We start from the raw sequence: 56259 nt of genomic DNA, 5'->3' as shown, positions 1-56259 counted from the left end.
GTTCCCTGCTCCTCCAAGGTTGGCTTCCACAAAGTTCAGCGCCTGGACGATGGTACTGTCTGCACGAAAGTTCTTGCTGAAGTCGGTTTCGATCCGCAGGAAACTGAGCCCGATCAGGCCGAACAGCATCAGCAGAGCCGTGCCCGCACCGATGATTCGCGGGAAACGCTGCACCACGTTCAACAGCGACTGCAGTCCGCCAGTCACACGCGGCTCCCAGCGATACCGGCGGGGATCGATACTGAAGTTGCCGATCAGTACGCCGCCGGGAACCAGCAGAAACACGGCAAGAAGCACCGAGAGAACGCCAAGCACCATCATGATGCCGAAACTGCGAATCGGCACGATATCACTGGCGAGCAGAGCGCCGAAACCGATAGCCGTGGTCGCACAGGTCCAGCAGACGGCTGGCAGCAACGTCTGCAGGGTCTGTTGCAGAGCCTCGCGGCGGGGAAAGACTTTGCGGAGTTCGCGGAAGTAGATTGTGATGTGCATCACCGTGGCGATGCCGATGATTGTCACCAGCGAGTTCAGCATCGAGCTGACCATACTGAGCCGCATGCCGGACGCGACGAGATAGGCTTTCGTCCAGATCAGTGAGATCTGCACAATCGCGATCGGCAGGATCATCCAGCGGAGACTGCGGAAGAAAAAGAAGATAACCGCCAGCAGAATGAGCGAGGAGACCCAGCCGAGTTTGGCTCCGTCTTCCTCGACGATGTCGAACATGTCGTGAACCTGCACCGGCTCCCCGACGACATAGGCCGGCGGACTGTGATTAGCCGCCAGATTCCGAATTGCGGCCAGGGTCACGCCGCGCGGAACGCTCGTCTCTTCTTCCGGCTTGAGCCGCACGACAATCGCCGTTGTCTCCCGGTCCTCACCGATGAGCGCCCCTTCGGAAAACTCGAGCGCCTTATTGCGAACCGACGGGATCCGCATGAACAACCCGCCGAGAAAGCCCATCCCTTTCGGACGAAGCACCGCGGAGAGTGTCTGCGTACTTTCCGGATTCACGCCCGGCAGGTCGCCAAGCTTCTGCCCGAACTGATCGATCGCATTCAGACTCTCCGACTCGAGCAGATCCTTCTGCTTCCAGGAAATCATCACGAACTCATCGCCGCCGAACAGCTGCTTGCTTTCCTGATACCGCAGCAGCAGAGGGTGATCGAGCGCGAACAGCGATTCGATGGACCGCTCCAGGGTCAACCGCTGCGACAGCGGCCAGGCAACCAGCGTGAGACCGATCGTCAGCAGCAGACAGAGATACCGGCCGCGAATCAGCGTGCCGACAATGCGCCGCCAGACACGGGAACGACTCAGCGCGATGCCCGGATCGGCTTCCGCAGAATCCCCGGCAGCAGTCGGATTATCAACCTGATCAGACATGAAGCCGGAGTTCGTCAGAGAGATGAAAGACAGATGCAGAGCCAGATTATAGCGGCTCACGAGGGGAAACAATGGCAAGCCGGAAGGTTCCCCCGTACCGGTGGCATCTTGCGGCCGACTGCGTGTGGCCCGGAGTAGAAGCAAACCCCGTCTCCGACGTTTCCTCGGGAAGAAAAATCCAGCTCGGCAGACGTTAGAACCCGGGTGGCCCGGCCTCAATGGCCGGGCCACCCGTTCGACGACTATTCGACGACCCAGTTGCGGGAGCGATCGACGGCTCGGAGCCAGCCGGTGTATTTCTTCTCCGAGTCCGCTGTCGACATCTGCGGTTGAAACGCCTGATCCAGCGTCCATTTCGCGGCGATCTCCTGCTGGCTTTCCCAGAAGCCGACGCCGAGGCCGGCCAGGTAAGCCGCTCCCAGGGCCGTCGTTTCCTGAATCACCGGGCGATGCACGGCTGTCTGAAGAATGTCGGCCTGAAACTGCATCAGGAAGTTATTCGCCGTCGCCCCGCCATCGACTCGCAGTTCGGCCAGATTGATTCCCGAATCGCGATTCATGGCGCTGAGTACGTCGCGGGTCTGATAGGCGATTGATTCCAGAGCCGCCCGGACCAGATGCTCGCTGGTGGTGCCGCGAGTGAGACCGATCGCCAGCCCCCGCGCTTCGGCATCCCAATACGGCGCCCCCAGTCCGACAAAGGCCGGCACGAAGTAGACGCCGCCGGAATCGGAGACCGAAGTCGCCAGCGTTTCCGATTCACTGGCATGAGCGATGATCTTCAGGCCGTCCCGCAGCCATTGAATCGCCGCGCCCGCGATGAAGATCGCCCCTTCGAGGCAGTAGGTCGTCTTCCCGCCAAATCGCCAGCCAATCGTCGTGAGCAGTCCGTTCTCCGAAAGCCGGGGCTCCTCCCCGATGTTCATCAGCATGAAGCAGCCAGTGCCATACGTATTCTTGGCCATGCCGGGCTCGTAGCAGATCTGCCCGAACGTCGCCGCCTGCTGATCCCCGGCAATGCCGGCAATCGGAATCGACTTGCCGAAGATGGCGGGATCGGTCTCCGCGACAATGCCACTCGAATCGACGACCTCCGGCAGAATCGCCCGGGGGACACCCAGCATTTCGAGCATCTCATCACTCCACTGCTGTTGATGGATATCGAACAGCAGCGTCCGTGAGGCATTGGAGATGTCGGTGATGTGCTTCTTGCCGTCCGTCAATTTCCAGATGAGATAGGAATCGACGGTGCCGAAGAGAATTTCTCCGCGTTCTGCTCGCTCGCGCAGGCCCTCGATTGTTTCGAACAGCCACGTCAGTTTCGTGCCGGAAAAATAGGGATCGATCAGCAGGCCGGTAATCTCCCGCAGCCGCTGCTCCACCCCCTGCTGTTCGAGCCGCTGACAGATTCCCGTCGAAATCCGACTCTGCCAGACGACCGCATTGCAGACCGGTTTACCCGTGTCGCGTTCCCACAGCAGGGTCGTTTCCCGCTGATTGGTGATGCCGATCGCGGCCACGCGCGAAGCTTCAATCCGCGACCGTCGCAGCACGTTCTTCGCGACGTTCAGCTGCGACTCCCAGATGTCGGCCGGATCGTGTTCAACATGCCCGGGACTAGGGTAAATCTGCCGGAACTCCTGCTGCTCCTGGCCGACCGAGCGGCCGTCGTGGTCGAACAGAATCGCTCTGCTCGAGGTCGTTCCCTGATCGAGCGCCAAAACGTAATCCGACATGCAGCTCTCCGCGCGATGAACCGTGGTGATGGGAACAATCATTCTGGATCATCGCAGGCCCCCCTTCAACGCTGAAAGAGAATGCGAGGCAATCGGGGTCACGAATCGAGCATGTCCGGCATTCACCGGGCCAGCCACGAGCGCACAAAAAAAGCGGACTGACGCGAGTCACGTCAGTCCGCTGAAAATGTCCTTGGCGGGAGTCGAACCCACAACCTTCGGCTTCGGAGGCCGACACTCTATCCAATTGAGCTACAAGGACGGATTTGCATCGGAAATTCTAGCTCGCGGCGGGGGAATTCTCAAGCGTGGGCCGATGCTCGCGGAATACTATTGAACCGCCCGGAATGCCTGGCAACAATGAATCGGAAGTTCAGAAAGGTACGATATGACATTAACGGCCGAACAGATCGAATTGCTGAGAAAAGGCGAATCGGTGCGAGTGAGCTCTCCCGAGCTCGGAGAAGAGATTGTGATCGTGCTCGCCTCCCTTCTCGATGAGGAGCAGAACGATGACGACCTTCACGCCATCGCTGAACTTGCTCGACGTGGGCGGAACACCTGGGCGTCTGAGAACTCGTTCTAATCATGAATCAGGGCGATGTTTACATGGTTCGGACCTCCGCTGGCGCCCGGCCCGCTGTGATTGTTTCTCGCGAAGAACTGAACCGCGGGAATTACCTGCTCGCCGTCTTCTGCACCTCCACCAAATTCACACTGCGATCCCAGCTTCCAAACTGTGTCCCGTTCCTCAAAGGGGAGTTTGGGTTCACAAAAGATTGCGTCGCTCAGGCCGAGACTATTTCGCTCGTGGTCAAGAATGATCTCGACGGACAAATCGGAGCACTTCCCCCAGAACGGGTGCGAGATCTCATTCGGGCCATCGGCAATGTCATTGACGCTGACTGCGAACAGCTTTAGCGGACTGTGGCTAGCTCAATCCCATAAAACTCCGCTGCCGTACCCGCCCAGATCCGCTGCTGTTCAGTCTCCGAGAGGTCCGCGATGTTCTCGGCAAGGGCTGCGTGGACCTGTTCGTAGCTTCCGGCCAGTTCGCAGACCGGCCAGTCGGAACCATACATCAGGCGGTCCGGGCCGAAGGCGTCCAGGGCGATGTCGATATACGGCTTCAGATCGGCGGGTTTCCAGTCGTCCCAGTCGGCTTCGGTGATCATGCCGGAGAGTTTGCAGTAGACATTCTCGCAGTTCGCGGCGGCTCGAAAATTGGCCTCCCAGTCGTCGAACGCCTGATCCTTAATCCGCGGCTTCGCCAGATGATCGAGCACGAGGGGAAGCTCGGGGCAGAGCATGGCCACGGTCGGAGCGTGCCGCAGGTGCTTGACGAAAAACAGCAGATCGAACGGAACCCGGTGCTTCTCCAGCACTTTCAGGCCCCGCAACGTCTTCTGATGGACAATGAAATCGTCATCCGGTTCGTCCTGTGTCACGTGGCGGATGCCGAGAAACTTCGGGTGATCCTTGAACTCCAGCAGCTGCTCCTCACAGTCGGGGCTCTGCAGATCGACCCAGCCGACGATTCCCGCGAGAAAATCGTTCTGCTCACAGAGATCGAGCACCCAGCGATTCTCGGCCAGCTCGTGCCGGGTCTGCACGAAAATTGACTTGCTGATGCCGCAGGCCTCAAGATGCGGCTTCAGGTCCGCCGGCAGAAAATCGCGGCAGATTGCCCGCTTGTCCTCGGCTCGAAGCCAGGCATAATCGAAGCGGGAAAGCTCCCAGAAGTGGTGATGAGCGTCGATCTTGTCCATCTGGAGAATTCCAAGCGAGAGAGATTTCGCGATTAACGTGGCCTGATGAAGCGGCGCCGCCATCTTCGACAGACACCCCCTTCTCTTCCAAGTATGAGAACCGAGGGATCAGGCTGCAAGAAAGGGAAATCGCCTGCCCGTCCGTTGCGCTCGCGCCGACTTGCCGCTAGAATGCCGTCCCGGAGGAGAACCGGAGTGAAGACCGAACAGACCGTGCACAATACGATTCTGAAGCAGGACTGCGTAGCCGGGATGGCGGCTCTGGAGCCCGGGTCCGTCGACCTGGTCTTCGCCGACCCGCCGTTCAACATCGGCTACGAGTACGACCAGTACGAAGACAGCCTCGAACGCAACCAGTATCTGGAATGGTCCCGCGAGTGGATCAGCGGCGTTTACAACGTCCTCAAGAGCGACGGCACCTTCTGGCTGGCCATTGGCGATGAGTACGCCGCCGAACTCAAGCTGATGGCTCAGGAGATCGGCTTTCACTGCCGCAGCTGGGTCATCTGGTACTACACGTTCGGCGTGAACTGCAAACAGAAGTTCAGCCGGTCGCATGCCCATCTGTTCTACTTCGTGAAAGATCCGAGCCAGTTCACGTTTCGGGGCGATGAGCTCGAAAACCGCATCCCGTCCGCCCGCCAGCTCGTTTACAACGACAAGCGAGCCAATCCGACCGGTCGCCTGCCGGATGACACCTGGATCATTCGCCCGGCTGGAGTTGCCGGCGAGTTTCAACCCGACGACAATCGCACCTGGACACTTCGCCCACAGGATCTCGAAGCCTGCTTCAGCTCCACGGAAGATACCTGGTACTTCCCGCGCGTCGCCGGGACGTTCAAAGAGCGAGCCGGTTTTCATGGCTGCCAGATGCCTGAACAACTTCTCGGCCGCATCATCCGCTACTGCTCCCGGGAAGATGAACTCGTGCTCGACCCGTTCGCCGGCAGCGCGACGACACTGGCTGCCGCCAAGAAACTCGGCCGCAACTATCTTGGGTTCGAGCTTTCGGACGATTACGTCGAACGGGGAACGACTCGGCTGGAACAGATTTGCCGGGGCGATGCCCTCGATGGTTCCGCCGAGCCGACGATGAGTGCACCGGGAACGTGGGCGAAGAAAACGGCTCGAAAGACTCGCAACACCGAACAAGTGGAATCGGCGGAGCCCGACTCTGCTCAACTTCAGTTGACGTATCATGGGATTCGCAATGCGTTTGGCCAGTCCCACGACGGATATTCGATCGACCGCGTCCTGCTCGATCCCAAATTAACCAAAGCCTTTCACAAGGCCTGCCGCCAGCACAACGTCATCGGCGACCCCTTGACGTGGAATCTGCTGCTGCTTCAACTTCGACAGAACGGACAGCTGGCCGATCTCCCTGCAACCAGACAGACCGACTTTTCCTGGACCGCTGCAGACCCCTATCTGGCGGCCAGCGAAATGGCTCTGCAGTCGCTGCTTCGCGAAACGGCAAGTACGCATCTCGAAGAGATTTTCTGCGACCCGGATCTGGCCACACAGTTTGATGAACGAGCCAAAGCCCTCACGCCGGGCTTCAAGCCGTTTCAGTATCGCTGGGCAGCGTTGATGATTTCGCGGCAACTGTTGGCCGTTACGGAACGGGCTGGAATTCTCAAGGTGGCTCACAAGGGACGGCTCGGAAAGTCGCTACGAAGCATCGTGCCGCTGAAATCGGTTACCACCCTGGCACTGCCAGACGATGCCGCCGTGTATACTCTCGCCTGTAGCGGGAAGACGGTCTACGCCGGGGAAACGTTATCACTTCGCGAGCGGGTCGGACGGCTGGTGACGGAATCTTTTGCAGAGCTGACCGGAATCGCTGTCGATCAACTGCAGTTGAGGTACCGCATCCAGGAGCCGGAACTGTTCGGACAACTCGCCTGGCAGAGACTGCTCGCCGAGGAATCGGAAAGCCTTTTGAATCTGCAGACCAACTAACCCCCGCATGCCACTGGCCCTGCCAGTGCTCTCAGAATTTTGAACGGAAACAACCTGCACGGGCCGAGCCAGTGCCACACGAAACGAGCGGGATGCTCCAGCCCCTACCTCATTCCTATGCTTGCCACTGAATTCATCGCGAAAGAATCGATCGATCAGATCCCGCCCGTGGTCGTCCTGTACGGTGCGGAACGGTATCTGAAGCAGCAGTCGCTGCAACTGCTGTTGACCAGCATCTACGGCGATGCCCAGTCGGCTCAGGAACTGGCGACGACACTCGAAGGTCGCGAAGCCGAGTGGCGGAACGTCTCCGACGAGCTCAAGACAATCTCAATGTGGAGCGGGAAGCGGTCGGTCGTTATCAATGCCGCCGACGATTTCGTGTCGGCCAACCGCAGCAGTCTGGAAGCCTACGCCGACAAGCCGGCCAAATCGTCGCTGCTCGTCCTGGACGTGAAAAGCTGGCCGAAGAACACGAAGCTCGCCAAGAAGGTCGAGAAAACCGGACTGTCGCTCGAATGCGGCGAACTCAAAGGCGCTCAGTTGTCGAGCTGGGTCGTCTCGCATGCCCAGCAGAAGTACGAAAAGTCGATTTCGCGCTCAGCCGTGGCTCTCTTGCTCGAACTGGCCGGCACGTCGATCGGGCTGCTCGATCGCGAACTCGACAAGCTGTCGTCCTACGTCGGCGACAACAAGAAGATCACCGATGAAGATGTTCGCGCTCTTGTCGGGGGATGGCGGCTCGAAACGACCTGGAACATGATCAACGCCGTCCGCGATGGCGAACTCGATGTCGCCCTCACGGAGTTAAACAAGTTGATGACCGCCGGCGAAGCGCCGCAGAAACTGCTTGGCGGCATTTCGTTTGTTTACCGCAAACTCGTCCAGGCCGTCCGCACCTCGGCCAGGACCCGCAATCTGAACAGTGCTCTCAAATCGGCCGGGGTCTTCCCCCGCGACATCCCGGCTGCCGAGACCTATCTCCGCCGACTGGGCCGCCAGCGAGCCGAACGCATCCCGCATCTGCTGGCGAAAGCCGACCTCGGCATGAAGGGCGAAAGCTCGCTCCCGCCCCGCATCCTCATCGAACGCCTGCTGGTCGAGTTATCTCCGTAAAGGCCGTAAACCTAAAGCTGGGTGCCATGGGCCAATCTCGCAATAGACTGAGCATGCCGCTCGAATTCGTGCGAGGAATACACGTCAACGGACGTGTGGGCGAAAGACCTTTTTCGAGAGGCGCAGATGCCTCGAGTCACTCGCAAAGAGCTCCCGCGTAGAGAGTGATCATACTGAGCCCGACTTTCCCGGGCGGATAGATCTCCAGGACGTCAGAAAATCCCGCTGCTGTTGCACCCTCAGCAAGTGCGTACTCCTTACCATTGCAGCTGACCGTCAGGATTCCGGAACCGAGTCCGTAGCATTTCAGAATGACTGGATCACAGGTAAATGGCCACGGTCCGCCTGTGTACTCCGAGGCGTACAGCAGGCGTTCCGTTGCTGCGGGCTTGGTCTGAATTCGCGTCATCTGCTGTTCGGCAATACGGTCGATTTCGCGATTCCGCCTTTCCTGGGCCCATATCATCGCGATAAACACTAGTCCGACAAGAATCATAACTACACGGGCGGGGGTAAAAAATGGTTCTCGATATCCGCAGTTCGGACAGGACTTCGCTCTTGTGGAAACCGGGACACCGCATTCGCGGCATTTCGACATCACCATGGATATGCTCATTAAGCAAGAAGGGACAAGTGAGGGACGGGGGCGAAATCACTCGGCGGTGTTAATCATGTCATAGAGTTCAAGGGTTTCCGAGATCACATGACGGCTCGTGTCGTCCAGTTCGAAGTCCTTGCGGTACTGGTTCCCATTAAAGGCGATGATGGCATTTCCGCCGGTCGCCATGGCCCGTAACATCGCCATTTCGTTGGCGCCCACTGGCCGATCGTGCCATTCCCAGATCTTGCCCCCAGAGTTGTCGCGCTCAACATCAGAGAATCCCGACAGGTCGATGGTGAAGTTCTCCGCCCCCGCCCGGACCACCAGCGATTTGATAAATAGCCAGTCGTCGGCAACGTACTGAAGCTTCAATCGCAGCGTCGGAGCTCCCTGTTCTTCGGCGATGTAGCAGTAGACCGCCGTACGGGAATTAAGAAACTCCGGGGCGCTCGCGTGCTTCCAAAACGTCAGGCCCTTGATGGGATCGGCGGTCTGGACCATTGCTCCCTTCAGGATTTCTTCCCGCGTCGCCGGTGTCACGCGGAGATCTCCCCGCCGCCACCGCTGTTTCCCGCGGATGATCGTCGATCCGTAACCGCTCAGGTCAATCTCCTTTCCTGCCGTTCCTTCCAGAGCGGTTCTGAGGTCGTCGATCGTGCGGACCGTAGTTCTCTGCACCTTCAGGATGATGTCATCCGGAGAGATTTTCGCCTTCGCCGCCGGGCTGTTCGGGGTCACGTGCAGTACGATCAGGCCGGACTTCGTCGGCAAATCGAACCCCTTTTCTCTCAGGACGTCATAGACCGTCGCGAGTTCGATCACTTCCACCCCCAGTGAGGCCGGTTCCGCAGCGAGAGCAGGAGCAACAACCAGACAGAGAACAACGAACAGAAATCGCGTAAACACGGGAAATCCTCCGAAAGCCTTTCAGGCGTTTGTATAGACAAGAACAGATGTCACCCTACCGACTCCGGGAATCAGGATCAATCCCGCACCACGGGCGTCTTTAGCCATCGCCACGATGACCGTGTTAGACGTGCAATCCTCCCGGCAGGCTTGCACGGGTTCGCGATGCAAGCGGCACCCCGGATGTTCTCATGCTCCAATGAGGCTTTACCTCGGACTGGGAGTGCTACAATACGGAGGTCGGGGTGCCCCGGCTCCGCCTTCCGACTCTCACCGCTCGCTCCCGCCTTTTGCCTCAGGCTTCATTTTGACTGATTTTCCGTTCCATCTGCTTCTGCCACTTACGGCCAGCCTGCTGTTTGTGGCCGGCCTGATCTTCGTCAAACGTACCACCGTCGCCGGGATCAATCCGTGGACCGTGGCGTTTCTGTCGAATCAGTTCGCGGCTCTGTTCTTCACCTGCTTCTGGTTCGTCGGCGGTACGATGCAGCCGCTTTCCATGCTCTGGCAGCCAGCCATCGTGGCCGCTCTTTATACCATGGGGCTGAGCTTCACGTTTCTGGCAATCGAACGGGGCGATGTTTCTGTCGCGACCCCGGTCTTTGGTGTGAAGGTGCTGTTCGTCGCGGTGCTCGTCACGTTTCTCACCGCGAGCCAGTTATCGCTGACGATGTGGCTGGCGGCGGCTCTGGCGGTGCTCGGCATCGCCATGATTCAATGGACCAGCCCCGGGGGAAATCGCAGGAAACTGCTGCTCGCGATCGGCTTTGCACTCTGTGCAGCGATGTCGTTTGCTCACTTCGATGTCCTCGTTCAGAAGTGGGCGCCGCAGTGGGGGATCGGTCGTTTTTTGCCGATCGTTTACTGGATGGTCGCTCTGATGTCGGTCGTCTTCCTGCGACACTTCCAGCCGCATGCGCTGAAGGATGCCGCGGTGCGACCCGCGCTGCTGATCGGCTCCGCTCTGATTGGCATGCAGGCGATCTTCATTGTGAGCACACTGTCGATCTTCGGCGATGCCACGCGCGTGAACATCGTCTACGCCACCCGCGGCTTGTGGGGCGTGCTGTTTGCCTGGGCGTCGGCAAAAATCTGGGGCGGAGCCGAAGCAACCGTTCCGGTCCACCTGATGCTCGTTCGCGTCGCCGGAGCCGTCGTGCTGACGACTGCCGTGATTCTGGCGCTGGCAATGGGATAGACCCTGCGCCTCGACGCCCCATCAGAGCGACGCTCCGACTCGTGACAGTCGCGCAGGTGTCTTCCAGTCCGCGACGTTGAGGGTTGCTCACGCCTGACGTTGGCCTGGCGCGTCAAAACGCACTCTACTTTCCCATTAACGAGGACACTTTGCGCCAGGTACGAAACGCCTGATAAAATGCGGCGTCGCGGAGGCGGTTCTGGCCGGGCTTCTGAGGGGTCAGGCCGAGGCTGCGGAGCTGAGAGTTCGTCCGATACAACGCCCGGCGTTTGTCGAGGTCGGGCGTGCGGAAGGTGATGCTGAACGACACCGAGACCTCATCGCTGTTCTCGACCCAATGCGGGAAGGTCACTGGAAAATGCAGCCCCTGGCCCGGCTTGAGCGTGAAGGTCCAGCAGCGATCGCGGTTCTCGTCCTTCATCACCAGATTGCGTCCACGGTCGCAGTAGAAGTTCTCCAGTTCGATGTCGCTGAGAATCTCAGGGTCGCCGCCATCGTACAGACGGACAACCTTGTCGCCGCGAATCTGCAACAGGAAGTTGTGCTCGGGATCGATATGGAACGGCGTGACGGAGCGAGGCGACGTGATGAACACAAACGCGTGCGGCTTCATCATGCCCGGAGCAATCGTCTCGGTCAGCGGCTTCACCTGCTCCAGACATTCCTGCAGCAACTGAGCGTAGGCCGGATCGCGTTCGATGTATTTCATCACCAGCCACGATTCGCACTCGGCAATCCGGCGAATCGTTTCTGCCGGAGAGAGCCCGTTCATCGGGGTTTCGTCGTGGGAAATCGAGACCGGCAGTTTGCCGGCGTTGTACTCGATCTGATCGGACGGAAGTTGCTGGGCGAGTTCGAGGAGGCGCTCGACCTGAAAGAGAGGATGATCGGTCAGGTGATGCGTAATCGTGAAGGGACGTCGCGCGAACGAACGTTCGAACTCCTCGCGATTCCAGCCGAGCCACTGGCCGGTTTGAGACTCTGCAACGGGAGGCGATTGGACGGCATCAATCATGGAACCGCTCTTCTAGAGCTACAGAGCTCTGTTGTCAGGAATGTAGGAAAACGGGATCAGACGATTATCTTCGCCCGAGCAGGGCTTTCAGCCGGCGTTTTGTGATTCGAAGCAGAGGCCGCGTACTGCAGTAGATGTCCGACAGCAACCCGCAGGTCGGCACATACAGAGACTGCAGCCCGAGCCGATGCGGCCAGAGCCGATTGATCATGGGATGGTCGGCCGTCGCACAGGAGTCCATCCACTTCAGTGGAGTACGACGAAAGCACTCCATATTGTCCAGTTCGAGTTGAACCCCGGGAGAGTACCTGGCATAGCTTTCATCGAAGGCGATCCGCCAGGCGTAGCTGCCTTCTTCAGAACAGAGATTGCATTTGATCGCGATCGGGGCTCCCTCGAAGTACAGCCCCAGCATCTGCAGATGTCCCTGCTGCATGGCCGCGGTTGTTGTTTCGAGAAACATCCGAGTTTCGTTCTCATGCAGAGCGATGGCCGTTCCGGATTCTCCCTTCCAGCCAACTCGTTCCAGTCGCAGGAAATTCTGCTGCCACTCCTCGAGGTCATCGCTGCTGTTCAAATAGCGGACTTCGACCGCGCCATTCTCTTCCAGCCGCCGACGACGTCGCTGGATATCGCGGCGATAGTGGCCCCGCTTTTGCGAGACGACGGCCGGCCCGTCTTCACGGACGAGGAGGGCACGGGTCGTCTGTTCGTAGATGAACGGGGTGATCTCCAGCTGACGGAAGGCAGTCGTCAACGCATGCAGATAGGGACCTTCGGCTCGAGACCGGGAGAGTTCAATCAACGGAATGCGAGCGAGCCGCGCCCAGCGAAGAAAACCGAGGACCGCTTCATTCGTGTATTCGACGTGCAGGAGCGGCTGGGACAGATACAGATAACTGTCTGTCATGAGCCGCCAGCTCTCGGCCGGGAAGAGTTTGATTCGTGTCCGTTCGAGCGGGAAGAAACCGCACAGGATATCGGGATCGGAGATTCGCTTGTTCTTCCGGTAGATGAACACAAACCGCAGCGGTTTTCCGGAATGTAGATATTCGATGGCCGGTCGGAGGAACCACGGCTCGTAGAAAACGTTGGGAACCACGGCTGCCCGAGCCAGTTCGTTCCAGCCCTGAAGATAACTCTGCAGGTCCGCCGGATTCTCGATGACTTCCGCCCACATCTGGTCGTCGATGACGATGCGGCTCGCATACGGACGTTCAGATCGAATTCGCTCCGGAGCCGGGGCCCGGGACTGCTCAGGATGGGACAAGGTAGCCGGCATGAGGTTCTCTCTGTGGAGCAGCTCTTCGGGGGAGGCATGGGATCCACACGACGGACGCTATTTCATCACATCGTTCGACACACGCCTCCGATCGCTGAAGGGCATGTCTACTGACGTCAACATGTGAATCTCTGCTCAAACCTAGTGCGCAGCAGAGCGATGTCAAAAAGATGGCGAAAACAACCGAGCCCGATTGTCGTTAGAGCATTTTCCCGCAGTCGCATCGGCGCCAATCCCCTGCCAGACTGAGTTTGCTCCTGCAAACGCCAGCAGTCGAGTTCTGAATTGGCTCTAGCGAGTTGGCGAAGTCGCTTTGTCGGCCGGTTTGTTCTCCGGCAAATCGACAAACAGCGAAAAGATCGCCAGCATGACGGCGCCGGTCACGAGAAAGACGTCGGCGAAATTGAAGATCGGGTAGTGGTAGTTTCCGAACGTGAACGCGAGAAAATCACGAACGGCGAACAGTTCCCGGCCCATCACTTCGCAGCCATGCAGGCCGAGCCGGTCGTAAAGATTGCCCATCGTCCCGGCCATCACCAGGCCCATGGTGACTGTCAGCCACAGACTGCGGGCGGCTCGGAACACAAACAGCCAGCAGATAATCCCGATCGCGGCAGCTACCGACAACGCGGCAAAGACCTGCGTATAACCCTGTCCGATGCCCCACAGGGCTCCTTCGTTGAAGCTGGTATGCAGCTGAAACTTCACCCAGCCGTTGAGATACGTTTGCATCCACGTCGATGTTCCGCCGGGATATCCGAGGGAACGGAACACAACTTCTTTGCTGTAGAGATCCCAGAAGGTGCCCAAGATCAGAATCGCGAAGAACACGTAATAGCGCGAAACCGGCACGGAAACGCCGGGCGACTGCGGAGTCGCCGGGGTGCTGGCGGGAACGGAAGTCCCGGTCTGGGGATCGGTAGCGGTCGCACTGGTTGTCATAGTGGATGGATTATTGCGGTTCCCCGAGAACAGGGCAACGGGACTTTCCGATCCGAGGAACCAATCTTGACGCTTTGCCGCTCCTGTCGTAGATTCCCACGCCCCATTGGCTACGGGTGAGCTGAAGGACCAGCTCGCAGCCGAATGCCTGGCAGAAGTTACGACACAGGGAAGGATTCCATGACGGCTTCACGAATTGCTGACAGACTGGCCATCGAAGGCGGCTCGAAACACTGCACCGACCCCCTGCCCGGCTGGCCCGTGTTCGATGAAGAAATGATCGACGCCGTGACCGATGTGCTCCGCTCCGGCCGCGTGAATTACTGGACCGGCGAGCAGGGCCGGAAGTTCGAAGCCGAGTACGCTGAATCGCTCGGCATGAAGCACGCCATCGCCGTCGCCAACGGCACCGTCGCTCTCGAACTGGCTCTGTACGCCATCGATCTGCGGCCCGGCGATGAAGTCATCGTTCCTTCGCACACGTTCGTCGCCACGGCGTCGTCCGTCACCATGCGGGGCGGCATTCCGATCTTCGCCGATATCGATCCCGAAACACAGAACCTGACCGCCGGCACGATCGAGCCGCTGATCAACCGCAACACCCGCGCCATCATCGCCGTTCACATGGCTGGCCGCCCGTGCGAGATGGATCAGATTATGGATCTGGCCCGCCGGCACGACATCAAGGTCATCGAAGACTGCGCTCAGGCTCACGGCGCGAAATACAAAGGCGTCCCCGTCGGCAAGTGGGGCGACATCTCCGCCTACTCCTTCTGCCAGGATAAGATCATCACGACCGGCGGTGAAGGCGGACTCGTTGTGACCGATGACGACTTCCTGCATCGCGTCGCCTGGTCCTTCAAGGATCACGGCAAGAATCTGCAGAAGATCCAGCACGGACAGAACAACGGTCTCTTCCGCTTCCTGCACGACTCGCTCGGCACGAACTGGCGGATGGCCGAGATGCAGTCCGTCATCGGCCGCATCGCTCTGGAACGTCTCCCCGAGTGGATCGAAACCCGCCGGGCTCACGCCGATCGCTTCCGCCAGCGTTTCGCCGAATCGAATGCTCTTCGCGTCGCCGAAGTTCCGGAAGACACCTATCACAGCTACTACAAGTTCTACGCTCATCTGGACGAATCGCAGCTGCAGGCCGGCTGGAGTCGCGATCGTGTCATCCAGGCAATCCAGGCCGAAGGAATCAACTGCGGCTCCGGCAGCTGTGCCGAGATCTACCTGGAAGAAGCGTTTCAGACCACCCTGCTCGCACCGGAAGAACGCCTGCCGAACGCGAAAGCCTTCGGCGACCGCAGCCTGATGTTCCAGGTCCACCCGACACTCACCACGGCTGACATCGACCTCGTTGCCGACGCCGTGCTGAAAGTCGTCGATACCGCCTGCGAACGCGAAGAGCTCAACACCACTCGCCGCCTCGCGGCTTAATCAACTCCAGTAGGCTCGGTCGATGCAGCCGTATTCCAGCAAGACGGCGGCATCGACACCGTTCACCACCGAGACACAGAGGGCCCAGAGAGTCGTCCAGTCCGATCTCACTCAAAGCAACGCACGACTTGCTTCGAACCTGAGACGGTCCCGGATGCCCCTGTCAATAATGTCTCTGTGACCTCCGTGTCTCCGTGGTTCAAGACCGGCGGGACCGGCTTCCGTCTCCTGAACGTTTGAAGAAGCGGCGCCCCGGTTGATTCAACCGCGATGCCTCCTGATGGTTCGCAATCAAGTAGACCAATCCCGCCGCACCCCGGCACGATCACCCTCGAAGCGAGCACACGTCATGGACATGACCGAACACTGGCGGAACGTTTTTGAAAGCTGGCCCGAATCGATCCCCCGCAAGGGGCTCGTCGTCAACAAGCTCGGCGAATCGATGCAGTTCAGCAACTACCTCGTCTCCGGCGGCATCCTGCTGATGGACCGCGACACCCCCGACAGCCACGGCGCCCGCAAAGTCATGATCGGCTACGACCAGATCGCCGCCGTCAAAATCACCACCCCCATGGACCTCGCCCGCTTCCAGGTCATGGGATTTCAAGCCCCGATGTAACAGGAACCTGCTTCAGCCACCGGTCCCGTTACCCACGACCAGTGGCACAGACATTCCTGTCTGTGGATGAACAGCGTCCCGGCGGGAATTCCTGCGGGGCAGACAAAGACTCTCTCAAACGTCCTCCGACTCATGTGTTGTGGTTGACGACGAAGAATCGTCCGTCATTCAGGTCGATGATGTAGAAGTCCACATTTTGCACCCAGAGGTCTCCCTCTCGAAATGTGCGTGTCGTGCTTCACAGGCCTTAACCTGAAGCGTGGCCGTGATAGCTCTGAGATCAGGGCGGCGAAGCCGTAGGAGAACGCATCGGCCGCTCGCCTGAACTTGCGTCGTTCTCTTGAGCTTCAGCGGATTACGCATGCTCGCAAGAGGTCGTCGAATCGCACATCGCCGAAGGAAATTCAGTCGCTCAACGCCGGCCCCGTATTCTACGGAAAAGATGTAGCAGGCTGATGGCGACAAGTCCCCCTAACGGCGCGACCAGGATTCCGGTCAACAGATGAAGTCCCGGGCCCATTGTCGGCTCACCCCGCGCTGTCTCATCCGCCAGAATGACCGATGCCCTGTAGTACGCGGTTCCGAGCACGACAGCACACCCAGTCAGAAAAACGGAGACATAAAGCACCGCCGCCCTGGATTGACTCAACATCCGATTCCTCAGTTCAATGTTTACTTCCCCTCGTTGTCCCCGGCTTTCTTCTCGGCAACCACCTCCGCCAACGCTTCCTGCAACGCCTCGGCTTCTTCAAGATCCATCTTCGCGATGAACGGCCAGAAGCCTCGCTTTGTGTCCTGCAGCACCAGCGTCACGCGGTCATCGACGAATGACGAGCCGTCTGCGTTTCGCCCCTGATAGCGAGGCATCACCTTCCACTTCAGCTCGGCCGGAAGGAAGAACGCTCCATGTTCATTCGGCTGGTAGAACTTCGTGTAAAGCGCACAGTCCAGCGACTTCCCAGCACCCGCGGCTTCAAGAACCTCGGCCCGCATCGTGGAAGCAACAATGACGACGGTCACAAACAGCGAGGCGGCAACAACGATCAACCTTCGCATCACAGCTCCTTTGTCAAAGACGTTCGTCAGCTTCGCAGGGCAGTCATCTCTCAGTGACCTCTCTGCCTGAGTGGTCAGGCAGAAAACAGAATCGACAAGACGTCATCGGATTCCACCCTCCTCGCCAGCGGTTTACTTCGCCGCCTTCAGATGCGTCTCCAGAAACTTCGCGACCTTGTCCCGATACGCTTTCGTGAAATGGGCATCTCCCCCGTGGCCACCCCCTTCGACGACTTCGAGCGTCACGTCGAGATCCAGCGTCCGGTATTCCTCCTCGAGCCGCTGTGACTGATCGAGGTACACCGTCTTGTCCTGATCGCCATGAATGATCAGCAGCGGAGCTGCCTCGTCGGACACATGAAAGGCCGGGCTCGCGCGGCGGGCCAGGTCGAGGTCCGCGCTGGCCGGCGTTCCGAGCAGCAGGCCGACCGGGGAATCGGGCTTCTCGGTTTTGTGTGGCTGGTTCTTTGAGCGAAGCACGAAGTCGGTCGGGCCGTAATAGTCGACCACCGCCTGCACCGTCGAGTCCTGCGCCAGATTGCCGCCGACGGTTCCCTCGAACTCCTCGTCCCCACCGGTCACGCCGAGAAAGACCGCAAGATAGCCCCCCGCCGAAGTCCCGGCGACGCCGATCCGTTTCGCGTTGTAGCCATACTCCCCGGCATGCTCCCGCAGCCACCGCACCGCGGCCTTGCAGTCGTGAACCTGAGCCGGAAACACCGCCTTGTCGGTCAGCCGATAGCTGATACTCGCGACGGCGAACCCATGATCCGTCAGCCAGGGCGTGAGACACCGCTTGTGCGACCCGTTCCGCCACCCGCCCCCATGAATAAACACCACCAGCGGCGGATCCGTCGCGTCCTTCGGAAGATAAAGATCGAGCTTCAACTCGTGCGAGTTGACGGTGGCAAAGGTGATGTCCTTGAGCGGCGGAGCGGCGATGGTGGGTTGTGAAGTCATGGAGCAGGCCAGAAGGACTGCGAGTAAGACGGACTTTTTCATGGCGATTCTCATTTGTGCGTGTGGATCTTGTGATTCCGGTAGATGTTTTATGCGAGTTTGAACTACCCACATCATCGTTTAGAGCTGAGAAGCATGGCAGGAGCTTCACCCCCCCACTTGTTTTGTGGCCTCTAAAATCAGCTAACCGGCCTATATTGGGTTCTTTGTCCACGTATACTTGTCTGAATTAATTGACGGTTCTGTCGTCGAGAAACCCAGCCAACGCCCTTCCAGCTTCTTGGAACTGACAATTCTCAACTGAAACGCTCCTCGGTACCCATGTCGATCATTGGGGTTATACCATATTCCCGTGATGTAATTTCCTTCAATCTTTCCCGTCATGACGTACCGCTCGTCAAGAGCTGCATAGTCTGCATAGCAATGATCGTGGAGCTGATAAATTCTTGCAGTCTTGTGACGATCATTTGTATTGGGAAAATTCTTGCTGCTGCTCTCCCAGTAAACGTCCCATTCGCCACGCAAATTGGGTGGGTTAGCGCGAAATATGCCTCTAACCGGTGTCCAGTTAAGCCCTTTGATTATCTTGGGATAGATCCTCATGTCCAAGATAAACCGAAGAATGATGCCTATCAACAGCGGGCTGGCACCAATAAGTAGTGATAACCAGTCGATGCTCATGGTATTTCCTTGTGAATTACGCCAATGCAAAAACCGGTACGATCGGACGATTTATACTCATCACCACCGGTACTCCTATGGCTGTATTGCTTATGCTGGTGACAACATTCGGCCTGGGATAGCACATCGGGACCATCTAGGGAATGCGTTGCAACAATCGTTCACTCCGAGCGGACGCCAGCATGCATCTTTGCCAAAGATCTCATATTCGATCACACTGTTTCGCCGAGCTCAAGCCTCGGCGACCGTTGAAGCCTTCGAGACCGTCCTTTTCTCAACAAAGCGCTTATTCGTCGGTAGCCAGCTTGCACGAAACAGTAGGAATGGGTTTTCGTTTCGAATCGTGTCTCTAGAATGACGATTGCACATCGCTAAGCGGCGGAACTGCGGAGATCGCGGAACCCGGCCCAGCCGCCGCTCGGTTGCCCGCGCTCCCCGTCGCGATCTAAACTGACGGGCGATTCCTGCTCGAATTCCCTGTGAAAATGCCCTGAGAATATGTCAGATTACAAGCTTGTCATCGGTCTCGAAGTTCACGTTCAGTTGCTGACGGAGACGAAGCTCTTCAGCGGCTGCATCAATCGCTTCAACCCGGATGCTCCCAATACGCAGACTGATCCGGTCACCATCGGCCTGCCGGGGACGTTGCCGGTGATGAACCGCAAGGCGTTTCGGCTCGCCGTGCGTTCGGCGATGGCACTGAACTGCGAGATTGCCCGCTTCACCAAATGGGATCGCAAGCAGTACTTCTACCCCGACCTGCCGAAGGGGTATCAGATCAGCCAGTACGATCTTCCGTTCAGCAGCAACGGGTATCTCGACGTCGAGACCGATCTGTCGCCCGAGAAGAAACGGGTGCGAATTAACCGCGTCCATCTCGAAGAAGACGCCGGCAAGAACATGCACGATGAATCGGGCCGCGGCGGCGACAGCCTGGTCGACCTGAACCGGGCCGGCACGCCGCTGCTGGAGATTGTTTCCGAGCCGGACATGAACTCGGCCTTCGAAGCCCGGAAGTATCTTGAAGAGCTGCGTCTGCTGATGACCTATCTCGGCGTCTCCGACTGCAACATGCAGGAGGGGAGCCTCCGCTGCGATGCCAACGTGAACCTGCACATTCCGCAGGAAGACGGTTCGGTCATCGCCACGCCGATTGTCGAGATCAAGAACATGAACAGCATCCGCGGCGTCGAGGCGGCCATTCAGCACGAAAGCACGCGGCAGTTCAAGCACTGGCAGAAGACCGGCGAACGTTTCGGCGATGTCGCCAAGCAGACTCGCGGCTGGGACGCCGACAAGGGGACCACGTTCGCTCAGCGGGGCAAGGAAGAAGCCTCCGACTACCGCTACTTCCCGGATCCCGATCTGGTGCCGATTACGGTCGACGACACTTTTCTGGCCGAGATCCGCAACGAACTGGTCGAGTTCCCCTCGCTCAAGAAGCAGCGGTTCGAGTCGGAATATCAGCTGTCGGCCTACGATGCCAACGTGATTGTCGACCAGGGCCGCGAGTACGCCGAGTATTACGAAACCGTGGCCCGCACCTGCGGCGACGGCAAACAGGCCGCCAACTGGGTGACGCAGGACGTTCAACGCGAGTTGAATGACCGTGGCCTGACGATCGGTCAGTTCTGGATTCCAGCCGAGGTGCTCGGAACACTTCTCGGGAAGATCGTCTCCGGCGACCTGACGAACAAGGGCGGCCGCGAAGTCTTCGCCGAGTTCCTCGCTCACCCCGACTCCACTCCCGTGGTGGAAGACGTCGACCGGATCATCGATGAGAAGGGCCTGAAGCCGGTGACCGATACCGGAGCCATCGAAGCGATCGTCGATGGCGTCCTCGACCGCAATCAGAAGATTGTCGACGATGTCAAAGGCGGCAAACAACAGGCCGTCGGCCCGCTGATCGGCCAGGTGATGAAGGAACTCAAAGGCGCGGACCCGAAAACCGTTCGCCAGACCCTTCTCGATCGGATTGCCGCGAGGTAAGGAAATCGCCAGCGAACACGAGTTCCCTCGCCCCCTGAGGAGAGGGCCAGAGTGAAATGCGGGTTCCATGCTTTGGGAGCCCTCGATTTCAATCCACCGCGATACTGGCTCGGAAAGCCGAGCTTAGTCTAGTCGGTCGGCGATCAGGTTTGTTGCCGCGACCGAAGTTGAGTGAAGCAGAGATCGTCTACTATGGTGGAACGCGCAATCCGCGTCTGCGCAGCGGTCCCTACGGGAGTTGACTGGCGATGTGGGCGAGTCCCTGGAGGGTTAATTGCGGGCGTTCGCGAACGGTCTTGCCGAGGTGGTCTTTCAGGAGCGGGGCTGCTCCGCCGGTGAGGTAAATCGCCGGGTCTGAAGCCGAGTCGTAATGCAGTTCGGCGGTGATTCGCTGCACGATTTCGTTCACGGCTCCGACGTGTCCCCAAATGAGTCCACTGCGGAGGGCGGCGTACGTGTTCTTTCCGATCACTTCCGGGGTGTCGCCGAGAATGTCTTTCAGCGGAATGAGGGGGAGCTTGTTGGTGTAGTCGTGCAGAGCATGCGCGGAAAGTTCATAGCCCGGCAGGATCGCGCCGCCGAGAAACACCCCGGCTTCGGAAACGACATCGATTGTGGTGGCGGTGCCGGAGTCGATGACAATCGCCGGGACGCCTGGCTGTTCGCAGCGAGCGGCCAACGCATTGAGCACGCGATCGACGCCGACGAGATCGGGGGCATCGACCTGCAGTTCAATCGGAAGCTCGCGAGCCGAGCGGATCACTCGAGGCTGCGGCAGTTGATTCGGCCAGGCCTGCACAATTTCATCGATATGCCCGTAATGCGAGCCGGCAATCACGAACCGGTCGAATGTAAGGTTCTGCAGGAGAGTCGGAGAGAAGGGGCGATCGTAGTTCCAGACGACGGTCTGCAGTGGTTCAGGGAGTGCTGTATCAGACGCGCGTTTCAGCAGCGCGAACTTGGCCCGCGTATTGCCGACATCGGCGGCCAGAATGGACTCGGTCACAGGACGCTCCGCTGGAACTCTGAAATTCAGCGCAGTACAGTGCGCCGGAAAGTTCCGTTTTAGCGGGGACGGCTGGCATTTTCCACGCCTCTCCAACCGATGCTGCCCTCAAGAGAGTCCACTGATACCCCGGAGACGTCGGAATGTTTTGTATCAATGTCGTGCTGCGAGTCCACGAAGCCGGTCGCGTGGAAGAAATGCAGGAACTGCTCCGCCAGGCCGGCCGCCTTTCGCGGCAGGAGCCCGGTTGCGTTCGCTTCGAAGTCTACCACGACCAGAACGATCCGCAGAACTTCCTGCTCAGCGAGCACTGGGAGACGAAGGAAGCCTGGGAAGTTCACAAGACAGCCGAGGCGTTCACCACGATTTACCAGCCGCAGGTTCTGCCGCACGTCGATCGCACGCCATACTTCTGCGGGCTGGTTGAGTGAATCGCGTCTGTGCCGGAGATCAGGTCTGGACTTCCCAGCCGGACCGGTAATCTTTGTGCACGAACTGGGAGGCTTCCGGGGCGTTCGTCGCTTTCAGGCTGGCCGCATCCCACTGCAGCTCTTTGCCCGTGCGGAAGGCGACCGGTCCGAGAAGAACGGTTTCGGTCAGGCGTCCGGAGTAGCGGAACGGACAGGTCGTGGGGGTGCCGTTCTTAATGGCGTTCGTCCATTCGACCCAGTGTCCGACCGAAGCGGGGATCGTTTCTTCCGGCGGCTTCACATCGGCAAACTTATCGCCGGGCAGCAGCTGACGCTGCGAGTAATTCGCGGCCAGCATGCCTTTCGTGCCGACATAGAGCACGCCGATGCCCCATCCCGAAAGCGGCTTGCCGTTTGCATCGGTGGTGTTGGCAACCATGTCGTGATGCTTGCCGCCATCGGACCAGTAAAGCTTCAGAGCAGGGCGTCCCTTGATGGCCGGGAAGTCGTATTCCGCCTGACACCAGGTCGGGCAACCATCCGGATGAACCTCGGGACCGTTGGCTTTGACGCGCGTGGGGTGAGTCAACTCCAGTCCCCAGAAGCTCAGGTCCATGATGTGGCAACCCATGTCGCCGAACGTGCCCATGCCGAAGTCCCAGAATCGTCGCCAGTTGGACGGATGGACGTTCGGGGAATAAGGCCGTTTCTTCGCGGGTCCGAGGAACAGATCCCAGTCGACGTGAGCCGGGATCGGCTTGTCCCAGGCGACATACCGGCCTTCCGACCAGCCTTTGTTGCACCAGTGATAAACCTCGGTGACCTCGCCAATGACTTTCGACTGCAGCAGTTCCACCACGCGGCGATAGTTGTCGCTGGCGTGGATCTGCGTTCCCATTTGCGTGGCGACACCGGTTTCTTCAGCCTTCTCGGCAATGGCACGGGCTTCGGCCACGGTATGCGTGAGCGGCTTCTCGCAGTAGACCGGCTTCTTCAGATCAAGGGCCCGAATAGTGGCCGGTGCGTGGCTGTGATCGGCAGTCGACACGACCACGGCATCGACGTGCTGAGCTTCTTTGTCGAGCATGTCGCGGTAGTCGCGATACTGACGGGCCTGGGAATGCGTTTCGGCCGCTTTGCCGAGCAGGTTTGCATCGATATCGCAGAGGACGGCGATGTTCTCGTGAGTGAGCTGGGTAACGTTGTGCCACCCTTTGTGACCGCAACCAATGATCGCCAGGTTGAGCTTCTCGTTCGGAGAAGCGGAGGCCCGGGCGGGGAGTCCGGAGACGAATAACCCTGCGCTGAGGGCTCCCGTGGTTTGTAGAAACTGACGACGGTTCTGAGTCACGCGCTTCATGACGAGCTTTCCTCCAACTGGGGATGAGGGGCAGGAAGGTCCTCTACGGGATATGAGCGGACTTTGAGTATGCCAAAGCCGCCCGCCATTCACAATCGAGTCGGCTGATCCAATCGCGGGTTGTCTTGTCGATCGAGCGCGGGCATGTCAACATAACCGTATTCCCTGAATGAATTCGATCGCGGAAAATCTCATCGCGTCTACCGAAGTGGACCAATGGGGCCGCCAATGGTATGGAGCAGACCCATGATTCGTTTTGCAGTCACAGTCAGTCTTGTTGAACAGGCTCGTGGTGGTCCGTTCGTGTATTGGGACGATCTCGCAGCCGCTTTCCACGAAGCCAAAGAGCTCGGCTACGACGCCATCGAGATTTTCGCTCCCTCCGCGACGCATGTTGACCGCACCGAATTGCGGCAACTCATTCAGGACACCGGTCTGCAGGTCGCGGCTGTTGGAACGGGAGCCGGCATGGTCGTGCATCAGTTGCATCTCTGCGATGCCGACGAGTCGCGTCGCAACAAGGCGATCGGCTTCATCAGCGACATCATCGAATGGGGAGCCGAGTTCAACGCTCCAGCCATCATCGGCTCGATGCAGGGACGTTTCGACAAAGCCGAAGGCAAAGAAGCATCGTTGCGTCGTCTCAGCGATGCTCTGAAAACGCTGGGCAAGCACGCGGCCGATCGGGGCGTGCCGCTGATTTATGAACCGCTCAACCGGTACGAAACCAATCTGTTCAACAAGCTGGCCGATGCCGCCGAGTTTCTGAAGCAGGAGAAGATTGAGAACGTCGTCCTGCTCGCCGACCTGTTCCACATGAACATTGAAGAGAGCAATCTCGCCGATGCATTCCGGGCGGCTGGAAAGCTGACCGGGCATATTCACTTTGTCGATTCGAATCGTCAGGCGGCTGGGTTTGGGCATCTCGACTTCGAGCCGATTGTCGAGGCTCTGAACGAGATCGGCTACGATGGCTACATCTCCGCCGAAGCGTTTCCGATTCCCGATCCATCGGCCACGGCTCGCCAGACCATCAAACGGTATCGCGAACTCTTCCCCCGTTGAAACCGGGGCGGTCGCCCCTGATCTCGAAAGACACCACCATGCTCAAGCATCAGCTGATTCACCCGGAAATCAATGCCATCATCGGCCGAGCCGGACATCACAGCAAGATTCTGATCGCCGATGGCAACTACCCGGCGTCGTCCACTCTCGGGCCGAACGCCGAACTGATCTCGTTGAATTTGTCGCCCGGCTTGGTGACGGTCTCGCAGGTGTTGAAGGCGATCCTGTCCGCCGTGCCGATCGATATCGTGAACACGATGGGAATCCCGGCCGATGATCCGTATGCTGCAAAGGGAGATCCTCCGGTCTGGGACGAGTATCGCCAGATCCTGAAAGAGGCCGGTTCCAAGGTCGAGCTCGAGCCGATTCAGAAGTGGGATTTCTACGAAGCCGTTGCTTCGCGCGATCTGGTGCTGACGATCCAGACTGCGGACCAGGCTCTCTGGGCCAACCTGTTGCTATCCATCGGTGTTCGTCAGCCAGGGGAGTAATGAACTTGGAACTCGATCGGGAACGGATCGCACTGGGAATTCGGCAACCGTGGGCAGAATTGATTCTGCAGGGACGGAAGACGATTGAAGTCCGTTCCCGGCCCACGAATGTTCGGGGCCCGATCTATATCTACACGTCGCAGAAGATCTCCCGCGATCCGTTGGCGCGGGAGTCGATCGAACGGTTTGGACTCGATCCTTCGAAGCTGGTCTATGGGCGAATCATCGGCGAAGTCACCATCGCGGACTGCCGCCGCTCCGACTCGGACGACTCCGACGCCTCCTGCATTCCGACGTCCGCACTGCAAAACCACTTCGCCTGGGAACTGACGAACCCGGTCCGCTTTGAAGAACCCCAGCTCCCCAAGTTTCTTCCGTACGGCGTCTGGTTCTATCCGTTTCGTCGCAAGACGACGTAGATCCGCACTCGGACACGCCGATCGAGTCTCTCTTCAGGGATCGGCGTTCTCGCGAACCGAAGCAAGGCCGGCGAGTTCTGCCTGTTCCGCGTCCGCATCACAGACGCGCCCAGTCCACACGTGTAGACTTACTGAACACGGATCAACTCGCCCGACTTCCCCAAGCGGTCCCGGTTGCTTTCCACGATTTCGGCCGCTGATACTTGCATCCCGGCAGCGTCGAGAACATGCTGGTCACTACGGGGTCTGCGCTCTCCCCACGTTCATTCCCCGCCGCGGTTGACGTGATCCGTCAATCGCTCAATCATCGATCCTCCACAAGGATAGATCCCTCCTACAGAAAGTGCCGGTATGCAAGGTTCTCGGAAGGTACTCAGCCGTTTCGGTCCCGCCATCATCGTTGCGGCTGTGGTCCTCGGACCCGGGAGTATTCTCACCAGTTCAAAAGTCGGCTGTGAGTTCGGCTATTCTCTCATCTGGGTCATTCTCGCGGCTGGTCTGCTGATGATCGGAGCCACCGCTCTCTCGGCTCGCCTCGGAGCCACGCTCGATCACACCCCCTGCCAGGAACTCGCGAAAAGCCTGGGGCGACCGGTTTCGGTTTTCATTGGCGCGGTGCTCTTCTTTGTTGTCGCCGCGTTTCAGTCCAGCAATAACATCGCCGTCGTCGCCGCGTTGGATCCGCTGCTGCCGCAGGAATCCGAGACGCTTTCGGCTGGCCAACTGAATGCCATGAAGGCGGGACTGCTCATCCTGCTTAATCTAGTCGTGGTCGCCGCTCTGTACGGATTGAGCAAACTCTACCAGCGTCTTGAACAGCTGATGATCTCGCTGATGCTGCTGATGATTATCGGCTTTGGAATCAACCTGCTCTTCGCCCGCCCTTCCCCGGTCGGCATCGCTCAGGGGTTGATCCCCAGTATTCCGGGCGGAAGCGACGTGAGCAGCGAATCTCTGCTCGCCGTTCTCGGACTGATCGGAACGACGTTCTCCATCGCCGGCGCCTTCTACCAGGCGTACCTCGTGAAGGAAAAAGGGTGGACGAAGAATGAGCTCAACATTGGGCTCATGGATACCATCACCGGAATCACGGCTCTCGGCCTGACGACGATTATGATTATGTCGACCTCGGCAGCCGTGCTGCATGGAAAGATTGATCCGTCGCAGCTGCAATCGGTCACCGATGTCGCCAAACAGCTGCAGCCGCTCTTCGGAGAATGGGCCGCCTATCTGTTTGTCGCCGGCATCTTCGCCGGAGCCTTCAGCTCGTTCTTCGTGAACGCGACCATCGGCGGCGTGCTGCTTTCCGATGGACTTGGACTGGGAGCATCGCTCGATCAGAAATGGCCGAAGCTGTTTACCGTCCTCGCACTGACAGCCGGAATGGCCGTGGCGCTCGCCATGGTGCTGGCCGACTGGAATCGGGTCGCGCTGATTATTGTCGCTCAGGCGATGACGGTTCTCGGCGGTCCTGTGCTGGCCGCTTCGCTGCTGTATCTGGCTCTGTCAAAGGGATATCGGGAACGTGTCAAAGCCCCGGCCTGGATGGTCACTCTGATGATCCTCGGTTTCATCTTCGTGAGCATCGTTGCCGTGCAGACGGCTCGGAATGTCGCCCAGAAAGTGCAGACGGAATTCCTCTCACCAGCCGTGGTCGAGGAACCCGAAGTTGAAGAACCGCAACTGGAACAACCGCTGCTGCCGACTCCGGATCCCGTGGGAACTACCGAGTAATCAAGTGGATGTCGCACTGAGCAGGAATGACAGTGTCAAAGCCAGTGCCACCCGACGGAAGCGCGGGCCGGCGGTGCGAGTGCCATCCGGAGTGAGACAACCGGAGAAGTCGGCTTGCTGGCTTCGATCAGGGAGGTGAGTCGATGTCACAGAACTTTCTGAATCACATTGAGGCTCAGCTCGAAGAGATTCGGGACGCCGGGTTGTATAAGACCGAACGGATCATCGACTCGCCGCAGCAGATGCAGATCGATGTCGGCGGGACTTCGGTGCTGAACCTGTGCGCGAACAACTACCTCGGCCTCTCCGATCATCCCGACATCGTGCGGGCCGCCCAGGAGGCGTTGACCCGCTGGGGTTACGGTCTCTCCTCGGTCCGTTTCATCTGCGGCACGCAGAGCATTCACAAGCATCTCGAAGATAAGCTCAGCGAGTTTCTCGGCACCGAGGACACGATCCTCTATACGTCGTGCTTCGATGCCAACGGCGGTCTGTTTGAAACTCTGCTCACGGCTGAAGACGCGATCATTTCCGATGCCCTCAATCACGCCAGCATCATTGATGGAATTCGCCTCTGCAAAGCTCAGCGATACCGTTACGCCAACAACGACATGGCCGATCTGGAGAAGCAGTTGCAGGCCGCTCAGTCCGCGCGGTTCCGCCTGATCGCAACAGATGGCGTGTTCTCCATGGATGGCACCATCGCGAAACTCGACGAGATCTGCGACCTCGCCGATCGCTATGAAGCCCTCGTGATGGTCGACGATTCTCACGCCGTCGGTTTTATGGGAGAGCAGGGGAGAGGGACCCACGAGCACCTTGGGGTGATGGATCGCATCGACATTCTGACCGGCACACTCGGGAAAGCTTTGGGCGGGGCGAGCGGCGGTTATACATCCGGTCGGGGAAAGATCGTTGAACTTCTCCGGCAGCGATCGCGGCCGTATCTGTTCTCGAACTCGGTCGCTCCGCCAATTGTCGCCACCTCAATCACGGCACTCGACCTGCTCACGACATCGACTGAACTGCGCGACCGGCTGATGGAGAACACACGCTACTTCCGCGAACAGATGCAGCAACTCGGCTTCACCATCGTCGCCGGGGAACATCCGATTGTCCCAGTCATGCTTGGCGAAGCAGTTCTCGCGACGCAAATGGCCGAGCTTCTACTGGCCCGCGGTATCTATGTGATTGGCTTTTCCTATCCGGTGGTGCCGAAAGGACAGGCTCGGATTCGCACGCAGGTCTCCGCTGCCCATTCCCGAGAGGACCTCGATTTCGCCATCAAACAGTTCGGTGAAGTCGGCCGGTTACTGCAGATCATTTGAGACAAGTCGGTTCCCCGGAGAGCCTCTTCGGCGGGAACCCGATTACGCCGATCCTGTCCTGAGCTCTTCGACACGCACAACGGTTGTGGACAACGGTTGTAACGACGGTCATTGTTATTGCAGTCCCGCCAGTCCTGCCTGCCGCGCCATGCCGACAGAACGATTGCGGGATTTGGGCGAAGAATTTCGTGAGAACAGTAGGCTGCCCGATGGTCCCCTGTCGATTTCCTTGATAGAGAAAAAGGAAATATCGACTATCGGATGGGACTCACATTGATGCGGGATGCCAGTCTCGAAGCAACGACGGTTCGTGTTCAATGCAACCGGCGGAAGCACTCTGCCAGAAACCAGCGGTTTCTCAACTGGCATCCCATTGTCCTGGAGGAACAGGCGATGAAAGACTTCGCCCCACAAGACGACAACACGTGCTACGACTATTTTGGCACGAGCGGTATGACGGAACTCGACGCCGGTCTGGTACAGCAGATCCGCTACGTTCCGCTGCCACCGACGGAAACCGGCTACCGACGTGACAACGCGCACGCCAAACTGAAAAGCCCGAAGTTCCTGAGCGCCACGCCGTCTCACAACTTCACGGAAATGTATCTGGGCTAGAAACCACAGCTCTCTTCCGTCCGGTTGAGAGAGAACGAATTGCGATTGAATAAAGACTGAGCGCCGCCAGACTCTCCTCGATCCAACCGCGTACCTTCGGCTCTGGCAAACCTGCCGAAGGCCGCACAAGACGCCTCCGAGATTTCTCGGGGCGTCTTTTTTCGTGCGCCAACCACGAATTTCCGAGGTGGGGAAACGAAAAACGGCTGCGTCCCCTCAAAAGAGAACGCAGCCGTTGTCTGAATCCGTTGCCGATTTACTCGGTGATGATATCCCGCACGGTCTTGCCGCTCGGAATCATCGGCAGCACGTGCTCCTGATACGGGCAGATGACTTCGAGCAGATACGGACCCTCGTGATCGATCATGGTCTGAATGGCGGCTTCGAGATCTTTCTTCTCGCGAACCCGCTGGCCGGCGATGCCGTAGCCTTTGGCGATCGTCACGAAGTCGGGATAGATTTCATCGCCGACGATCCCTGTGCCGTCACCCAATGCTTCCGGCTTGTGAACCGGGCCGAGGTAAGTGTGGGCCCGGCGACCTTCCATGAACCGGTCTTCCCACTGCACCACCATGCCGAGGTGCTGGTTGTTGAGCAGCATCATCTTGACTGGCAGGTTCTCGCAGACGAGCGTTCCGAGTTCCTGAATATTCATCTGGAACGAGCCATCACCATCGATATCGATGACCAGTTCGTTCGGGTAAGCAGCCGCCACACCCATGGCCGCCGGCAAACCGAAGCCCATCGTGCCGAGTCCCGACGAACTCAGCCAGTGACGCGGCTCATCGAACTTGAAGTACTGAGCGGTCCACATCTGATGCTGACCGACACCGACGGCCACATACGGATTCCGTTCGCGGGTCATCTTCCACAGCGTCTGGATCGCATGCTGCTGCGGAATCTCGCTCTGGTAATCGGCGTACTTCAGCGGATAAGCCTCTTTCCAGCCTTTAATCTTCTCGTGCCAGGCGTCTGTCTCCGGGATATCCGAATCGCTCAGCGTCTCATTGAGACGGTGCAGGACCTGCTTCACATCGCCGACAACCGGAATGTGAGCTTCCTTGTTCTTGTGAATTTCGGAGGGATCGATATCGACGTGGACGATCTTTCCGTGCTTCGCGAACTCGTCCAGCTTGCCGGTTACTCGATCGTCGAAACGAACACCGAAGGCGAGCAGCAGGTCGGCTTCATCGATCGCCTTGTTGGCGTACACCGTACCGTGCATGCCCAGCATGTGCAGCGAAAGATCATGAGAGCCCGGAAACGCTCCCAGTCCCATCACGGTCATCGCGACCGGGATCTGAGCCTTCTCGGCGAACTTCTTCAGCTCTTCGGACGCACCGGAGAGAATACAGCCCCCACCGACATACAGAATCGGCTTCTTGGAACGACGAATCGCGGCGACGATCTGGTTGATCTGCTCGGTGGCGACATCCGGAAGTTCCGGACGATAACCGGGCAGATTCATTGGCGGATCGAGATCGACTTCGTCGGCCGGGAGTGCGTCGAGCTGAACGTCCTTCGGGAAGTCGATCAGAACCGGGCCAGGGCGTCCGGTCGTCGCGATGTGAAAGGCTTCCTTCACAATGCGGGCGACATCGTTGATGTTCGTGATCATGTAGTGATGTTTGGTGATGGCCCGACAGACTTCGACCATCGGCGTTTCCTGGAACGCATCGCTGCCGATCACGTTCTGGGTCACCTGACCGGTGATCGCGATCAGTGGCACACTGTCGAGCTTAGCATCGGCGATGGACGTCACCAGGTTCGTCGCCCCGGGGCCGCTGGTTGCCATACAGACACCAACAGTGTCGCTCGTCCGGGAGACACCCTGAGCGGCGAAGGCACCGCCCTGCTCATGTCGCGGCAGAATTGTGCGGATCTCGTCGCGGAATTTCCGGAGAGCCTGGTGCAGTGGCATGCTGGCCCCGCCCGGGTAGGCGAATACAAACTTGGCCTGCTGATGAATGAGCGCCTGAATCATGATTTCAGCGCCGTTCAATTGCGCCTGCCGTGTTTTGGTTTCTTCTGCTGTAGCCACAATTTCCACTTTCGATCATTCAGAAATACGGATGCAGGCCCCTGCGACATCCTTCAGAGAGCATCAGGTCGTCTGGCTGCGGTTAATGAGCATCACTCGGAAGTCATGCGATTGCTGCGCACCGCGATCGCTCGCGACCTTTTCTTGGAAGAGCATTGTATCCACAAAAGGTTCGACGTTCGAGGCAATAATTCAGAAAAGCGTATGAACCGCGGACCGGGCCCGTTCCAGCCTGCGTAGCCGGAACTCGCCTCCATGGCTGGACATAAGACCGATTCGCCGGTTCGGCCCGTCCCGGCCTCTCGCCGGATCACCTTCGATTGCGGGCCCTCTCTGAGGCCTTACAATGCGGCTGCGAACTATCCGCGTCAAGTCTTTCAGTTGAGGGAAACGGAAATCTCATGCAGTCCGCTCCGGGAAAAGTGTATCTGGTAGGGGGCGGCCCCGGTGACCCCGGCCTCATTTCACTCAAAGGGCTTCGCTGTCTGCAGGAAGCTGATTTCATCCTTTACGATGGACTCGTCAATCCTCTCCTCCTCCGACACACCCGGGCCCACGCCGAACGAACCGCCCGCGCCGACAGTGCCGGTCGCCGCACCCTGCAGCAGGAACAGATCAACGAAAAACTGGTCGAAGAAGCCCTGAAAGGGAAGATCGTCGTCCGACTCAAGGGGGGCGATCCCTACATCTTCGGCCGTGGCAGCGAAGAAGCGGAAGCTCTGGCCGCTCACGGGATCGAATTCGAAGTCGTCCCCGGAATCACGGCTGCCACCGCGGCCGCCGAATACGCCGGCTTTTCCCTGACTCATCGGGACAAAGCCTCCGCAGTCTGTCTGATCACCGGTCACGAAGATCCCACCAAACCGGAATCGGCTCTCGATTTCCCGCTGCTGGCCCGCTTCCCCGGGACACTGGTGTTCTACATGGGCCTGCACCGGTTGCAACACATCGCCGAGACACTCATTCAGGAGGGGATGTCCCCTCAGATGCCGGCGGCGATCGTCACGAAAGCCTCAACGCCCAGTCAGCGAGTTGTGGTCGATGAACTGGCCAGGCTCCCTCAACGCGTGCTCGAAGAAGAACTCTCGCCCCCGTCGCTGATTATCGTCGGGGAGTGCGTCCAGATGCGCGATCGCATCAAGTGGTTCGAGCTGAAATCACTCTTCGGCAAACGAATCGGCATCACTCGTCCGGCCGCTCAGGCCGAACCGCAGATCCAGGCGGCCGTCGAGCGTGGCGCAGAGCCCGTTCTGATGCCAATGCTCGAAATCGCACCTGCCCAGGAATGCACCGAGCTCGACGAAGCCATCGCAAAGGCCTGTACCTTCGACTGGCTCATCTTCACCTCAGCCAACGGCGTCGAACATTTCTTCCGCCGCGCCTGGGAACTGGGGCGGGACACGCGCTGCCTCGGAGCAGCGAAGATCGCCTGCATCGGGTCATCGACAGCTGAAGCTCTGCAGGAATTCCGACTGCGGGCCGATCTCGTTCCTGAATCGTATTGCTCGGAAGGACTGGCGGAAGCACTCATCGCCACCGGAACCCGAGGGCCAGTCCTATGGCCGCGAGCCGACCGAGGGCGTGAAGTCATTACCGATTCGCTGCACGACGCCGGAATCCCTCTCGAAACCGTCGTCGCTTATCGCCATGTCGATGCCGAACAACTCCCCGAACAGGCTCAACGACTACTCGATCAGGGAGACCTCGACTGGATCGCGCTGAGCAGTCCCGCCATTGCCCGCCGTCTGGCGGCTCTTCTTCCGGAATCGGCCCGCAGCCGGACTCGCATCGCCGCCATCAGCCCCATCACGGCTACAGCAGCCGAAGAAGCCGGACTGACAGTCGACGTCACCGCCACGGAATTCACGTGGGATGGAATCTTCGCCGCCATTGAGACAGCCGAGCAAAAGGCCTGAGTCAACTCCCGTTGCCTTCAAGGTGGAGACTTACGGCGCAGATGCCAGACTCACATTGTCAGACAGTGTGAGCACGCCAATGGGCAGTGCCCCCTCGTTGCGCGTTGAAGAACTTTGTCTTCCAACATCCCCAGGAACCGAGAATCGATCCGCCTGATTCCCGTTTCGCGATGCAGCCAAGGCGTCTGATTCTCGTCTCCGTTCGCGGAGCGCATGAAAAAAGCTCCCTCAGAGACCTGCGGGAGCTTTGATCGATGTCAGAGAATCTGCGTTGGCTGATTACTCGGACTTTTCTTCGTCAGTCTGTTCGTCTTCGCCTTCAGCCTTCGGTCCCGGCTCATCGCCACCGGGGGCGACTTCATCAGCGACTGGTTCTTCTTTGGTCGTTGCTTCTTCATCGCTGACGACAACCGGAGCAGCCGACTTCGTGGCGACGCGATCGTGCACGCCAACAAACTCAATCAGAGCCTGCTGACCGGCATCACCCAGACGCGGCTTGGCCAGCTTGACGATACGGGTGTAACCACCATCGCGAGACTCGAATCGCTCAGCCAGTTCATTGAACAGGATGTCGACGGCTTCGTTGTCGCGAAGAGCCGAGAAGGCCCGACGACGCATGGCCAGAACCGGAGCCTGTGCCTGGTTCCACGACTGCCAGCCTTCCGACTTCCGCCACTCACGCCACTCGTCGGAATTCTTTTCCGCAGAGATCTTGAGCTCATCGGCCTGCTGTTGCATTGCACGCGACTTGCGAGCCATCGTGATCAGCTTTTCGATGAACGGACGCAGTTCCTTCGCCTTGGCCGTGGTCGTGATAACCCGACCGGCAACCTTGGGAGCGCCGTAATCGCCGCTTCCACCAGTCCGCACGGAGGTAATCAGGCTGACCGCCATATTGCGGAACATGGCCTTGCGATGCGAAGCATTACGGCCCAGTGAACGGCCACGAACGCGATGTCTCATGGTATTGATATTCGAAAAAGTAGGTTCAGAATCGTGTGATCATGCCGGGCGAAAGAGTCCACCACAGGCAACGCAGCCACCAGGGGCCTTTAGTCTTTCACGCTCACCTGGCGCCGGGGAAGCTTCATGCCCATCCGCAGACCAATACTCTGCAGACGTTCGCGGACTTCCACCAGAGTGGTTTCGCCGAAGTTACGAACCTGCAGCAGCTGATCTTCCGATTTCGTGACGAGGTCGCGAACGGTGACGATGCCTTCCGATTCCAGGCAGTTGGTCGCCCGGACAGACAGGTTCAGTTCAGCCAGTGACTGATTCAGCTTCTCTTCCAGCTCGAGATCGATCGGTGAGTGTCCCGTCGACTCGGCCATTCCACGCAGACCGCCTTCCGGAGAAACTTCCGGACCCGGCTCGCGGTAGGTGATGAACGGATTCAGGTGCTTCCGCATGATCTTGGCCGATTCGACCAGAGCCATTTCCGGAGAAACCGTGCCGTTCGTCCAGATCTCAAGGATCAGCTTGTCGTAGTTGGTTCGCTGACCGACGCGGGTTTCTTCAACCGCGAAACGAACACGCTCGACCGGAGAATAAAGAGCATCCAGGGGAATGACACCGACTTCCGGGTCTTTCTCGAAGTGCTCGCCAGCCGGGATGTATCCACGACCGTTCTCAACCGTCAGTTCCATCGACAGCGGAACATCGTCCGTCATCGTGGCGATGATCATGTCTTTGTTGACAACTTCAACCTGGTCGTCGGTAATGATGTCCGCACCAGTCACGACACCACGAGTGTGTCGCTCGACACGAATCGTCTTCGGGCCGGCTGCGTAGCTCTTCACGATCAGCGACTTCAGGTTCAGACAGATGTCCGTCACGTCTTCGACCACGCCTGGGATCGAGGTGAACTCGTGCTGAGCTCCCTGGATCTTCACGCGAGTAATCGAGCTGCCTTCCAGCGAGGAGAGCAGAATTCGACGCAGGCTGTTTCCGATCGTCGAACCGAAGCCCCGTTCGAACGGCTCTGCAATGAACTTGCCATAAGTGGGGGTTGCGGTCTCACGGTCGATGACCAGTCGATTGGGCAATTCCAATCCGCGCCAGCGAATTCGCATTAAAATGTCTCCCGAGTTGATTTCAACTGTCTGTTAAGCAGGCGAACACTGCCAGGGGCGGCTCGCCGTATCATAGGGTTCTGCATCTCGAACTGTCGACCAGTCGCCGGCTCTTCAGCGGCAGCAACGGGACCACGTTCGATCAGACGCGGCGCTTCTTCGGAGGGCGGCAACCGTTGTGCGGCAGCGGGGTCACGTCTTCGATCATGCGAATCGTGATGCCCTGCGACTGCAGACCGGTGATGGCGCTTTCACGTCCCGAACCCGGGCCCTTCACGCGGACTTCCATTTCACGGACGCCGAACTTCTTGGCGCGATCCACACAGACTTCCGCTGCCCGCTGGGCGGCGAATGGCGTGCTCTTGCGGCTGCCCTTGAAACCGACGGTTCCGGCGGCGGCCCAACACAGGACCTCGCCGTTGGTGTCGGTAATGGTCACCAGCGTGTTGTTGAACGTTGCCTTGATGTGTGCAATCGCTTTGGTCACATTGCGACGCACTCTCTTCTTTTTGACCTTCGCCACTAATCTCTCCCGAGAAACTCTTGATCCAACGACGCCCTGCGTCTCTGTTTTTCTTCACATTCCTGTCTGAACAATACACCCGAGCCGGTTCAACCGACCCGACGGACAAGCACTCGATTAGTGCTTCATGTCCTTGACGCCCTTCTTACCGGCGACGGTCTTACGAACCCCTTTACGGGTTCGAGCGTTCGTGATCGTTCGCTGACCACGCACAGGCAGACCGCGACGGTGTCGCATTCCGCGATAGGACTGAATTTCCCGCAGACGGGCGATGTGCTGCTGAGTCTGACGACGCAACTGACCTTCGATGACGTACTCGGTATCCAGCAGGTTGTTCAGCTGGGCGATGTCGTCGTCGTTCAGGTCCTTGGCCTTCATCTGCGGATCGACGCCGAGGCGACGGCAGATCTCGATGGCCGTGTGCTGACCAATCCCGTACAGATAGGTCAACGAGACATAGGCCGGCTTGTTGTTCGGAATATCCACACCCTGGACACGAGGCATACTCTCTCACTCCCGGAAATCGCCGCGTGCCTCACTGGGCACCAGCAACTGTTGAATCGCTAAAACTGATCCTGAAACGAAGGGACCAGAACTTGTACTAACACTCTGTCAGTCGAATCGCACGAAAGCCGGACACCGAATCGGTCATTCCGACTTCACGTCATGGACAATCGACCCGCCAACCGCACCTCAAAGCAGGCAGCCAGGACTAACCCTGACGCTGCTTGTGCTTCGGATTCGACGAACAGATGACGTAAACACGACCTTTGCGACGGACGATCTTGCAATTCTCGCAAATCCGCTTGACGCTCGCCCTCACCTTCATGATACCGACACCTTCAACCGACTGACTATATTTCTGAATCACGAAATCGCGATCACTGGATGATCCGAGCCTGGTCAAAACTGGAAAACCGATGCAAATCGGCCTTCAACACGTCTCTAACCCGGTCGCACAGCAGTTCCCGCGAACTATTTGCAAACTTCTCCCGCAGCGGGACGGACCGGCAGACTACGGAATTTGGAATCGCGGATTATAGACATCTGCAATTCCGCCTGACAACCCATACGTGCCAACCGCCTTCTGAAAAATCCGAACTGACCGCTTTTCTACGAAAAAAGTCGGCCGTCTTCGAGTGTTTCTCGAACAGCAGGCTGGAACAGCCGTAGCCTATCCCAGCTTACTATGCGTTCGAGGCTGGAAAACGCTTTCGCCGATCCCAGCCGACTCTCGATTGAGTGATCTTCCTTCAGGCGAGTCGCGGCGTGAGGATTTCAGGCCCGTCAGCCGTCATCGCGACGGTGTGCTCGAAGTGCACACTCGGTCGATGATCCCGCGTAAAGACAGTCCAGTGATCTTTCGAGAGAAACAGCTCTTCTGTCCCCGCATTCACCATCGGTTCGACGGCGATCACCAGACCAGGCTTCAGCTCGAAATCCTTCTCGACTGTCTCATCATCCATGTAGTGAGGCACCTGCGGATCTTCATGCATCTCGCGTCCGATGCCGTGCCCCACAAAGTCGACCACCGAAGAAAACCCGTAGCTCGCTACGTGCTCCTCCATCTGCGTGGCGACTTCACTCCACCACCGACACTTCGCCATCTGTTCGATAGCCAGGTTCAGTGTCTCTTCTCCGACTTTGAGCAGCAAACGCTTCTCATCGTCGACCTCTCCGACCGGATAGGTCCAGGCCGAATCTCCACACCAGCCGTTCAGTTTGCAGCCGGTGTCCACGCTCACGATATCTCCGGCTTCCAGTTTCCTGGTCCCCGGGATGCCGTGCACGATTTCCTCATTGACAGAAATGCAGCAGACCGACGGAAACGGAACCGGCCCGGGAACCCCTTTGAACAAGGGAATCGCCCCATGCTTATCGAACAGCTTCTCAACCGCCCGATCGATATCGCGAGTGCGAATGCCCGGACGGACCATAGAAGCGATCAACTGATGTGCTTCAGAAACGAGTAACCCCGCCTGTCGCATCCGGTCGATTTCGCGTCGACTCTTGAGAATGATCACGCCGACCGTCCTTCTCGAGCCGCCAGCAACCGGCAGCTCATCTCATACTTAAGCCTTCTCATCGGCTTCCAGCATTCCTGAATAGTTTCGCATCACCAGATGGCTGTCGATCTTCTGCACCAGGTCGAGCGCGACCGAAACCACGATCAGCAGTCCCGTTCCCCCGTAGAAGCTGGCCAGCATGAACGGAATGTTCATCCAGCGGGCCACGATGGTCGGAATGATCGCCACCAGAGCCAGGAAGCCGGCTCCGACGAACGTGATCCGAACCATCACCTGCTCCAGGTAAGTCGCGGTCCGTGTTCCCGGACGGTAACCCGGGATAAAGCTGCCGTAGTCCTTCAGGTTGTTGGCCATGTCCTTCGGATTGAAGGTAATAGCGGTCCAGAAGTAGCAGAAGAAGTAAATCAGAGCGACATAACACATATTGTAGAGGAAGCCGCGACCGGAGCCAAAGGCACTGGCCAGCGTCTTCAGCGTCAGCGAGCCCGGCCAGATTCCCGAGGCCTGACTGAACAGGAAGTACGGGAACATCAGCAGGCTCGAAGCGAAGATGATCGGCATCACGCCGGCCTGGTTCACTCGCAGCGGTAGATACTGACGCTGACCACCCATCACGCGGCGACCGCGGACGTGCTTCGCACTCTGAATCGGAATTCGACGCTGCCCCTGCGTCATGGCGATGACACCGATCACCACGGCGATGAACAGTCCCAGCAGCAGAATCAGCTTATCAATCCCGGTATCGGTCCCGGCTCGAATGCCGTTCTCGAAAGCGGGCTGAAGGTATTCGTACATCGACGTTGGCATCTGTGCCAGAATCCCGGCCATAATCAGCAGACTGATCCCGTTACCAATTCCGTACTCGTCGATCTGCTCACCGAGCCACATCAGGAAGATGGTACCGGCCGTCATGATCAAAGCCCCGATCATATGGCAAAGCCACCAGTCGTACTCTCTCATGATCATCCCGGCCCCTTCCGCCCCAAAGCCACCGGAGATGGCTCGGATCCAGAAGAAGCTTTGCAACAGACAGATCACCACCGTTGCGTATCGCGTATATTCGTTGATCTTCTTGCGGCCCGATTCCCCTTCTTTCTGCAGCTGTTCGAGCGGTGGATACACCGACCCCATCAGCTGGAAGATAATCGAGGCGGAAATATAAGGCATGATCCCCAGACCGAAGATCGTCGAGTTGCCCAGGTTCGAAGCTGAGAACAGCGAGACCATCTGAATGACCTGGCCGAACCCCGAACTTCCCTGCTGCAGCTTCTCCATCTGTTGTGCGAACAGTTCCTGATCGATGAACGGCAGCGGAATCCAGAATCCGAGGCGGTAGACAGCGAGCAGGCCGATCGTCAGCAGAATCTTGTTTCGCAGTTCAGGGATGCGAAACAGTGTAATCAACTTTCCAAACATCGACGAATTTCCTGAGTGTGTGGATATGAAAGCCGAAGCCGCGAAACCTGTTCCTGCAGGACATCGACCAAATTGAACCAGCCCGACCGGCAAAGATCGCTGGAGTTCTAACGATTATTCAAACCCGGGGGTAGAAGAGTTTTCGTGGATTTGCGGCATTTCCGCAAGCTCCAACACATAACGGGATGAAAAGTGTGGCACCGGCTCCGTCAGTACCGCTTCTCCCGTCGCTCCTCAGGCAGTACCAGTCCAACCAGCACTGACCTGTTGCGAACCTCGCCAGCTGGCCAGTCCGCAACCGACCCGATCTCTCAGCTCATAAAAAAAGCCTTCCCGCACCGGAAAGGCCTTGTCTTCATAGTTTCCGTCGGTCCCGCGCGGGAGCAGAACCTGCCGACCCCGACGCCACTTAGACGATCGGTTCGACCTTACCGCCAGCGGAGGTGATCGCTGCTTCGGCTGATGCCGAATAACGATGAACCTGAACGTTGAGCTTCTTGGTCAGTTCGCCATTGCCGAGCACCTTGACGGCATCGAAGCGACCGTGAATCAGCCCCTTCTTCTTCAGCGACTCCAGCGTCACGTCGTCCCCATCCTGGAAGTTGCTCTCCAGATCTTTCAGGTTGACGATGGCTACAACGTCAGCGAAAGCGGTGTTATTGAAACCACGCTTGGCGACTCGCATGAAGATCGGCGTCTGGCCCCCTTCGAAGCCACGACGGGAGGCGGAACCACCACGGCTGTAGTAGCCTTTGTGTCCGCGACCGGCAGTCTTACCGTGTCCCGAACCGACACCACGGCCGATCCGCTTCCGCTTCTTGTTCTTATGAATGTCGCGATGGACGTCATCGATAATCATGGCAGCACTTCTACCGTAAAAAGCCGCACGAAAAGGTGCAGTAACGCTTGAATCAAAGAGTGTCGAAAACCGGACGAGTCGGTTTAGACATCCACGCCACGCAGGCGGGAGAAATCTTCACGGGTCCGCAGTTTGGACAAAGCGTCGAAAGTTGCCTTTACGACGTTAATCGGATTGGTCGAGCCGCGAACCTTGGTCAGAATGTCTTTCAGACCAACAGATTCGACAACCGCACGCACACTCGCCCCAGCAATAACACCGGTACCCGGGTTAGCCGGCAGCAGCAGGACACGAGCCGAGCCGAAACGACCTTCAACTTCGTGAGGAATGGTCGCACCATCCAGTTGAATCCGGACCTTATGACGCCCGGCGTCTTTCACGGCTTTCTCAACCGAAGTCGGAACTTCGTTGCCCTTGCCGTAACCCCAACCGACTTCACCGTTGTGATTGCCAACCACGACCATGGCCGCGAAGCTGAAACGGCGTCCCCCTTTAACCACGCAGGAACAGCGTCGAATCTGGACCACCTGCTCCTGTGAGTCTGACCTTGCTTCCGTAGCCAACGTTGACACTCCCGTAAAATCGATTGATCTGTATCAGTTCCGTCCCTGTCTTCAGACAGCCAACGGCGATGTATTTACTAGAACTGCAGACCGCCTTCGCGAGCCGCATCGGCGAGCGCTTTCACCCGACCGTGGTAACGATAGTCACCGCGATCGAAAGCCACTTCCGTAATTCCTTTTTCCTGAGCCCGCTCAGCCAGGAGCTTGCCGATCTTCTCAGCGGCTTCAATGTTGCCAGCGTACTTGCTCGGCCCGGCGACAGCGCCTTCCATCGTACTGGCTGAAACCAGTGTCTTGCCCTCGATGTCATCGATAATCTGGGCGTACATATGGCGATTGCTGCGGAACACCGACAGACGCAGACGTCCAGCCGAACGAATCCGGTTCCGGACGCGGAAAGCACGCCGCTCACGACGCTTGGTAACTCGTTTTTGAATCTTCATGGCTGGTCGCCACCTTCTACAAAACTGACGCTGGCTCCGACTCGAACCAACTTACGCCAGAAGTCCGCAACAAATATTCCCAGATCGTCTCGATTGCGACCGACTACTTCGCGAAGGCCTTACCGGCCTTACGGCGAATCTGCTCACCCTGGTACCGAATCCCTTTACCCTTGTAAGGCTCAGGAGGACGAACGCGACGAATGTTGGCCGCGAACTGTCCGACGGCATGCTTGTCCGCACTTTTCAGGATGATCAGCGTCGCGGAGGGCAACTCGCAGGTCACGCCTTGCGGAATCGGCAGTTTGATCGTATTGGCAAAGCCGACCTGCAGAGACAGGAACTGACCCTGCATGGAAGCCTGATAACCGACGCCGACTACTTCCAGACGACGTTCGAACGGAGTCACGACTCCCGCCACCATATTATTGAGCAGAGCGCGTGTCAAACCATGCAGTGCACGACTCTGACGCTCATCGTCAGGACGCTGCACTTCGATCTGAGCCGGATCCGAGTTAATCGACACCGAAACGCCGGGGTGATGCTCGACCTTCAGGGTTCCTGCCGGACCTTTGACGGTCACGGTGCGACCCGACTGAGTCACCTCGACATTCGAGGGAATCGGAACCGGTTTATTTCCAATACGAGACATTTGCCAGAACTTTCAACTGAGTCAGCACCTGCGGGTGCCTGCTCGAAATGTTACCACACGGTGCAGAGAATTTCTCCGCCCACGCCCTTCGCTTTTGCTTCGCGATTGCTGAGCACGCCCTGGTTGGTGGAAAGGATGCAGATCCCCATCCCCTGCTTAATCACTGGCGTCTCGCTCACGCCGGCGTACTGACGACGTCCCGGCTTGCTGGCGCGGACGATCTTCTGGATCACTTTTTCGCCATTCGGGCCGTATTTCAGCTGGACTCGCAGAACGTTCTGAGGCTGTTCTTCGATTTCTTCGAAGCCCCAGATGTAACCTTCACGCTTCAGCACGTCCGCGATGGCCTTCTTCAATTTGGACGTCGGAATATCGACGATCGGTCGCTCGATGGCGATCGCGTTGCGAATTCGTGTCAGCATGTCGGCAACCGGGTCGGTCATCATGGTTGCATCATTCCCGTACAGTAGTGTGTTTGAATCGAAATCTTGGAGACGGCAGCGACGGGGCGGCAGTCAGTTACGCTTGCGTTGCAGCGGCCGGCTTCCGGAACGGGAACCCGAACTTCGTCAACAGAACTCTTGCTTCATCATTATTGGTCGCCGAAGTCACGATGGAGATGTTCAACCCCTGTGTGAACTTGGCATTGTCGGCATCCACTTCCGGGAACACCATCTGTTCAGACAGTCCCAGGCTGTAATTGCCGTTGCCGTCGAAGGCATTGGCCTTCACGCCGCGGAAGTCGCGAACTCGTGGCAAAACCAGTGTGATCAGTCGATCGAGGAACTCGTACATCCGAATACCGCGAAGCGTCACCCGGCAGCCGATTTCCATTCCTTCACGCAACTTGAAACCGGCGATCGACTTCTTGGCCCGCGTGATTTCCGGCTTCTGACCGGCAATCAACGTCAGGTGTTCGAGGGCTTCGTCGAGTCGCTTGCGATCCTGGATCGCTTTCCCGACGCCCATGTTGATGACGATCTTTTCGAGCTTCGGCAGAGAATGGATATTCTTGCGACCGAATTCTTCCTGCATCGCAGGAATGATCTCTTGACGGTATTTTTCCAGTAGACGGGTCACGACTGACCACTCCTCATTTTGTATTCACGCTGACGTGACTGCCTGTGATTTACTTGGATGCCGCATGCTTGTCGCGGGGAGGGCTGATCTTGCCAGCACTGGCTCCACACTTCTTGCAGATCCGCTCTTTGGCGCCCTGCTCGTCGTACTTGAATCCCAGGCGGGTCGGCTTCGAGCAGGATTCGCAGTAATACATCACGTTGCTGCTCGGAATCGGCATCTCCATGTGGAGACGACCGCCGGACGGCGACTTCGGATGACCACGCTTCACGTGCTTGTAGACCTGGTTCACACCTTGGACAAGCATCTTCTCGCCGCCGACGAGCACCGACAGCACCTGTCGTGGCGTGCTTGATGCGTCATCTCCAGTGATGACGACGACCTGGTCCCCTTTTTTGATCTTCATGGCTCTCTGCCCCGACTCACCCGTTGCCTGTGTCTTCGCTCAGCGGCTCACCGTCCGGCTGATCGAACTCCCATCTGGGAGAATCTCTTGTCTGTTTCCAAATGCCTGGCGGCGAACTCGCTCTAGAACACGTCCCGTGCGAGAGACACGATCTTCATGAAGCGGCGATCGCGAAGTTCGCGAGCCACGGCTCCAAAGATACGAGTACCACGCGGGTTGCCGTCTTTGTCGACCAGCACGACCGCGTTGTGGTCGAACCGCACGTAGCTGCCATCTTCACGGCGGGTCGACTTCCTGGTCCGTACGATGACGGCCCGAGCGACCTGCCCCTTTTTCACCGGGCTACCCGGCAGTGTCTTCTGAATACTGACGATAATGATATCGCCAACGTTGGCTGTCCGGCGACCGGTTCCGCCCAGAACGCGGATACAGCGAGCCACTTTGGCTCCGGTATTATCCGCAACATCAAGAACTGTCTGCATCTGAATCATGATTGACTCTTTGTCTATTCCGCTGAATGCCGAACCGGCCGAGGTCTGTTACTGCCTGTGCAAAGCCACTTATTTATTGGCGTTCTCGGTCTCATCAGCCAGAGCCGCCATCGGATCGGTGGCAACCTCGACAACGCGGACCAGTTCCCAACGCTTGAGACGGGAGAGCGGACGGGATTCGATAATCTCGACCCGGTCCCCTTCCTTCGACTCGTTGTTCTCATCGTGGACATGACAAACGGTCCGCCGACGAACGATCTTGCCGTAGCGCGGATGCGCGAACAGACGTTCGACTTCGACGCGACGCGTCTTGTTCATTTTGTCGCTGGCAACAATGCCGATAAGTGTCTTCTTCATACCCCAGGACATCCGTCAACAAAATGCGGCTGGTGCCGCGGGTGGCTGGTCGCTTCGACCGTGATGATCAGGTAGTGGCTTGGCCGTTCTGAATTTCCCGTTCGCGCTGAATCGTCTTGATCCGGGCGATTTCCCGACGCAGTTCCTTCATCCGACTCGGCGTATCGAGTTTCTCGGTCGCCGACTGGAACTGCAACTGAAAGTAGTCCTTCTGCGTCTGTTTCAGCGAGAAGCTCAGCTGCTCGTCGTTCTGTTCGCGAAGTTCGGAAGCTTTTGACATCGTAAAAACCTCTCTGCATTCCGGTCCGGATCAATTCCGGCCCCACCGGCCTGCAAGACGATCTGAATTAATGAGTTCCATGCTGGCGGGCCAGCAGCCGAACTTTCATCGGCAGCTTATGAGCCACGCGTGCAAAACAGTCCCGGGCAGCATCGTGCGATGCGCCGGCAATTTCAAACAGCACCGTACCAGGTTTGACCACGGCCACCCAGCGATCCGGCTCCCCTTTACCCTTACCCATTCGGGTTTCGAGTGGACGAGCGGTCACGGGCTTATGTGGAAAGACCCGGATATACAACTTACCTTCACCGCGAATGTACTGCATTGCTGCGATACGACAGGCTTCGATCGTCTTACCGGTGATCGTGCCTGGTTCCAGCGCCTGCAAGCCCCAATCGCCAAAGGCCAGGGTATTGCCGCGAGTCGCGTTACCTTTTATGCGACCTCTTTGGCTTTTTCGATGCTTGACCCGCTTGGGCATCAGCGCCATTGTTTGACTCCTCGTCAGAATAATTACCGTGGTCGATCCAGACTTTAATTCCGATGATGCCCTGCGCTGTCTTTGCGGTCGTGAAACCATAATCGACATGACGCTGGAGCGTCGAAAGCGGGATCGAACCTCGAATCCCCTTTTCTTTGCGTGACATTTCCGCCCCGCCGAGTCGGCCGGCCAGCTCGATCTTGCAACCGTAAGCGCCGGCTTCCATCACCTGGTCCAGTGATCGCTTCAGAGCCCGACGGAAGCTACCACGCTTCTCAAGCTGCTGGGCGATATCTTCAGCCACCAGAATCGCACTCTTACTGGCGTTGTTGAGTTCGACGATCTTGATCTCCATCCGGCGTCCGGTCAGCTCTTCGAGCTGGGCCTTCAGGTTATCGATTTCCGAACCCTTCCGTCCGATGATCACACCGGGACGAGCCGAGTAAAGATTGACGTTCACGTGGTCACGCGTTCGTTCAATCTCAATCTTGGCGATGGCGGCGAAGCCATACCGTGATTTGATGTACTTCCGGATCTTCACGTCTTCAACCAGCAGGGTGCCGAACTCACGCTTCGGTGAGTACCAGCGACTCCGCCAATCTTCGACAATGCCGACGCGAAATCCGGTGGGTCGTGTTTTTTGTCCCATGAATGTGACCTGTATGACTGACGTTAGTTTACTCTGACGTTTCCGTCGCAGCGGCGACCTGTCGGACGCTCACTGATCTGTTTCAATCGTTTAGCCCAGTTCCGGAGCTTCGAGTGCCACATGAATGTGACAGAACTTCTTCTGCAGGAAGTCCGCCCGACCGCGTCCACGTGGCCAGACTCGCTTGAAGCTCGGACCCATATCAACACGGGCTTCGGCAATCGTCAGCGAACCGCCATTACGGGCACCGCGATCTTCTGCGTTGGCGACTGCACTCTGCAGCACGCGTTCCAGCATCCGAGCACCTCGGTTGGGCATGAACTTCAGCTGCTCGAGGCCCTGACTGGCCGTCATCCCCTGCACCAGGCGGGCGAAGTGACGCACCTTCGTCGGTGACATTCTGGCAAACCGATGTGATGCTTTGATCTTTGACATGATTCTCTTACCAATCGCATTGCAAGGCAGTGTCGGCAGAACCGCTCGTCACCAACCCCCACAGAAAACGACTATCGTTTACCCTTGGCTCCGTGTCCCCGGAAGGTCCGCGACAGGGAGAACTCACCCAGCTTGTGACCGACCATTTCTTCCGTCACATACACATTGATGTGGACACGCCCGTTGTGAACGAGGAAAGTGTGGCCAATGAACTCCGGAGCGATTGTCGAGCTGCGAGCCCAGGTCTTGATCGGTTCTTTCCGACCAGCCTCGTCGAGACGAGCAATCTTCTCCAACAGGTTGTGGTCCACATAAGGACCCTTTTTCAGGGAACGTCCCATATCTCAACCCCAATTAATTCCTGAACACGGGAGATCCACCAAACGGGACCTTCACCTGGCGTGATTACTTCAACTGACCGTAACGACGTGACTTGCGGCGGCGAACGATGGCCCGCGTCGATGCCTTACGACGCTTACGGGTCCGACCTCCCTTGGCCAGCTTTCCAGTGGGACTACAGGGATGACGACCCCCGGAGTTCCGACCTTCACCCCCACCCATCGGGTGAGCAACCGGGTTCATGGCAGTACCGCGAACGTGAGGCCGACGCCCCTTCCATCGCTTACGACCAGCCTTACCCAGAACGACCTTGCTGTGATCTGTATTACCGATCCGACCGATCGTCGCCCGAGCCGCACTCGGCAGACGACGAACTTCACCCGACGGCAATGTGATCTGAGCCCAGCCACCTTCCGTCGCATTCATCACCGCTGCCGTACCCGCACCGCGACAGAGCTGTCCGCCACGCCCGGGCTGCATTTCGATGTTATGAATTTCGGTTCCAGCCGGAATATTGGCCAGCGGCAGACAGTTACCGACTTTCGGATCCGCCTTCGGACCATTCTCCAGCTTGTCGCCAGCCTTCAGGCCGACCGGAGCCAGGATATATGTCTTCTCACCGTCTTCGTACTGCAACAGGGCAATGCGAGACGAGCGGTTGGGATCGTACTCGACCGAAATCACTTCAGCCGTAACGCCATCCCGCTTCCGCTTGAAATCGATCACGCGGTACATCTTGCGATGCCCGCCGCCACGATGACGAACCGTGATCTTGCCTTCGTTATTGCGGCCACCGTGCTTCTTCAGACGGACCAGCAGCGACTTCTCAGGCTTCTTTTTCTTATCGGTAATATCCGCAAAGTCGCTGACGGACGCGTTGCGGCGCCCTGGACTCGTCGGCTTGTATTGTCGAATTCCCATGATCGACTTCCCTCAATGTTTATTTCGTCACGATCTGGATGTTGAAGGCGGCTACTCGACCCGCTGACTCTGACACAGACCTAGAAGTAGCTGATCCGACTTTCCGGATCGAGCTCGACAATTGCCTTCTTCCAATCCTGAGTGTGCGTCATACCGGCACGTGTACGACGAGGCTTCCCTTTGCGGTTCTGAGTACGAACCTTGGTCACCTTGACATCCCAGAGAGCTTCAACAGCCTTGCGGATATCCGTTTTCGTCGACTGCGGATGAACCTTGAAGGCGTAGACATTGTCACGCTCTGCAAGATGTGTGTTCTTTTCCGTCACCAACGGCTTGAGCACAATCTGATACGGCTCAAGCTGTAGCCCCGAACCTGAATTTGCAGACATGCTTCCAACCCCTTCAACCTGTGTATCAGACACCCGCGAAACTTTGTTCTTCCAAACGGAGTTCAACGACTCCGACCCGCTCAGGCCGTGACGGCTTCCTGTTCTTCACTCTTCGCCTTCGACTCACGAAGAGCATCGAGTGCGGACTTCGTGATCAACAGCATCCGCTGATGCAGCAGATCGTAGGCATTCAGCTCAGAAATCGGACGCACCAGGAGACCCTCGATATTCCGAGAAGCCTTCCACAGATCTGCGTTGTAGCCCTCGATCGCGAACAGCGTCTTGGCCGACTCGAGCTTCAGCGACTTGAACGCCGTCACCACTTCTTTGGTCTTCGGAGCCGACAGAGAGAACTCGTCGACCAGGCAGACCTGATTGTCTTCAAACTTACTCAGCAGCGCCATCCGGGTTGCCAGACGCACAGCCTTCTTCGGCAGACGGTAACCCCAGTCGCGAGGCACCTTGGCGAACGTGTGCCCACCACCTCGACGAATCGGAGAACGCTTGCTGCCGGCACGGGCGTTACCCGTTCCCTTCTGGCGGTACATCTTTTTGGTCGAACCAGCAACCATGCTGCGAGACTTGGTTGCCGAGGTCCCGACGCGACGATTCGCCTCGTACATCACAACCACATCGTGCAACAACTGCTTGTTGACGCCCGGTGCGATGTCAGCCGGATCGAGATCATATGACCCGACCTGGGAACCCTGCTGATTTAAGATTGGCACTGAAATCATTTCGACTCACCCGTACCACCCGAAGGCGGACTCTTGATCACACTGAAACGACGACACTCCGCCGAAACTAGTCTTTCTTATTGGTCGGACGCACGAGCACATAACCGCCCGAAGGGCCAGGAACAGCTCCGCCAACCAGAATCAGATTTTCTTCTTCGATGACCTTCACAACCTTCAGATTCCGTACGGTAATCTGAGCGTTGCCATACTGACCAGCCATCCGGGTCCCCTTCAGAACCCGACTCGGATCCGCACTCTGGCCGATCGAACCCGCATGGCGGTGAACCTTCTTCACACCATGACTGGCCCGCTGACCGGAGAAATTGTGCCGCTTCATGACGCCGGCGGTACCACGACCCTTCGAGGTCCCGATAACATCGACATGAGCAATTTCAGCCAGATGATTGACTGTCAACACAGACCCAACATCCAGACCATGCTCTTCGCCATCCGTACGAAACTCACGCACGAACCGCTGCGGCTCACAACCCGCTTTTTCCACCAGCTCGACACCCGCTTCAGTGCGAGCCCGTCGACGCTTACTACTAATTTCGGCAACATGCCCACGCTCGGAACGAGAAGCCAACCGACGCGGCTTATCAGCAAAACCGAGCTGAACAGCTTCGTAGCCATCCCGTTCGGCCGTCCGAACCTGCATGACGGGACACGGACCCAACTCGAGGACAGTCACGGGAACAACAATCCCGCCTTCCTCGTAAACCTGGGTCATTCCAATTTTTCGCCCGAGCAGACCTACCGGCATGTCTCACACCCTTCGACACATCCACCCGCCTAAGCGAGCGCGAACCGAATCTGTATTTGTTTCCAACGAGTACGGCCGGAACACACCCGACCACCAACCACAAGGAGCCGATAAAGAAAGGCGGACAGAGCACTGCCCACCCACATCCTTTCAACTCAGGCCCGATTCCAGTTCGAGCCGCTCCCCTTACGCGGTCGCCTTAATCCTGATATCAACACCAGCCGGCAACGACAGCTTATTCAAAGCATCAATCGTCTTACCTGTCGGCTGCACGATATCAATCACCCGCTTGTGAGTTCGAATCTCGAACTGCTCACGGGACTTCTTATCAATATGCGGACTACGAAGAACCGTGTACCGCTCAATTCGCGTTGGCAGAGGAATCGGCCCATGGACGATCGCCCCGGTTCGCTTGGCGGTATCGACGATATCTGACGCCGACTGATCCAGCACTGAATGGTCGTAAGCCTCCATCCGAATGCGAATTTTTTCTTGTGACCCTGCGGACACTCCGCCTCCCCTTGCCTGCTTCGCGAATGTGAAATATCGATTAACCACACGAGCAACCAGATGCCGCGTGGAGGAAAAACCCTGGAATTTTTCACCAAAAGCTGATGAAAACAGAGCTTCTCCCGGCCTCCCGAAAATGGGAAGCGGGGATGTTACTTGCGTACGTTCGACTTGTCAACGAAACCGTTCCGAATTTCGAAAACAATTGAGCGAACATTCTCAGCTGAACCTTGAGAATCCAGCTAAATCTTCAGCTGAACTTCGAGCGACACATCACCGGCATGCCGGCAGGTCTCGCAGGCGGTTCATTTTCGACGTGCTCAGCTGGCACGGAAGACGTCCCACGTGTGATGTTTTACCATCGATTTCCGAACTCGCCAAGGGGAACGGCCAGTAAATTCTTTTTGAATTCCAAGAAGCTGGTCCGCATCCGGCAATCCGGCGTGGGCAAACAGAAGGTATCGGAGCCGCAAGGGCTCCTTCCGAGTCGTCATCAGTGGTCTATCCATGCAGGTCGAAGAGCCCATCCAGCCATCTTCCCGCACATGCCACTTCGAAGGGTGACCGGGATTGGAGGGATGATCGAAGTAAGTAATCCCTTCTTCGACAGTGTGCCGGTCCTTCCCCGACCCAACAGCCACCGGGCCGGAATAGTCCATCCATTTCGCCTGGTTTCCGAAGATCGCAGGCTCTCCTTCACGGCCTTCGCTGTCTCGCAGCTGCCCGCCTCCGAATGCGGCCGAGAGCGTTTTCGCCACGCGAACCGCGAGAAAACCGAAGTTTGTCTTACCAAACTCGAGCATCTCAGCTGTGGGCGTGAACGTCGACTGCAGCTCGAGCAAAGTCCCCCCATCGGGATGCACCCGAAATCCGGCAATCAACTCCTGCGTCAGCAGCGGCTGGGGATCGTGCCCGTCTTTCCAGTCGAGCAGAACCGCCATCACGGCTTCGTCGTCGCCGTCGGAATAAGCGAGCCATTCCCGCTGTTCAATGCGAGCCGGGGAGGAATTCGACCAGAAGCTGACGCCCTGGACATCGTGATGCGCGAACCAGATCGACTGGTGATGATCGTGGTTTCCAGCCCCGGCGTGTCCCATCCGGGTGAGCGTTTCGTTCGAAGGGCCGCAAAATGGGTAGAAAAACGGTCGCGGATAATCGGCACCGGAATGCCAGCGAAGTTTTTCAACGCCGTCGACAGAGAACGAGACCTGCCGATGAGCGTGCGGAATGACCTGATAACGCGGCAATGAGAACGCTGTCACGGTGCTGACTTCCTCCGCCTGGTCGGTTGTAAGAATTACAGACGCGGACTGGCTCCGAAATATTTTTGACGAGTTTGTCGTATTCCGGTATACCTCTCGCGCGCACATCACCTCCCTGCTGCAGCTGCCGGCTGCCCCTCCTGTTGGAAATCCATTCCCAAAGAAGAGTTTGTCCGATGCATCGATTGTTTCTTCTCGCCGCGCTCGCTGCAACCGTGGGTTGCACTTCGACCTCGACTACGAACACAGCGCGCTCGGCCAAGGAACAGATGCTGATTTCCAACGCCGTCGATCAGGCGCTCAACAAAGTAGACTTCACGCCATTCTCAAACCGCGTTGTCTACCTCGATGACAAGTACATCGATGGCGTCGACAAGAACTATGTGATCGCCTCGATCCGCCATCGCCTGATGAGGGCGGGAGCGAAGGTCGTCAAAACCGCGGAGGAAGCCGAGCTGATTGTTGAAGCACGAACCGGAGCAATTGGCACCCACTCCGCCGATTCGTTCGTCGGCACCCCGGAAATCACCCTGCCGGGGATGATGTCACTGCCGGAAATGCGACTACTCGAAAAGAAGAATCAGAAGGGCATCGCCAAGATCGGCCTGGTCGCCTACGACGCCAAGAGCAAAACCTCGCTCGGAAACGGCGGCGTGTCTCTGGCGGAATCGAACGACAGTGCCTACTTCATGTTCGGCATCGGTCCTTACAACGGCGGCTCGATCAACGACGAACTCAAATCCGGCAAGAAAGCCTCAGCCACCCGGGCAACAACGCACCAGATGCCGCAAACCGTCGCCTTCTCAGCTCCCACCCCCACCCAGTCCACACCCGGCTCCAGCACACTGCACCTGGCCTCGGGCGAAGAAAAGGTCGAAAAGACGGCCGAAGCTCCGGCGAAAGATACGAAGCAGACCGACGCTCCAGCGTGGGCGAAGTAGGCGGCGGCAACAGGACAAACCGCGAGATTTGCACCCCGTGCAGTGAAAACGAGACGGCCCCCGGCTACGATCTGGGTGTTCAGTCTCGTTTTTTCTATTTCCGGGAGACGTCCATGTCGATTCGGCTCTTTGCCGTGTTGTTCTGCTCGCTTTACGCCTTTCTGATTTCCGCCTCGCCTGGCTTCGCCGAAGAGCCCAGGTCGTCGGTCCGTATCGCTCCGGAGACGACTTATATCAACGAGCCGTTGAAGCCGAACGGTCTGCCCGACTACGCGGCTGCGCTGAATGCGCGGATGAGTGAGGGCATCACGCCGGAGACGAATGCAGTCGTTGGGCTCTGGCAGGTGTTGGGGCCGAAGCTGAGTGGATTACGCATGGAGATTGACCGGCCGATGAGCGACGCGGTTGGCATTGAGCCGCTGCCGGATGAGGGAGACTATCTTGTCCCGAGCCATCAGTTCTTTCAGCATTTCATCACGGAGCGGGCTCCGGGGGCGACGCCGGAACAGACCGAGTTCGTCTGGAATGAAATCGAAAAGCGATTCGAGCAGACCTGGAACGAGCCATGGCGGCGAGACGACTTTCAGGAAATTGCCCTGTGGCTCGACGCGAACGACGTCCCTTTCGCACAGGTCGAAGCCGCCGTGCAGCGGCCGCACTACTTTCGCCCGGTTGTTTTCGGAACCAACACGCCCCCTGAAGATCAACTGCTGATGCTCGTGCTGCTGCCCGATGTTCAGCACTATCGGCAGCTGGCCCGGATGATCATGGCCCGAGCGATGATGCACATTGGCGAAGGCGAACTCGACGCGGCGATTCGCGATCTCACCACGGTGCATCGACTCGCGTATCAGGTTTCTCGAGGCTGGACGCTGGTCGAGTTTCTGGTCGGCGGGGCGATTTCCGAGATGGCGGCTCGGGGCGATATTGCTCTGGCCTCTCATCCGGAACTGACGGCCCCCCAGGCCGCCGCGTATCGACGGCTGTTGACTGCATTCGGCCCGCAACGGTCCACTCTGGTTGAACAGGTGAGCGTGGGCGAACGCTTCATCGCACTCGATTCAACCATCGCGCTGGCAGCCGGACAGAACATCGAAGCGGGAATGATTACCGAAAACGATCAGGTCGGAGACGTGATTGCCTGGCTGGCCGAACGCTCCCTGGACTGGGACACCGTCCTCACGGTGATCAACGGCTACTACGATCGGCTCAGCGGGATTCTCCGGGAAACAAGCGTCCGCACGCGGGCGAAACAACTCGACCAGTTGGCGAAGGACCTGCAAGAAGTTCGCACGCAAATGCTGCTTCCGGAAACCCGCCTCGAACTCGTCACGGCTGGCCCCCAGCGCCGCGGCGATGCCATGGGACACCTGATCGGATCCACGCTGACGAGACAGATTCAGTACATGGATCGCTGGCTCGGTCGATATGAGACTCGTCTGACGCTCTCCATCACCGCCCTCGCGCTGGCGGAGTATCGCAGCCTTCACGATCGCTATCCGCCTGCCCTGAATGAACTCGTCCCGAAGTTCTTGCCCGAGGTCCCCGATGATCCTTATTCGGGCGAGCCGCTGCAGTATCGCACCAGCGATGGCGGTCAGTCGGCCGAGCTGGCTTCGCTCGGGCGAGATCGAATCGATGATCGCGAACGCTTTCGTGAAGAGTTTCTCGATGAGCAAATCATGGACGACCTGCGGGTCACGCTTGGCTCGCTGGCGGTACCCGCAAGTCGCTGAGGAAACCGGTCAAACTGCGGTCTATGGCTGAATCTGGTGATCCGTTGGGGTAGAATTGCGTTCACGGTTTTCGAACCAGCCACTCTTTCCCGGGATTCTCCGTCATGCTTGCTCGATTGCGCTCTGCCGTTCCGTGTCGTTTTGCTTTTGTCTTCGCGATGCTCCTCCTCGGCGTCTTTTCCGTCCCGACGATGGCTCGGGATCGCGGGAAGCCGGATGAAGACAAACGCCCGCAGCCGAAGATTGAGATCTCGGAAGAAACGACGTTTATCACCGAGCCGCTGACCGAAGGCGGCTACCCCGACTATCCGGCTGCCCTTAACGCCCGCATGAGCGAAGGGGTGACGCCGGAGACCAACAGCTTCGTCCTGATCTGGAAGGCGATGGGGCCGCGGCCGGAGAATGTTGATAAAGGCTTCGGTGATGCGATGGCCGAAGCTCTCGGAATCGATCCGCTGCCGGAAGACGGCGAGTACATCATCAGCGGCGGCGACTTCGCGCGGCAGGCCGCCGAAGCTGAGTCGGCTGAGCTGACCGAACAGGCGGTCAATCAACGCATTGAAGACTTCTACGAGGATCAAGGCAAGACTTCAGAAGGTCGGTGGAAAGCGGAGGATTATCCGCTCGTTGCCGAGTGGGTCAAAGCGAATGAAGCTCCGCTCAAGCTGGTGCATGAGGGCGTCAAGCGGCCCGACTACTTTCGCCCGGTTGTTTTCTCTCCGTCTGAAAAGGAGTTCGACCAGGGACGACGTCTGCTGATTGGCGTTCTGCTGCCGGACATTCAGAAGTCCCGCGAGATCGCCCGGCTGCTCAATACGCGAGCGATGCTGCATCTCGGCGAGGGGCGAATCGAAGAGGCCCGTCAGGATCTGCTCGCCACGCATCGACTCGGGCATCATGTCGCCCAGGGCTGGACGCTGATCGAGTTCCTCGTCGGCGTCGCCATCGATTCGATCGCCTACAACGCGGAAGCCGCACTGGCCATCAGTCCGCAGCTGACTGCCGAGCAGGCCGCCGCCCACAAGCAGGCGTTGCAGGAACTCGGCCCGACCGTCACGCGAGCTGAGATGGCGGACCTCATCGACAAAGGGGAACGGCTGATGGGGCTCGACTCGATCATCGCTCTGGCGACGAACAGAGTTACCGCCCAGGAACTGGCGGGCGGCGGGGGCGACGACCTGTCCACGAAGATCATCAACTGGCTGTTCGGCCTCGGCATCGACTGGAACGCCACGCTGCGGGTGATGAACGAAGCCTACGACGAGATCACGGTCACGTTGCAGGCAGAAGACAAGGAGCTGCGTGAGCAGCGCTTTGCCGAACTGAACGAAGCGCTCAAGAAGCAGGCCCAGGGAGTCCAAAACTGGCAGAACGGCGTCTCGTTCCTCCTGGCCGGCAGCACCTTCCGCGGAGAGAAACTCGGCGAGGTCCTGAAAGCCCTGCTTCTCCCAGCCGTGCACCAGGTCGACCGAGCCTGGATTCGAAGCGAAATGCGACGGCAGGTCACCATCGTCGGCTTCGCTCTGGCCGAGTACAGACAGCAGCACAAACGCTACCCGGCAGAGCTCAACGACCTGGTCCCCGCTCAACTCGACAAACTCCCGCAGGACCTCTACTCCGGCGAGCCCCTCAAGTATCACGTCAGCGACGACGGCTTGAAAATGCTCGTCTACTCCGTCGGCGAAAACGGGACCGACGAAGCCGGCCGCACCTATGGCGAGTCGGACGGCTCCACGGCTACTGCCGACGACCTGAGGATTCGGGCGGGGTTCTTCGTTGAATCAGCGCCAGCTGAGAACGGGCAAGAGTAAGAATCGTGAACCGAGTTCAAACCAGCAGAAAGCCCCGACTTTTCTTCGTTGTTCGTTCGACATTCGGGGCGACGACCTGAGAATTCGCAGCGGCTCTCCAGCTCCCTTGCGGAATGCTCTCTGATTCTGCGGGGGATTATCTTCCCGAGCCAAAATTCCCGATTCAGACCGGAATTCCGTCAGCCAGATGGACATCATGTACACCAGCACCCTACGTGAAGGTTACGGCTGAAAGTTTTCTATGCGATTTTGTCGTCGCAACCGTGCCGCTGGTTTGCCGGTTTCATGGGCAATCTTGTGGACGAGTCTGATTCTCAGGCTCCGTGATCGATTCTGATTTGTCTTGTCTTCATTCCCTCATTCGAGGAGTTTATCCATGCGATCTCTGCACTTGGGACCGGTTGTGGTCGGGATGGTGTTCAGTGGGCTACTCTGTTCCGCAACCGCCGGAGGGGAGGCGCCCGGGGAGTCCGGAGCCCAAGGCACCCTCTCCGTTTCGCGGGAGACGACGTATGTCACCGAGCATCTGACGGCGGCCGGGCTTCCTGATTATGTGGCCGCGATCAATGCGTGGCGAGGCGAGGGAGTGACGCCGGAAAACAACGCGATGGTCCCGCTACTCGAGGCGTCCGGGCCGCATCTGGCGGGGGGCGATGCCTACGCCGCGAAGCTGGCCGTTGCCCTTGAGATCGACCCGTTGCCCCCGGAGGGAGATTATCTGGTCTCTCTCGAAGCGTTTCTCGCGAAAACGCTGAAACAGTCACCCGAGTTGACTGAGGAGCAACGAAACGCGGCTTCCAAACAGCTGATGGATCACGCTCAACATTGCGTGTCACAGCCGTGGACGGCGGAGGAATTCCCCGACATCGTGAAATGGCTCCGCAGCAACGAAGCTCCACTGGCAAAGGTGCACGAGGCGGCGATTCGTCCCCGCTACTTTCTACCGGTCATCGATCAGGCGGCTGCATCCGATCCCTCAGATGAGCGTCGGCAGTTGCTCGTGCAGACGTTGATCGGGAACGGCTCGCTGAACCGTGAAGTTTCCCGGATCTTGAGAACTCGCATCATGC

The 56259-nt window shown here is 58.2% G+C and carries 61 protein-coding genes and 1 tRNA gene (2 of these 62 only partly in view); 20 read left to right on the top strand and 42 right to left on the bottom strand.

Annotated features, from left to right (window positions below; genetic code table 11):
- The 3 genes from L1A08_RS04275 to L1A08_RS04265 form a co-directional block, all read right to left on the bottom strand.
- A protein-coding gene (locus L1A08_RS04275) for an efflux RND transporter permease subunit (protein ID WP_238754585.1) crosses the window boundary here: on the bottom strand, window positions 1–1467 show its 5' portion. 897 nt of this gene lie to the left of the window's left edge; 1467 of the gene's 2364 nt are visible here — the first part of the coding sequence; its start codon is at window positions 1465–1467; its stop codon lies beyond the left edge, outside the window.
- Window positions 1468–1631: 164 nt separating this feature from the next.
- Window positions 1632–3125: a glycerol kinase GlpK gene (gene glpK, locus L1A08_RS04270; RefSeq protein WP_238754583.1), complete on the bottom strand. Its 1494-nt coding sequence runs from the start codon at window positions 3123–3125 to the stop codon at window positions 1632–1634.
- A gap of 188 nt (window positions 3126–3313) precedes the next feature.
- A tRNA-Arg gene (locus L1A08_RS04265) sits at window positions 3314–3387 on the bottom strand.
- Between the two features lie 126 nt (window positions 3388–3513).
- Between L1A08_RS04265 and L1A08_RS04260 the strand changes: the two genes are divergently transcribed.
- The gene (locus L1A08_RS04260; RefSeq protein ID WP_238754581.1) at window positions 3514–3711 is read left to right on the top strand and encodes a hypothetical protein; all 198 of its coding nucleotides are present in this window, start codon (window positions 3514–3516) and stop codon (window positions 3709–3711) included.
- 2 nt (window positions 3712–3713) lie between these two features.
- The gene (locus L1A08_RS04255) at window positions 3714–4046 is read left to right on the top strand and encodes a type II toxin-antitoxin system PemK/MazF family toxin (protein WP_238754577.1); all 333 of its coding nucleotides are present in this window, start codon (window positions 3714–3716) and stop codon (window positions 4044–4046) included.
- Here the strand turns inward: L1A08_RS04255 and L1A08_RS04250 are convergent.
- The gene (locus tag L1A08_RS04250; protein ID WP_238754576.1) at window positions 4043–4894 is read right to left on the bottom strand and encodes an amidohydrolase family protein; all 852 of its coding nucleotides are present in this window, start codon (window positions 4892–4894) and stop codon (window positions 4043–4045) included. The genes L1A08_RS04255 and L1A08_RS04250 overlap by 4 nt on opposite strands.
- A 195-nt stretch (window positions 4895–5089) precedes the next feature.
- On the opposite strand from L1A08_RS04250, the gene L1A08_RS04245 reads away from it, so the two are divergent.
- Window positions 5090–6856, top strand: a complete 1767-nt coding sequence (locus tag L1A08_RS04245) for a DNA-methyltransferase (protein ID WP_238754573.1) — start codon at window positions 5090–5092, stop codon at window positions 6854–6856.
- Between the two features lie 117 nt (window positions 6857–6973).
- The gene (gene holA / locus L1A08_RS04240; RefSeq protein ID WP_238754571.1) at window positions 6974–7972 is read left to right on the top strand and encodes a DNA polymerase III subunit delta; all 999 of its coding nucleotides are present in this window, start codon (window positions 6974–6976) and stop codon (window positions 7970–7972) included.
- A gap of 136 nt (window positions 7973–8108) precedes the next feature.
- On the opposite strand, the gene L1A08_RS04235 is transcribed toward holA, so the two are convergent.
- A complete protein-coding gene (locus L1A08_RS04235) occupies window positions 8109–8381 on the bottom strand; it encodes a hypothetical protein (RefSeq protein WP_238754568.1) in 273 nt (90 codons plus the stop codon).
- Window positions 8382–8624: 243 nt separating this feature from the next.
- Entirely contained in the window at window positions 8625–9479 is an 855-nt protein-coding gene (locus L1A08_RS04230; protein WP_238754566.1) for a PDZ domain-containing protein, read from the bottom strand.
- 307 nt (window positions 9480–9786) lie between these two features.
- Here L1A08_RS04230 and L1A08_RS04225 point away from each other — a divergent pair, with 307 nt between their 5' ends.
- The gene (locus L1A08_RS04225) at window positions 9787–10677 is read left to right on the top strand and encodes a DMT family transporter (protein ID WP_238754564.1); all 891 of its coding nucleotides are present in this window, start codon (window positions 9787–9789) and stop codon (window positions 10675–10677) included.
- Window positions 10678–10801: 124 nt separating this feature from the next.
- On the opposite strand, the gene L1A08_RS04220 is transcribed toward L1A08_RS04225, so the two are convergent.
- The 3 genes from L1A08_RS04220 to L1A08_RS04210 form a co-directional block, all read right to left on the bottom strand.
- The gene (locus tag L1A08_RS04220) at window positions 10802–11692 is read right to left on the bottom strand and encodes a cupin-like domain-containing protein (RefSeq protein ID WP_238754561.1); all 891 of its coding nucleotides are present in this window, start codon (window positions 11690–11692) and stop codon (window positions 10802–10804) included.
- Window positions 11693–11756: 64 nt separating this feature from the next.
- A complete protein-coding gene (locus L1A08_RS04215; RefSeq protein WP_238754559.1) occupies window positions 11757–12974 on the bottom strand; it encodes a GNAT family N-acetyltransferase in 1218 nt (405 codons plus the stop codon).
- A 291-nt stretch (window positions 12975–13265) separates the two neighbouring features.
- A complete protein-coding gene (locus L1A08_RS04210) occupies window positions 13266–13916 on the bottom strand; it encodes a signal peptidase II (RefSeq protein WP_238754558.1) in 651 nt (216 codons plus the stop codon).
- Window positions 13917–14096: 180 nt separating this feature from the next.
- Here L1A08_RS04210 and L1A08_RS04205 point away from each other — a divergent pair, with 180 nt between their 5' ends.
- Together L1A08_RS04205 and L1A08_RS04200 are read left to right on the top strand one after the other, a co-directional pair.
- The gene (locus L1A08_RS04205; protein WP_238754556.1) at window positions 14097–15359 is read left to right on the top strand and encodes a DegT/DnrJ/EryC1/StrS family aminotransferase; all 1263 of its coding nucleotides are present in this window, start codon (window positions 14097–14099) and stop codon (window positions 15357–15359) included.
- A gap of 349 nt (window positions 15360–15708) precedes the next feature.
- The gene (locus L1A08_RS04200; protein WP_238754554.1) at window positions 15709–15978 is read left to right on the top strand and encodes a hypothetical protein; all 270 of its coding nucleotides are present in this window, start codon (window positions 15709–15711) and stop codon (window positions 15976–15978) included.
- A gap of 672 nt (window positions 15979–16650) precedes the next feature.
- Here L1A08_RS04200 and L1A08_RS04195 read toward each other — a convergent pair.
- From L1A08_RS04195 to L1A08_RS04185, 3 genes are all read right to left on the bottom strand, one after another.
- Complete coding sequence (locus tag L1A08_RS04195) at window positions 16651–17034, bottom strand: hypothetical protein (RefSeq protein ID WP_238754552.1); 384 nt, start codon at window positions 17032–17034, stop codon at window positions 16651–16653.
- 132 nt (window positions 17035–17166) lie between these two features.
- Window positions 17167–18036 (bottom strand): alpha/beta hydrolase, encoded by an 870-nt coding sequence (locus L1A08_RS04190; protein ID WP_238754550.1) that lies wholly within the window; start codon window positions 18034–18036, stop codon window positions 17167–17169.
- Window positions 18037–18186: 150 nt separating this feature from the next.
- Window positions 18187–18675 carry a hypothetical protein gene (locus L1A08_RS04185; protein ID WP_238754548.1) on the bottom strand — a complete coding sequence of 163 codons (489 nt, stop codon included), beginning with the start codon at window positions 18673–18675 and terminating at the stop codon, window positions 18187–18189.
- Window positions 18676–19173: 498 nt separating this feature from the next.
- On the opposite strand from L1A08_RS04185, the gene gatB reads away from it, so the two are divergent.
- On the top strand, window positions 19174–20664 hold the full coding sequence (gatB, locus tag L1A08_RS04180) for an Asp-tRNA(Asn)/Glu-tRNA(Gln) amidotransferase subunit GatB (RefSeq protein WP_238754546.1): 1491 nt from the start codon (window positions 19174–19176) through the stop codon (window positions 20662–20664).
- Window positions 20665–20893: 229 nt separating this feature from the next.
- Here the strand turns inward: gatB and L1A08_RS04175 are convergent, their stop codons facing one another.
- Complete coding sequence (locus L1A08_RS04175) at window positions 20894–21670, bottom strand: type III pantothenate kinase (RefSeq protein WP_238754544.1); 777 nt, start codon at window positions 21668–21670, stop codon at window positions 20894–20896.
- A 143-nt stretch (window positions 21671–21813) separates the two neighbouring features.
- On the opposite strand from L1A08_RS04175, the gene L1A08_RS04170 reads away from it, so the two are divergent.
- A complete protein-coding gene (locus tag L1A08_RS04170; protein ID WP_238754542.1) occupies window positions 21814–22101 on the top strand; it encodes a putative quinol monooxygenase in 288 nt (95 codons plus the stop codon).
- Between the two features lie 19 nt (window positions 22102–22120).
- On the opposite strand, the gene L1A08_RS04165 is transcribed toward L1A08_RS04170, so the two are convergent.
- Complete coding sequence (locus tag L1A08_RS04165) at window positions 22121–23440, bottom strand: Gfo/Idh/MocA family protein (RefSeq protein WP_238754540.1); 1320 nt, start codon at window positions 23438–23440, stop codon at window positions 22121–22123.
- A 246-nt stretch (window positions 23441–23686) separates the two neighbouring features.
- Between L1A08_RS04165 and L1A08_RS04160 the strand changes: the two genes are divergently transcribed.
- The 6 genes from L1A08_RS04160 (at window position 23687) to L1A08_RS04135 (ending at window position 29092) form a co-directional block, all read left to right on the top strand.
- Entirely contained in the window at window positions 23687–24505 is an 819-nt protein-coding gene (locus tag L1A08_RS04160; RefSeq protein ID WP_238754538.1) for a sugar phosphate isomerase/epimerase family protein, read from the top strand.
- Between the two features lie 38 nt (window positions 24506–24543).
- Entirely contained in the window at window positions 24544–24996 is a 453-nt protein-coding gene (locus L1A08_RS04155) for an RbsD/FucU family protein (RefSeq protein ID WP_238754536.1), read from the top strand.
- Entirely contained in the window at window positions 24996–25415 is a 420-nt protein-coding gene (locus tag L1A08_RS04150; RefSeq protein ID WP_238754533.1) for an ASCH domain-containing protein, read from the top strand. Before L1A08_RS04155 ends, L1A08_RS04150 begins: the two co-directional genes overlap by 1 nt.
- 351 nt (window positions 25416–25766) lie before the next feature.
- A complete protein-coding gene (locus tag L1A08_RS04145) occupies window positions 25767–27149 on the top strand; it encodes an NRAMP family divalent metal transporter (protein ID WP_238754531.1) in 1383 nt (460 codons plus the stop codon).
- 143 nt (window positions 27150–27292) lie between these two features.
- On the top strand, window positions 27293–28477 hold the full coding sequence (locus L1A08_RS04140; RefSeq protein ID WP_238754528.1) for a glycine C-acetyltransferase: 1185 nt from the start codon (window positions 27293–27295) through the stop codon (window positions 28475–28477).
- 261 nt (window positions 28478–28738) lie between these two features.
- Window positions 28739–29092, top strand: coding sequence for a hypothetical protein (locus L1A08_RS04135; RefSeq protein WP_238754526.1), 354 nt, complete (start codon window positions 28739–28741; stop codon window positions 29090–29092).
- A 256-nt stretch (window positions 29093–29348) separates the two neighbouring features.
- Here L1A08_RS04135 and ilvB read toward each other — a convergent pair whose 3' ends face one another.
- The gene (gene ilvB / locus L1A08_RS04130) at window positions 29349–31133 is read right to left on the bottom strand and encodes a biosynthetic-type acetolactate synthase large subunit (protein ID WP_238754524.1); all 1785 of its coding nucleotides are present in this window, start codon (window positions 31131–31133) and stop codon (window positions 29349–29351) included.
- Between the two features lie 401 nt (window positions 31134–31534).
- Between ilvB and cobA the strand changes: the two genes are divergently transcribed.
- Window positions 31535–33049, top strand: a complete 1515-nt coding sequence (cobA, locus tag L1A08_RS04125) for a uroporphyrinogen-III C-methyltransferase (protein ID WP_238754521.1) — start codon at window positions 31535–31537, stop codon at window positions 33047–33049.
- A 279-nt stretch (window positions 33050–33328) separates the two neighbouring features.
- On the opposite strand, the gene L1A08_RS04120 is transcribed toward cobA, so the two are convergent.
- The 27 genes from L1A08_RS04120 to L1A08_RS03990 all read right to left on the bottom strand — a co-directional run bounded on the left by L1A08_RS04120 (window position 33329) and on the right by L1A08_RS03990 (window position 50701).
- Window positions 33329–34012, bottom strand: a complete 684-nt coding sequence (locus tag L1A08_RS04120; protein ID WP_238754519.1) for a bL17 family ribosomal protein — start codon at window positions 34010–34012, stop codon at window positions 33329–33331.
- 89 nt (window positions 34013–34101) lie between these two features.
- Window positions 34102–35121, bottom strand: coding sequence for a DNA-directed RNA polymerase subunit alpha (locus L1A08_RS04115; RefSeq protein ID WP_238754516.1), 1020 nt, complete (start codon window positions 35119–35121; stop codon window positions 34102–34104).
- A 142-nt stretch (window positions 35122–35263) separates the two neighbouring features.
- Window positions 35264–35644, bottom strand: coding sequence for a 30S ribosomal protein S11 (rpsK, locus tag L1A08_RS04110; protein ID WP_238754513.1), 381 nt, complete (start codon window positions 35642–35644; stop codon window positions 35264–35266).
- Between the two features lie 117 nt (window positions 35645–35761).
- The gene (gene rpsM, locus L1A08_RS04105) at window positions 35762–36148 is read right to left on the bottom strand and encodes a 30S ribosomal protein S13 (RefSeq protein WP_238754511.1); all 387 of its coding nucleotides are present in this window, start codon (window positions 36146–36148) and stop codon (window positions 35762–35764) included.
- A 208-nt stretch (window positions 36149–36356) separates the two neighbouring features.
- On the bottom strand, window positions 36357–36473 hold the full coding sequence (gene rpmJ, locus L1A08_RS04100) for a 50S ribosomal protein L36 (protein ID WP_238755639.1): 117 nt from the start codon (window positions 36471–36473) through the stop codon (window positions 36357–36359).
- A gap of 424 nt (window positions 36474–36897) precedes the next feature.
- Entirely contained in the window at window positions 36898–37668 is a 771-nt protein-coding gene (gene map, locus L1A08_RS04095; protein ID WP_238754509.1) for a type I methionyl aminopeptidase, read from the bottom strand.
- A 48-nt stretch (window positions 37669–37716) separates the two neighbouring features.
- Window positions 37717–39087 carry a preprotein translocase subunit SecY gene (gene secY, locus L1A08_RS04090; RefSeq protein WP_238754507.1) on the bottom strand — a complete coding sequence of 457 codons (1371 nt, stop codon included), beginning with the start codon at window positions 39085–39087 and terminating at the stop codon, window positions 37717–37719.
- Window positions 39088–39496: 409 nt separating this feature from the next.
- Window positions 39497–39946, bottom strand: coding sequence for a 50S ribosomal protein L15 (rplO, locus tag L1A08_RS04085; protein WP_238754506.1), 450 nt, complete (start codon window positions 39944–39946; stop codon window positions 39497–39499).
- An 83-nt stretch (window positions 39947–40029) separates the two neighbouring features.
- Window positions 40030–40509 carry a 30S ribosomal protein S5 gene (gene rpsE / locus L1A08_RS04080; protein WP_238754504.1) on the bottom strand — a complete coding sequence of 160 codons (480 nt, stop codon included), beginning with the start codon at window positions 40507–40509 and terminating at the stop codon, window positions 40030–40032.
- Window positions 40510–40586: 77 nt separating this feature from the next.
- Window positions 40587–40952: a 50S ribosomal protein L18 gene (gene rplR, locus L1A08_RS04075; protein WP_238754502.1), complete on the bottom strand. Its 366-nt coding sequence runs from the start codon at window positions 40950–40952 to the stop codon at window positions 40587–40589.
- A gap of 103 nt (window positions 40953–41055) precedes the next feature.
- Entirely contained in the window at window positions 41056–41601 is a 546-nt protein-coding gene (gene rplF / locus L1A08_RS04070; RefSeq protein WP_238754500.1) for a 50S ribosomal protein L6, read from the bottom strand.
- 50 nt (window positions 41602–41651) lie between these two features.
- Window positions 41652–42047, bottom strand: a complete 396-nt coding sequence (gene rpsH, locus L1A08_RS04065; RefSeq protein WP_238754498.1) for a 30S ribosomal protein S8 — start codon at window positions 42045–42047, stop codon at window positions 41652–41654.
- Between the two features lie 73 nt (window positions 42048–42120).
- Window positions 42121–42681, bottom strand: coding sequence for a 50S ribosomal protein L5 (gene rplE, locus L1A08_RS04060; protein WP_238754496.1), 561 nt, complete (start codon window positions 42679–42681; stop codon window positions 42121–42123).
- A gap of 49 nt (window positions 42682–42730) precedes the next feature.
- Complete coding sequence (rplX, locus tag L1A08_RS04055) at window positions 42731–43087, bottom strand: 50S ribosomal protein L24 (protein WP_238754494.1); 357 nt, start codon at window positions 43085–43087, stop codon at window positions 42731–42733.
- A 122-nt stretch (window positions 43088–43209) separates the two neighbouring features.
- Window positions 43210–43578, bottom strand: coding sequence for a 50S ribosomal protein L14 (rplN, locus tag L1A08_RS04050; RefSeq protein ID WP_238754492.1), 369 nt, complete (start codon window positions 43576–43578; stop codon window positions 43210–43212).
- A gap of 69 nt (window positions 43579–43647) precedes the next feature.
- Complete coding sequence (rpsQ, locus tag L1A08_RS04045) at window positions 43648–43935, bottom strand: 30S ribosomal protein S17 (RefSeq protein ID WP_238754490.1); 288 nt, start codon at window positions 43933–43935, stop codon at window positions 43648–43650.
- A 67-nt stretch (window positions 43936–44002) separates the two neighbouring features.
- The gene (gene rpmC / locus L1A08_RS04040; RefSeq protein ID WP_238754488.1) at window positions 44003–44215 is read right to left on the bottom strand and encodes a 50S ribosomal protein L29; all 213 of its coding nucleotides are present in this window, start codon (window positions 44213–44215) and stop codon (window positions 44003–44005) included.
- A gap of 67 nt (window positions 44216–44282) precedes the next feature.
- A complete protein-coding gene (gene rplP / locus L1A08_RS04035) occupies window positions 44283–44705 on the bottom strand; it encodes a 50S ribosomal protein L16 (protein ID WP_238754485.1) in 423 nt (140 codons plus the stop codon).
- The gene (gene rpsC / locus L1A08_RS04030) at window positions 44644–45345 is read right to left on the bottom strand and encodes a 30S ribosomal protein S3 (RefSeq protein WP_238754484.1); all 702 of its coding nucleotides are present in this window, start codon (window positions 45343–45345) and stop codon (window positions 44644–44646) included. The genes rplP and rpsC overlap by 62 nt, the downstream gene beginning before the upstream one ends.
- Window positions 45346–45435: 90 nt before the next feature.
- A complete protein-coding gene (rplV, locus tag L1A08_RS04025; RefSeq protein WP_261362720.1) occupies window positions 45436–45780 on the bottom strand; it encodes a 50S ribosomal protein L22 in 345 nt (114 codons plus the stop codon).
- 71 nt (window positions 45781–45851) lie between these two features.
- Entirely contained in the window at window positions 45852–46121 is a 270-nt protein-coding gene (gene rpsS, locus L1A08_RS04020) for a 30S ribosomal protein S19 (protein ID WP_238754480.1), read from the bottom strand.
- A gap of 64 nt (window positions 46122–46185) precedes the next feature.
- On the bottom strand, window positions 46186–47040 hold the full coding sequence (rplB, locus tag L1A08_RS04015; protein ID WP_238754478.1) for a 50S ribosomal protein L2: 855 nt from the start codon (window positions 47038–47040) through the stop codon (window positions 46186–46188).
- Between the two features lie 80 nt (window positions 47041–47120).
- Window positions 47121–47429, bottom strand: coding sequence for a 50S ribosomal protein L23 (rplW, locus tag L1A08_RS04010; protein ID WP_238754476.1), 309 nt, complete (start codon window positions 47427–47429; stop codon window positions 47121–47123).
- A gap of 80 nt (window positions 47430–47509) precedes the next feature.
- Entirely contained in the window at window positions 47510–48166 is a 657-nt protein-coding gene (rplD, locus tag L1A08_RS04005; RefSeq protein WP_238754474.1) for a 50S ribosomal protein L4, read from the bottom strand.
- 67 nt (window positions 48167–48233) lie between these two features.
- The gene (gene rplC, locus L1A08_RS04000; protein ID WP_238754472.1) at window positions 48234–48929 is read right to left on the bottom strand and encodes a 50S ribosomal protein L3; all 696 of its coding nucleotides are present in this window, start codon (window positions 48927–48929) and stop codon (window positions 48234–48236) included.
- A 186-nt stretch (window positions 48930–49115) separates the two neighbouring features.
- Window positions 49116–49439, bottom strand: a complete 324-nt coding sequence (gene rpsJ / locus L1A08_RS03995; RefSeq protein WP_315860548.1) for a 30S ribosomal protein S10 — start codon at window positions 49437–49439, stop codon at window positions 49116–49118.
- A gap of 320 nt (window positions 49440–49759) precedes the next feature.
- Window positions 49760–50701: a DUF6807 domain-containing protein gene (locus tag L1A08_RS03990; protein WP_238754468.1), complete on the bottom strand. Its 942-nt coding sequence runs from the start codon at window positions 50699–50701 to the stop codon at window positions 49760–49762.
- A 176-nt stretch (window positions 50702–50877) separates the two neighbouring features.
- On the opposite strand from L1A08_RS03990, the gene L1A08_RS03985 reads away from it, so the two are divergent.
- From L1A08_RS03985 to L1A08_RS03970, 4 genes are all read left to right on the top strand, one after another.
- Entirely contained in the window at window positions 50878–51642 is a 765-nt protein-coding gene (locus tag L1A08_RS03985; RefSeq protein ID WP_315860547.1) for a DUF6655 family protein, read from the top strand.
- A gap of 113 nt (window positions 51643–51755) precedes the next feature.
- A complete protein-coding gene (locus L1A08_RS03980) occupies window positions 51756–53378 on the top strand; it encodes a hypothetical protein (RefSeq protein WP_238754464.1) in 1623 nt (540 codons plus the stop codon).
- 104 nt (window positions 53379–53482) lie between these two features.
- A complete protein-coding gene (locus L1A08_RS03975) occupies window positions 53483–55189 on the top strand; it encodes a hypothetical protein (RefSeq protein WP_238754462.1) in 1707 nt (568 codons plus the stop codon).
- A gap of 376 nt (window positions 55190–55565) precedes the next feature.
- On the top strand, window positions 55566–56259 hold the 5' portion of the coding sequence (locus L1A08_RS03970) for a hypothetical protein (RefSeq protein ID WP_238754460.1). It continues 968 nt past the right edge of the window; only the first 694 of its 1662 coding nucleotides appear in the window; the start codon lies at window positions 55566–55568; its stop codon lies beyond the right edge, outside the window.

The sequence above is a fragment of the Rubinisphaera margarita genome (assembly GCF_022267515.1).
In the GTDB taxonomy this organism is placed as follows: domain Bacteria; phylum Planctomycetota; class Planctomycetia; order Planctomycetales; family Planctomycetaceae; genus Rubinisphaera; species Rubinisphaera margarita.
Note: the sequence above shows the minus strand (reverse complement) of the source record. Positions and strands in the feature narration are given on the sequence as shown.

What these genes read in the sequence shown, in the direction of transcription:
- glpK (WP_238754583.1), bottom strand. Translation starts at nt 3,125, where the DNA reads ATGTCGGATTACGTTTTGGCGCTCGATCAGGGAACGACCTCGAGCAGA.
- L1A08_RS04260 (WP_238754581.1), top strand. Translation starts at nt 3,514, where the DNA reads ATGACATTAACGGCCGAACAGATCGAATTGCTGAGAAAAGGCGAATCG.
- L1A08_RS04255 (WP_238754577.1), top strand. Translation starts at nt 3,714, where the DNA reads ATGAATCAGGGCGATGTTTACATGGTTCGGACCTCCGCTGGCGCCCGG.
- L1A08_RS04250 (WP_238754576.1), bottom strand. Translation starts at nt 4,894, where the DNA reads ATGGACAAGATCGACGCTCATCACCACTTCTGGGAGCTTTCCCGCTTC.
- holA (WP_238754571.1), top strand. Translation starts at nt 6,974, where the DNA reads ATGCTTGCCACTGAATTCATCGCGAAAGAATCGATCGATCAGATCCCG.
- L1A08_RS04235 (WP_238754568.1), bottom strand. Translation starts at nt 8,381, where the DNA reads ATGACGCGAATTCAGACCAAGCCCGCAGCAACGGAACGCCTGCTGTAC.
- L1A08_RS04220 (WP_238754561.1), bottom strand. Translation starts at nt 11,692, where the DNA reads ATGATTGATGCCGTCCAATCGCCTCCCGTTGCAGAGTCTCAAACCGGC.
- L1A08_RS04215 (WP_238754559.1), bottom strand. Translation starts at nt 12,974, where the DNA reads ATGCCGGCTACCTTGTCCCATCCTGAGCAGTCCCGGGCCCCGGCTCCG.
- L1A08_RS04210 (WP_238754558.1), bottom strand. Translation starts at nt 13,916, where the DNA reads ATGACAACCAGTGCGACCGCTACCGATCCCCAGACCGGGACTTCCGTT.
- L1A08_RS04205 (WP_238754556.1), top strand. Translation starts at nt 14,097, where the DNA reads ATGACGGCTTCACGAATTGCTGACAGACTGGCCATCGAAGGCGGCTCG.
- L1A08_RS04200 (WP_238754554.1), top strand. Translation starts at nt 15,709, where the DNA reads ATGGACATGACCGAACACTGGCGGAACGTTTTTGAAAGCTGGCCCGAA.
- L1A08_RS04195 (WP_238754552.1), bottom strand. Translation starts at nt 17,034, where the DNA reads ATGCGAAGGTTGATCGTTGTTGCCGCCTCGCTGTTTGTGACCGTCGTC.
- L1A08_RS04190 (WP_238754550.1), bottom strand. Translation starts at nt 18,036, where the DNA reads ATGAAAAAGTCCGTCTTACTCGCAGTCCTTCTGGCCTGCTCCATGACT.
- L1A08_RS04185 (WP_238754548.1), bottom strand. Translation starts at nt 18,675, where the DNA reads ATGAGCATCGACTGGTTATCACTACTTATTGGTGCCAGCCCGCTGTTG.
- gatB (WP_238754546.1), top strand. Translation starts at nt 19,174, where the DNA reads ATGTCAGATTACAAGCTTGTCATCGGTCTCGAAGTTCACGTTCAGTTG.
- L1A08_RS04170 (WP_238754542.1), top strand. Translation starts at nt 21,814, where the DNA reads ATGTTTTGTATCAATGTCGTGCTGCGAGTCCACGAAGCCGGTCGCGTG.
- L1A08_RS04165 (WP_238754540.1), bottom strand. Translation starts at nt 23,440, where the DNA reads ATGAAGCGCGTGACTCAGAACCGTCGTCAGTTTCTACAAACCACGGGA.
- L1A08_RS04160 (WP_238754538.1), top strand. Translation starts at nt 23,687, where the DNA reads ATGATTCGTTTTGCAGTCACAGTCAGTCTTGTTGAACAGGCTCGTGGT.
- L1A08_RS04155 (WP_238754536.1), top strand. Translation starts at nt 24,544, where the DNA reads ATGCTCAAGCATCAGCTGATTCACCCGGAAATCAATGCCATCATCGGC.
- L1A08_RS04150 (WP_238754533.1), top strand. Translation starts at nt 24,996, where the DNA reads ATGAACTTGGAACTCGATCGGGAACGGATCGCACTGGGAATTCGGCAA.
- L1A08_RS04145 (WP_238754531.1), top strand. Translation starts at nt 25,767, where the DNA reads ATGCAAGGTTCTCGGAAGGTACTCAGCCGTTTCGGTCCCGCCATCATC.
- L1A08_RS04140 (WP_238754528.1), top strand. Translation starts at nt 27,293, where the DNA reads ATGTCACAGAACTTTCTGAATCACATTGAGGCTCAGCTCGAAGAGATT.
- L1A08_RS04135 (WP_238754526.1), top strand. Translation starts at nt 28,739, where the DNA reads ATGGGACTCACATTGATGCGGGATGCCAGTCTCGAAGCAACGACGGTT.
- cobA (WP_238754521.1), top strand. Translation starts at nt 31,535, where the DNA reads ATGCAGTCCGCTCCGGGAAAAGTGTATCTGGTAGGGGGCGGCCCCGGT.
- L1A08_RS04120 (WP_238754519.1), bottom strand. Translation starts at nt 34,012, where the DNA reads ATGAGACATCGCGTTCGTGGCCGTTCACTGGGCCGTAATGCTTCGCAT.
- L1A08_RS04115 (WP_238754516.1), bottom strand. Translation starts at nt 35,121, where the DNA reads ATGCGAATTCGCTGGCGCGGATTGGAATTGCCCAATCGACTGGTCATC.
- rpsM (WP_238754511.1), bottom strand. Translation starts at nt 36,148, where the DNA reads ATGCCTCGTGTCCAGGGTGTGGATATTCCGAACAACAAGCCGGCCTAT.
- rpmJ (WP_238755639.1), bottom strand. Translation starts at nt 36,473, where the DNA reads ATGAAGGTGAGGGCGAGCGTCAAGCGGATTTGCGAGAATTGCAAGATC.
- secY (WP_238754507.1), bottom strand. Translation starts at nt 39,087, where the DNA reads ATGTTTGGAAAGTTGATTACACTGTTTCGCATCCCTGAACTGCGAAAC.
- rplO (WP_238754506.1), bottom strand. Translation starts at nt 39,946, where the DNA reads ATGATTATCGATGACGTCCATCGCGACATTCATAAGAACAAGAAGCGG.
- rplR (WP_238754502.1), bottom strand. Translation starts at nt 40,952, where the DNA reads ATGAAGATTCAAAAACGAGTTACCAAGCGTCGTGAGCGGCGTGCTTTC.
- rplF (WP_238754500.1), bottom strand. Translation starts at nt 41,601, where the DNA reads ATGTCTCGTATTGGAAATAAACCGGTTCCGATTCCCTCGAATGTCGAG.
- rpsH (WP_238754498.1), bottom strand. Translation starts at nt 42,047, where the DNA reads ATGATGACCGACCCGGTTGCCGACATGCTGACACGAATTCGCAACGCG.
- rplX (WP_238754494.1), bottom strand. Translation starts at nt 43,087, where the DNA reads ATGAAGATCAAAAAAGGGGACCAGGTCGTCGTCATCACTGGAGATGAC.
- rplN (WP_238754492.1), bottom strand. Translation starts at nt 43,578, where the DNA reads ATGATTCAGATGCAGACAGTTCTTGATGTTGCGGATAATACCGGAGCC.
- rpsQ (WP_238754490.1), bottom strand. Translation starts at nt 43,935, where the DNA reads ATGAAGAAGACACTTATCGGCATTGTTGCCAGCGACAAAATGAACAAG.
- rpmC (WP_238754488.1), bottom strand. Translation starts at nt 44,215, where the DNA reads ATGTCAAAAGCTTCCGAACTTCGCGAACAGAACGACGAGCAGCTGAGC.
- rplP (WP_238754485.1), bottom strand. Translation starts at nt 44,705, where the DNA reads ATGGCGCTGATGCCCAAGCGGGTCAAGCATCGAAAAAGCCAAAGAGGT.
- rpsC (WP_238754484.1), bottom strand. Translation starts at nt 45,345, where the DNA reads ATGGGACAAAAAACACGACCCACCGGATTTCGCGTCGGCATTGTCGAA.
- rplV (WP_261362720.1), bottom strand. Translation starts at nt 45,780, where the DNA reads ATGTCAAAGATCAAAGCATCACATCGGTTTGCCAGAATGTCACCGACG.
- rpsS (WP_238754480.1), bottom strand. Translation starts at nt 46,121, where the DNA reads ATGGGACGTTCCCTGAAAAAGGGTCCTTATGTGGACCACAACCTGTTG.
- rplB (WP_238754478.1), bottom strand. Translation starts at nt 47,040, where the DNA reads ATGGGAATTCGACAATACAAGCCGACGAGTCCAGGGCGCCGCAACGCG.
- rplW (WP_238754476.1), bottom strand. Translation starts at nt 47,429, where the DNA reads ATGTCTGCAAATTCAGGTTCGGGGCTACAGCTTGAGCCGTATCAGATT.
- rplD (WP_238754474.1), bottom strand. Translation starts at nt 48,166, where the DNA reads ATGATTTCAGTGCCAATCTTAAATCAGCAGGGTTCCCAGGTCGGGTCA.
- rplC (WP_238754472.1), bottom strand. Translation starts at nt 48,929, where the DNA reads ATGCCGGTAGGTCTGCTCGGGCGAAAAATTGGAATGACCCAGGTTTAC.
- L1A08_RS03985 (WP_315860547.1), top strand. Translation starts at nt 50,878, where the DNA reads ATGCATCGATTGTTTCTTCTCGCCGCGCTCGCTGCAACCGTGGGTTGC.
- L1A08_RS03980 (WP_238754464.1), top strand. Translation starts at nt 51,756, where the DNA reads ATGTCGATTCGGCTCTTTGCCGTGTTGTTCTGCTCGCTTTACGCCTTT.
- L1A08_RS03975 (WP_238754462.1), top strand. Translation starts at nt 53,483, where the DNA reads ATGCTTGCTCGATTGCGCTCTGCCGTTCCGTGTCGTTTTGCTTTTGTC.